The organism is Amycolatopsis sp. NPDC052450, from assembly GCF_044547565.1.
Classification (GTDB): Bacteria; Actinomycetota; Actinomycetes; order Mycobacteriales; family Pseudonocardiaceae; genus Amycolatopsis.
This window is the reverse complement of sequence record NZ_JBIUAQ010000001.1, coordinates 798085-853166: the sequence shown is the minus strand read 5'-3', so window position 1 is coordinate 853166 and position 55082 is coordinate 798085. Positions and strand designations below refer to the sequence as shown.

Here is a 55082-nt window from a genome sequence, read left to right as displayed (position 1 = left end):
CTTCACCGCGTCCGCGCGGAGGCGGGTCAACGCGGCGATCTCCGCCCAGCGGCCCTTGCCACGCCGCAGGAAACTCCGCCGTGCCGACGCCGCGAGCTTCTTCGCCAGCGCGTAGTCGCGTTCCAGGATGGCGGCACCGGCCCTGGCGACCTCCGCCTCCGCGACGAGGTGCACCGCGCCGTTGTGCCGCAGTTCCGGGATGGCGTCGTCGAGATGCCGCGCGGCCTCTTCGGCGAGTCCCGCGGTGAGCAGCGCCTTCGCCTGGTCGAGCCGGACGAGCGGCAGCGAGCCGGGACCGTCGGTCACGAAGATCGTGGCCGCCTGCTCGTAGTGCCGGAGCGCTTCCGGGATGTCCCCGAGCAGCTGCGCGTGATCACCGAGGTTGTGCCGGATCTTCCCTTCCAGCAACCGATGGCCGTGCTCGACGGCGAGGTCCGACGCCTCGACGAGGTCGCGGTACGCCGCGTCCGGGTTGCTCATTTCCAGATGCAGCCACGCGCGGTTCACCAGTGACCTGGTGAGCACCGCGCTGTACTTGCCCGCCTCGGCGGCGAGCCCGGGGAGGAAGGCGTTGTTGAGCGCGAGCGACTCCTCCAGCCGCCCGGCCCGCATCAGGACGACGGCACGCTGCAGCCCGACGACGAAGCGCAGCTCGTGGCGGACGTCGCCACCCGGCAGCAGGAGCCGGATGCGTTCCGCCTCGTCCAGCCGGGCGAAACCGTCCTCTTGGGACACGAACTCCGCCTCGGCCGCCGCCAGGCTGATCAGGATCCGGACCCGGATCTCCAGCCGGGCCACCAGATCCGCGTCCACCGGGCCGAGTAGCGCGAGCGCGCGCCGAAGCAGCCGTATCGGCCTGCTGAGCCCGTGATCCGAGGCGGCGGCCCTCGCTCGGCGATGGAGCTCGGCCGCTTCCTCGGCTACGGGATCGACGACAGGAGGAGACGACGCGGGCACACGCACTATGGGAGCACACCCACGCCGCATAACGGAACAGCCGTCCGGTTAGAGCACCACTGTGGGGGTCACGACGGTCCTGCGACAGGTCACGTCACCGAGGTGGATCACGATCTGGGTGGTGCCCTGGGGGACGTTGTCCAGCACGAACCGGCCTCCCTCGTCGGCGGTGGTGGAACTCGTGCCGTGTTCGGCGACGCGAACCTCCACTCCGTACTCGCCGGCGGGCACGAGCCAGCCGTCGATCCGGTGTTTCTTGCCGATCTTGGTGAGGTTGATCATCACGGTCAGGTCGCTGACGGTGAAGGTGATCGTGCCGGTGTCGCTGCCGCGGACGCCTGCCGTGGCGTCCATCCGTTCCCAGCGGGCGACCTCGACGTCGAGGTTTTCGAGCGCGAGCGCGAACTGAACCCGCTGCACCAGATCTCCCGGCGGCGGGTCCAATTCGTCCATGAAGCGCCCGATATCGGCGAGCAGGTCCTCATCGCCCGGGGAGGTCATCTCCCCCGGCGTCCCGAGGTCGTTCATCGGCTTCCCCCTTCGTGGGCCAGCAGGTCGCGCATCGATTCGAGGCAACGGCCCCTGGTCGGGCCGACACTTCCGCGCGGCATACGGAGTGCTTCGGCGACCAGTTGGTATTCGGCCCGCCCGGCGAGCACGGTCAGCCGAAGGAGCTGCTGACAGCGGTGCGGCAGGCGGAGGAAGGCGCGCCAGACCCGGCGATCCCGGTCGGCGCGGACGGCTTCCTCCTCGGGAGCCGGATGGGTGCTCTCCATGCTTTCGGCCAGCTCGTCGGTCAGCGGGACGGGCTGGGCGCGGCGGCCGAAAGGATGCTGTGCTTCACGTCTGGTGGTGGTGATCAACCAGGCGGCGAGTGCCTTGGGGTCACGAAGTTTGTCGAGCTGGCTGAAGAGGGCGAGCCACACCGTCTGGACCACGTCCTCGGCGGTCAGGCGATCGAGACCGTTCGCACGCGCGACATGCCACACGAGCGGGGTCAACTCGTGCACAAGTCTGTCCATCGCCTGGCGGTCACCGGCCCGGGCCGCGCGCATGCAGGCGGCATGCAGGTCGGCACCGGTCAGTCCTTCCCATGGCGGGTCTACCTCGGTCGTTTGCACGTCGGTCACCGTATCTGCCCCACTTCGGACGTGTCTTCGTGTCGGCGCTGGCAGTATCGCGGGCCCTTCGGGGAGAAAGAGCGTGCAAGAGGCTCTGGGATACATCAAGTCACTAACTTTTTTGTCGGGTCTCCGGTCATCCCCCTCGAGATGGGCGAGGACAAAGGCACCGGCCGGCGCGAGTAGGTGTGGACTGCGCACCGGCCGGCCCTTTTTCCCTCCCCCCGGGCCCGCTCCCCAACGGGCCCGCGTCCGGGCGTCCCCCTCCCCCGAAGGAGCACCCGGAGGTGATGTCCAGAGGCCCCCTCGGCCTCCGGACATCACCTGTCTGTGGTAGTTCAGTTCACCGGCGGTTTGGTGCCGTGCGGGTCCCAGTTGCCGTCCGGGCTCGTGCCGGGACGGGGCGGGACCGGCGCCGTGATCGGGCCCGGCTTCGGGGTCTCTTCGAGGTCTTCGGTGGCCGTGGCCTCGTCGTCGACGGGCGCGGTGTTGGTCTCGGTCGTCATCGGGTGTCCCTCATTTCCTCGACTGCTCCATAGGACGCAACGAGGCTGCCACCAGATACACGCAGAGCCAGCTTTTTCGCGGAAATTTCTCGTTCTGTGGCAAGAGGGTGACCTGATCAGCGGTTTTACCGGTGAAATGTGCCGCTGAGTAGCCGGTGGCTCACGTCCGCGAGTTGTCCGGCCCAGCGCCGGTACCCCTCGGGACCGGGGTGGAACCGGTCCTCGGCGAAGGTCGCCGGGTCGAGCATCGCGGCGGGCATCGGGACGTGGACGACGCCGGGCAGCGACGCCAGCCGCGCGGCCGCGGCGTCGAGGGCGGCCGACCGCGCGCCGAGGACGTCGCGCAGCGGACGCGGCAGCGCGGGGAACCGGCCCATCGGCGGCACGCCCGCCAGCACCACCGGGACCCGCCCGGCGCGGCGCCGCAGGGAGACGACGAGGTCGAGCAGGTCACGCCGGTAGCGCGCGGCCGAATGCAGTTCGATCGTGTCGTTGACGCCCAGCGCGATCACCACGAGGTCGGCGGGTTCGAGCAGCGGCAGCAGCTCCTCGCGCGCCACCCGGGCGTTGGCCCCGGTCTTGCCGAGTGCCTGCCAGGCGACCGCGCGGCCGTCCCGCGCGAGTTCGTCCGCGAGCCGTCCGGTGAGCCCCTCGGCGTGCGTCGCCGCGCCGACGCCGTCCACAGTGGACTCGCCGAGCACGGCGAGCCGAACCGGACGGCCGTCGCCCGGCACGAGGCCGGTGACCGGACCCGCGGCGCCGGGCAGCCTCGGCGTCGTACGGCGCACCCGGACGGCTTGCGCGAGCAGGATCGGGGCGAGCACCACCGCACGGCTGATCACCCCGCGACTCTACTTCCGCGTCGGCCCTGGGCGATCGAGACGGTCTGGTGGACGAGCGAGTCGTCCGCGGCCGCGCGGAGCAGGTAGTCGGCGACGTCGGCGCGGTTGATGCTGTAGCTGCCACGGACGTTGCCGTCGGTGCGGGCGGCGATGGCGCCGGTGTGCGGCCCGTTCAGCAGCCGAGGCGGGCGCACGATCGTCCAGTCGAGGTCGCTCGCGCGCACGATCCGTTCGGCGGCGATCATGTCCGCGAAGGCGTGCCGGAGGACCCTGCCCAGGATCGGCTTGACGACGTTCCTGGTGAAGAAGGCGTCACCGTCGACGAACGGACCGCTGGCGCTCACCAGGAGCAGCCGCCGGGTCCCCGCCGATCCGAGCGCGGCGACGGCGGCGTGCGCTCCGTCGGTGACGACGGTCGTCGGGGTCCGGTCACGGGCGCCGAGCGCCGAGATCACCACGTCACGTCCGGACACCGCCTCGGCCAGCGCGCCGTGCTCGGACAGCCCGGCGACGACGACCTCCAGCAGTTCGTCCTCGGCGTCGAGCCGGGCCGGGTCGCGGACGACCGCCGTGACGTGGTGTCCGGCGGCCAACGCCTGCTTGACGACTTCCGAACCGACCCCGCCCGTGGCACCGAGAACAGTGAGCTTCATGGTCACGCCTTCCTGGGTTAGTGAACACTCACCCACTATGGTGAGTGTTCACTAACCACTTGTCGAGCGAACGCTGAGAAGCCCTCAGGAGCGAATATGGGAAGCCGCGAGGAGATCGTCGCTGCGGCGGCGAAGGTGATGCGCGAGCAGGGCTACGCGCACGCCACGACCAAGGCCATCGCGCGGGCGGCGGGTTACTCGGAGGCGTTGCTGTACAAGCACTTCAAGGACAAGACCGAGATCTTCATGAGCGTGCTCACCGAGCGGCTGCCCGCGCTCGGGACGACCTTGGACGAGCTGATGAAGACCGCGGCCGACAGCCCGCTCGCGGCGAACCTCAAGCGGCTGGCGCGGATCACGCTGTCGTTCTATCTGGAGAGCTTCCCGATCGCGGTGTCGCTGTTCTCCTCGCGGGAGCTGCTGGCGACCCATCGGGAACGGGTCATGAGCAGGGACGGCGGGCCGGACGTCCCACTCGGACGCGTCATCGAGTACCTGGGCGAAGAGGCCCGGCTCGGCAGGATCCGCGAGGACGCGGATCTGGAGGCGTCGGCGTCCCTGCTGCTCGGCGCCTGTTTCCAGTACGCGTTCCTGGCGTCCTTCGAGGATCGCGAACCGCCCGCGGAGGAGCTGGACCGGTGGGCGGAGAGGCTGGCGGCGACGTTGGTGGTCGCGTTGGTCGTGAGCGGCGATTCGGGTTAGGGCCAAGGGGTGTCTTAGGTACCTATGTGGGTTCCGGCTGCGGTTGCTCTCAGGCTCGAGTCCGTGAAGGCCTCCTTGACGGACTCTGGGTCCCTCAAGGAGGCCTTCACGGACTCGATGATCGCCGCGTTCGCCCCACGTGCACCAGCGGTCACAGCGGCTGCGCGTGAAGGACTTCCAGTCAGACGCTTGCGTGAGTGGTCACGGTCCGTGGGGACATAAGAGCTCGACACCGGACCGCCGGAAGCACTGAACGAGCCGCCCACTCATCCTCGCGTCTCGTGAGTGGTGAGGACTGCCAGAACCCGAAACGCCACTCACGACCACCAGCACCGAACGGCCACCCCGCGGCCGCGCGCTCTCACTTGCCCTTTTCGGCCCGCATCTCGTGCCACTTCGCGTACATGTCGTTGAGCTCCTTGATCATGAAGCTCAGGAAGTCCCGCATCTCGGCGACCCGCTCACCGGCCGGCGTGTCCTCGCCCAGCGCCGAAACGCCCTCGTCGGCCGCGTCGCGCCACAGGCTGATCATGCGGTCGCGTTTCATGAAGGTGGCGTACCAGAGGTCGTCGAAGAGCCGGTAGTGGTCGCGGCGCGAGCCGGGCTCGCGTTCCTTGGCGACCAGGCCGATCTGTTCCAGCCAGCGCACGGCCCCCGAGATCGCGGCGGGGCTCACCGAGAGCTGGTCGGCCAGCTCGGCCGCGGTGAGGCGGCCGGCGTCGGTGGTCATCAACGCGGCGAACACCCTGGCGGGCATCCGCTGCATCCCGATCTGGGAAAGCGTGAGGCCCAGGTGCTCCACGTAACGGCGGACGGCGTCCTCGTCTCTCTGGGTGCTCGAAGCACTCTCAGGCGTCGTCGTCATGGGCACATCCTCTCGTACATCCCCCAGAGCGATCACACCGTCCATACGTTTTCTTAACTTCACAACTTCATGAAATCACTGTACCTTCAGAGCCATGGAAAACGCCATCTCCATCTCCGGCCTCCACAAATCCTTCGGCCGGACCAAGGCTTTGGACGGCCTTGACCTGCGGGTACCCGTTGGGGAGGTGCACGGCTTCCTCGGCCCGAACGGCGCGGGGAAGTCGACCACCGTCCGGGTCCTGCTCGGTCTGCTCCACGCGGACTCGGGCGACGTCCGCCTGCTCGGCGGCGACCCATGGAAGGACGCGGCGAGCCTGCACCGGCGCCTCGCCTACGTCCCCGGCGACGTGAACCTCTGGCCCAACCTCTCCGGCGGCGAGGTGATCGATCTGCTGGGGCGGCTGCGGGGCGGGCTCGATCAGCGCCGCCGCAAGGACCTGATCGAACGGTTCGACCTCGACCCCAAGAAGAAGGGGCGCACCTACTCCAAGGGCAACCGGCAGAAGGTCGCGATCGTGGCCGCGCTGGCCTCGCACGTGGACCTGCTGATCCTCGACGAGCCGACCTCCGGGCTCGACCCGCTGATGGAGGCCACCTTCCAGTACGCGATCCAGGAGGAGCGCGAGCAGGGCCGCACGGTGCTGCTGTCGAGCCACATCCTGGCCGAGGTCGAGGCGCTCTGCGACAAGGTCAGCATCATCCGCAACGGGCACACCGTGGAGACCGGCACGCTGGCCGAGCTCCGGCACCTCACCAGGACGTCGATCTCCGCCGAACTCGCCGGCCCGCCGAACGGGCTGACGAAACTGGAGAACATCCACGATCTCAAGGTCGAGGGCAACCGGGTCCGCTTCGACGTCGAAACCCGTTCCCTCGACGACGCGCTGCGTCAGCTCACCCAGGTCGGCGTCCGCAGCCTGACCAGCCAGCCGCCGACGCTGGAGGAGCTCTTCCTCCGCCACTACACCACCGAAGCGAGCGCGAAATGACCGCGACGCTGAACCGCCCGGTGACCGTCTCCGAACCGGCGCACGGGCTGGCCGGCACCTGGCAGCTGACCAGGCTGGCGCTGCGGCGGGACCGGATCGTCCTGCCGATCTGGGTCGTCCTGCTCGGGATCATGCCCTCGACGTCGTCGGGGACGTTCGAAACGCTGTACCCGACGGCCGCCGAACGGGCCGGGCTCACCGCGAGCATGGGCGCGAACCCGTCGCTTTCGCTGATCTACGGCCCGGCCTTCGACCTCTCGACCGCGGGCGGCTTCACCGCGTGGCGGCTCGGCGGCTTCCTCGCGCTGGTCGTCGCGCTGATGGCGGTCTTCACCGTCACCCGGCACACCAGGGCCGAGGAGGACACCGGCCGCGCGGAACTGCTGGCCTCCGCGGTGGTCGGCCGGTACGCCCTGCTGACCGCTGGCGTGCTGGTGTCCGCCGGCGCGAGTGTCCTCATCGGACTCGTCGAGACCGGGCTGATGATCGGCGCGAAGCTGCCGTCCGACGGCGCGCTCGCGCTCGGCGCCGCCACCGCGGCGACCGGGCTGGTCTTCACGGCCGTCGCGGCGGTCGCCGTCCAGGTGGCCGAGTACTCGAGGACGGCCAACGGGATCGGCGCCACCGCCGTCGGTGTCGCGTTCCTGCTGCGCGCGGTCGGCGACTCGACCTCGGACGCGACCTGGGTCTCCTGGCTGTCCCCGATCGGGTGGGCGCAGCAGATCCGGCCGTTCGCCGGCGAGCGCTGGTGGGTCTTCCTGCTGCCGCTGGCCGCGACCGTGGTCGTCGGCGCCGTCGGCTACGCGCTGCTCCCGCGGCGCGACGTCGGCACCGGCCTCGTCCCGCCGCGGCCGGGCCCCGCCGGGGCGGCGGCGTCGCTGCGCAGCCCGTTCGCGCTGGCGTGGCGGCTGCACCGGGGCCCGTTGATCGGCTGGCTGATCGGCACGGCGGTGTGCGCCGCGGTGTTCGGCTCGGTCGCGAGCGGCATCGGTGACGTCGTCGGGGAAAGCCGGCAGGCGAAGGAGATCTTCCAGCGTCTCGGCGGTACGGACGGGCTGATCGACGCGTTCATGGCGGCGATGGCCGGCCTGTTCGCCATGGTCATCGCACTGTACGGGGTGCAGGCCGCGTTGCGGATCCGCGCCGAGGAGACCGCGATCCGGGTCGAGCCGCTGCTCGCGACCGGCGTGGGCAGGCTGCGGGTGCTGGGGAGCCATCTCGTGTTCGCGTTCGGCGGCACGGCGCTGATGATGGTGGTCAGCGGTGTCCTCTTGGGACTGTCGAACGGGATGCGGACAGGCGGTGTCGCCGGCTCGGCCGGGGACATGGTGGTCGCTTCGCTGGCGCAGCTTCCGGCGGTGTGGGTGATCGTCGGCCTGGCCGTGACGCTCTTCGGCCTGGCGCCGAAGCTCTCGACGGCGGGGTGGGCGATCGCCGGGCTGGCCTTGCTGCTCAGCCTGTTCGGCCCGGTGCTGGACCTGCCGCGGGTGCTGCTGGACGTCTCGCCGTTCTCTCACGTTCCGAAACTGCCCGCCGCGGAGTTCACCGCGACACCGCTGGTCTGGCTGACCGGGGTCGCCGTGGTCGCGCTCGTGGCCGGGCTCATGGGCTGGCGGCGTCGCGACGTCGGCTAGCCACAGGGGATGACCGTGGAGGCCGTTCATCGGGGGCGGCCTTCACGGTCCTTCAGTCTCTCCGGTATCCCGTACCGGTCGTGCTGGGCGGGAGCACCGTCGAGGTGGGCGGCGTCACCGTCCTGGTCACCGTGCGCGGCGCCGGCGTGCTGGTGCGGGTGATGACGAGCGGTTCCGGGGAGCTGCCCGGCACGGTCACCGTGACCGGCCCGACCGAACGGGAGGTCGTGGCCGGGGAAGGGGTTGTGCCGACTTCGTGGACGCGGGGCTGTGGCTCGCGGCCTGCCACCAGGAGGGCGGCGACGAGCAGCCCGGTCGCGAGGCCGGCGATGGCCGCGACCGTGACGGAACCGGTGGTGGGACCCTGACTCGACATCCGGCACCCCCTCGCCATGCGAAGCGCAGGTACGAGGACTTCTCGCGACGATCTTACGTTTTGTTACGTAACGTGCGCAAACCGTCGACAACGACCCGCACGAGATGGCGTTCCTCGAGCGAATACCGCTCCGCGGCGAGACAACCGGCGATCAGGGCGCGCAGGTCGTCGCCGTCGATGTCCTCGCGCACCGCGCCCGCGGCCTGTGCCCGCGTCAGCAGCGCCTGCGTCGCCGACCGGAAATCGTTGCCCGCGTTCGCTTTGAAACCCAGCCCGGTCGTCTCGGCGAGCGCGTCGCACACCGCCCGGTTGCGGGACGCCTGCTGGACGACGCGTTTGAAGAAGTCGAAGAACGCTTCACCGGGGTCTTCGGCGGTCAGCAGGTCGCGGGCTTCGCGCGCGAACTGTTCGAGCCGGTCGAGGACGACGGCCTGGAAGAGCGCTTCCTTGCTGGGGAAATGCCGGTACACCGTGCCCGCGCCGACACCGGCGATGCGGGCGATCTCGTCGAGGGGGACGGCGAGGCCGTTGACGGCGAAGGCCTCTTCGGCGGCTGCGAGCACCTTCGCTCGGTTGCGGCGCGCGTCGGCGCGCAGCACTGGCTTGTCCACTGTTCCCCTCCTCAACCGGGTCCGGCGTTCCGATTCAACGCCGCCGCCGACGAGGGCATTCCTCGGCAACGGCTGAAGGGCCGTCTGGGTCCTGTCTCGTGAGTGGTAATGACGGTTAGGGCCAAGGGTGTCTTAGGTATCTAAGTTGTTCCGACCGCGGTCGGTGCCAGGCCCGATCCGTGAAGGCCTCCTTGAGGGACTCTGGGTCCCTCAAGGAGGCCTTCACGGACTCGATAATCGCCACGGTCGCCCCACAAGCACCAGAGGTCACAACAGTGGCGAGTGAAGGGCCGGGTTGCGAAAGCCACTTTCGCAACCTTCAACGTTGCGAAAGTGGCTTTCGCAACGTCAGCGGAGGGAAGGCGAGCGGTCCGCCGAGGGCACAGCTCACTGCACCGCGGTCTGCGTGCCTTCCGGCGTGAACAACCCCTGGACCGTGGTGAACAGGTACTCCCAGACGCCGGGGATCAGCAGCACCGCGGCGACCGCGAACACCGGGAAGATCAGCCGGTTCTCGACGTTCTTGCCGGTGCGGAACCGCAGCGGCTTCGGCGGCCGGATCTCGTACCAGGTCTCACCCGCGATGGGGATGGGGAACAGGAACGGGCAGCCGGACTCGGTCAGCGCGTCGCCGAGGCAGTGCACGAAACATCCGGCCGCGACGGCGATGCCGAGCCAGCCGGAGATCTCCGCGAGTTGCGCCGCCTTGTCCGGCGGGGCGGTCCACACCCACCACGCGACCGCGGCGCCGCTGACCGGCAGCAGCCAGTCGCCGAGCGCGCCTTCCGCGAGCAGCAGGCCGAGGACGACGACGCCGAACACCGCCCACGGTCCGCCTTCGGTGGTGCCCCAGGAGGTCAGGAAGCCGAGGCCGACGGCGAACAGCACGGTGTGCGAGAGATGACGGTGCTTACCGGTGACCTTCTCGTCCCGAGGTCCCTTGGTCAGCGCGTAGAGGGCCGCGGAGACCCGGCGAAGCAGCCAGGAGATCGCGCCGGTGAACCAGCCGAGCAGCCTCGACGCGCGCGCGCCCGGGTGGTCGAGGTCGGGCAATAGGGCGAAGCCCGCCGTGGTCGCGGCGAACACGACCGCTTGGTGCACCGTGCCCGCGCCGACCACGGGTGCGAGCGCGAGCCCCGCGCACCAGCCGGTCAGGGCATGCGTCCGCCCCATCATCGTGCAGCCCCCAGGTGTCGCGGATCACGAGCCCACGACCGTAGCGGGGGATCAGGCGGGGGGCTCCTCCGACACGCTGAGGTGCTCGGCGACGCCGGTGAGCTCGATCACGCGGCTCACCTGCGGGCTGGGCACCACTTCGAGCTCGACCGCCTTCTCGGCGGCCTGACGCTGTGCCTGGAGCACCACGTTCAGCGCCGAGGAGTCGAAGAAGGTCACACCGGTCAGGTCGGCGACCACCCGGCCCGACGGTTTGTCCGTGATCAGGGCCCCGAGGGTCTCCTGAAGCTGCGGGCTCGTCAGCAGGTCTAGCTCACCGGTGACCACCACACGCGGTTCAGACGCGTCGGCGTCCAGCGTGATGCTGAAACCGGGCGGCGTGGTGTTCTGGTCCGCTGCGGGCATGCACATTCTCCTCATCAGGTGAGAACCGACGCTCAGCGCCGGAACGCGCCTGTGGTCTCAAGCGACGGCCGCGCCCAGTCCGGACACGGACGCACGCTCTTCTTCGGCGGGTAGGCGTGGCTGTCCCCGCAACGACAGTCCCAACCCTAACCCAGTACGGACGGGGCGCCGCGATCGCCGTCGCGCGCGTCGCCGACCGGTGCCCGGGAAGCGCTCAATGCGCGGTCAACGTCTTGCGCCCGGCGCGGCGTTCACGGAGGAACAGCTCGCGGCGCTCGATCTCGCCGAGACCACCCCAGATGCCGTAGGGCTCCTGCACCGCGAGCGCGTGCTTACGGCACTGCGCCAGCACGGGGCAGGTCTGGCAGATGGCCTTGGCGCGCGATTCGCGCCGCTCACGGGCCGAACCACGCTCGTTGTCCGTGTGGAAGAACAAGCTGCTGTCGGCGCCTCGGCAAGACCCACGGAGCTGCCAATCCCACTCTTCCGCCACCACGTTCGGCAGCCGGCTCACGTCAGCCATGTCGGTCCCCGCCTTCCCAGGAGATCGTTTGTCGCCGGTTACATGCCCGCCCCCTGCGCGCGTCAAACGTGGGTTTGGTTTGCTCACACCCAGGGAAGTGATCCAGCACCGGACCGGCAGCGCTGCTCGAGAGAGGAACACACGTGGTGGACAACACCCCGCCCGGCGGGGAGGGCGCTCAACTCATCGAGGTACGCACGGCCGCGGTACCGCATGTGGTGCCGACTCTCCGGACGATCGTCGCGGATATCGCGATGCGCCAGGACTTCGACCTGGACGCTGTCGAAGATCTCAGAATGGCGGTGGACGAAGCCTGCTCCATGCTGCTTCCCTCCGCCGCCGACGGCCATCTGACCTGTGTTTTCTCGTGGAAGGACGGGCGGATCGAAGTGACCGTCTCGGTCCTTTCGAACTCTCCGGAACCCGACGACGAGACCGGGCTGTCCTGGCAGTTGCTCACCGCGCTGGCGACGTCCGCGCGGCGGAGTGTCGTCCCGGCCGACGGCGGCTACCTGTCCAGGGTGGAGCTCATCCGGGAGAGCGAGGCGGCCCGGCCGTGACGGAACCCGTCGGGCAAGACGGCGCGGACGTTCCGGCCCTGTTCGAGCGCATGTGCGCGTTGCCACTGGACGCGCCCGAGCGTGAAGGGCTCCGAGACGAGCTCGTGCGCGCTCATCTGGAGCTCGCGCGCAATCTGGCGCGCAAGTTCCGCAACCGGGACGAGTCGATGGAGGATCTGGTCCAGATCGCGACGATCGGGCTGATCCACGCCGTCGACCGGTTCGATCCCGGCCAGGGCAGTGATTTCCTGGCGTTCGCGGTTCCGACCATCTCCGGCGAACTCCGGCATCACTTCCGCGACAACAGCTGGTCGGTCCGGGTGCCGCGGCGGCTCAAGGAGCTGAACGCGAACATCTCGGCCGTGCGCGAGGAGCTGACGGTCCGGCTTTCCCGCGCGCCGAAGCCCAGTGAGATCGCCGCCCATCTCGGCGTCCCGATCGACGAGGTCTACGAGGGCCTTCGCGCAGGTCAGGGCCGCTACGGGGCCTCGCTGGACAACCTCCTGGAAAACTCGGCGCACACCCGCTTCGGCGAGGCGGACGCCAACTTGAGCCAGGCGGAGCTGCGCGAGGCGTTGCGGCCGATGCTGGAACGGCTGCCCGACCGGGAGCGCAAGATCGTCGCGCTGCGCTTCGGGTCCGGGATGAGCCAGTCGGATATCGCGCGCCGGGTCGGCGTGTCCCAGATGCAGGTGTCACGTTTGCTGGCCTCCACGCTGAAGAAACTGCGTGAAGGATTGACCGAGACTGAACTCACCGACGGGACCTGATTCGACCTCGGCTCTTGTGGGTATCAGGGAGGCGAACAGCGGATCTGAGAGTCTCTCGTGAGGGGAGGTGCGGAACCATGACGATGTCCAAGACGCGATCGGAGGGCTCGTTGCCGGTGGCCTCGCTCCCCTTGCCGGTCGATGTGACGGCGCCCGCCGTCGCGCGGCAGGCGGTGCGGGCGACTCTGACCGGCCTCGGCCTCGACGGCCCGGCTGTCGACGACGTCCTCCTGGCGACGTCCGAATTGGTCACGAACGCTTTCGAGCACGGCGAGAAGCCGGACAGGCTCGAGGTCGAGTACGCCGAGGGAAGGCTCACCCTGCGGGTCTTCGACTCCGGAACGAAGCGGCCGAAGTTGAAGGAACCGTCGCCGATGGCGGCGCGCAGCCGCGGTCTCCAGCTGGTGCACGCGTTGTCCGAGGACTGGGGACACGAACTGTGCGTCGGCGGCAAGTACGTCTGGGCCGTGTTCAACCTGGACCGGGCCGACGCTCCAGCTTGAGCGCGGCGTCCGTTTCGGCGATGCGCTCCCGGAGCGGTTTCCGCTCCAACGCCTCCACGGCGGCGACCAGCACTTCCCTGAGCGGGTACGGCAGTTCGGCTTCCAGCTGCTCGGCCGCGGCGCTGGTCGCGGCCCACTCGGCTTCGAGCGTCGGCATCAGGCGCCGCGTCTTCTCGGTCAGCGAAACGATCCTCTGCCGGGCGTCCGTCCCCGGCCGGAGCGACACGAGGTCCTGGCGCGCCATCTGCGCGATGGTCTGGCTGGCCGCGGAATGCGTCACGCCGACTTCGACGGCGAGATCGCGGATGGGCAGCGGCCCGTGCGTGACGATGGCGCGGACGAACGGCGTGAACCGCGGACGGTAGTCCCCCAGCCCGATGTCTTCGAAGAACGCGGAGACGTCCGCCTCGGTCAATTCGAGGACGTGGCGCAACAAGGTGCCCATCCCTCGTTCGCGCGGCGGCCTCCCCACCAGCGGATCATAACGACATAATCTCCGGATGACGCCCGAAGAGCTGCTGACGACAACCCGAACCGTCCGCAAACGACTGGACCTGACCCGGCCGGTCCCCCTCGAACTGGTGAAACACGCCTTGCAGGCCGCGTTGCAGGCGCCGAGCGGGTCGAACACGCAGCGCTGGCACTGGCTCGTGATCACCGATCCCGGGCAGCGGGCCGAACTCGGGAAGCTCTATCGGCGGGCGTGCCGCGAGTACCTGGATTCCCCGAACGCGGCCGGGAAACTGTTCGCGGACGACCCCGAACGCTCGAAGGTGCAGAAGCGCGTCGGCTCCAGCGTCGAGTACCTGGCCGACAAGATGGGCGAGGTGCCCGTGCACGTCATCCCGTGCCTGGAGACGAACAGCGCCGAACTGCCCGCCGGCAACCAGGCCCCGCTGTGGGGGAACCTGCTGCCGGCGGTGTGGAGCTACATGCTCGCGGCGCGGGCGGTCACGCTCGGCACGGCGTGGACGACGCTGCACCTCGCGTACGAGAAGGAGGCCGCGGAGATCCTCGGCCTGCCGGAGAACGTGCACCAGGCCGCGCTCATCCCGACGGCGTTCTACACCGGCGACACCTTCAAGCCCGCCGCGCGTCAGCCGCTCGAAGAGGTCATGCGGCTGGATCGCTGGTGACGTAGGACTCCAGGCGGTCCGCCAGTTCCTTCGGGTGACTCAAGGGCACGGAGTGGGAGCCGTCGATCTCGTCGGGCGCGAACCCGAGCCTGTCCTGGACGACCCGGCGTTGGAAGTCGGGCGTGAAGAAGCGGTCTTCGCGCGCGATGAGGACCTTCGTCGGGACGTCCGGCCACTTTTCCAGCGGCCACGGCTGTCCCCATTCGGCGCTGACCTGGTTCCGGCCGTGCGCACCCGCGTCCGCGACGATGGCCGCGGGGACGCCGTTGTAGAACTTCTCCTCGTCGCTGAGGTCCTTGGCGTCCTCGAAACCCGTGTTGCCCCACCAGTCCCCCGGTGTCTCGCCCGGCTTCGGGATCATCGGGGTCAGCATCACGAGCAGCCGCGCCGAGACCTCGCCGGCGACGATCGGCGCGGTGAAACCGCCGTAGGAGTGGCCGAGCACGACGATGTCGTCGCGGCCGCCGATCGCTTTCACGACGGCGTCGACGTGCTCCGGGAAACCGGCCTTCTCGTCCTCGATCGGCAGGTTCACCGCGACGACGTCGTGACCGCGGCCCGCCAGCTCCGCCTCGAGGAGGTGGAAGTCCCAGGCGCTGCCGCCACCGCCGTGGATCAGTACGAAGGTCGTCATGCGCCCAGCCAACCCGAAGCCGGGCTGATCAGCAACGACCGAGCATGTCGCCGAGCGCGCTCTTCTCCGCGGTGGTGACCGTGAGGCCGTAGTAGTGCTTCACGGTGATCCAGTCGGTGGCGTAGGTGCACCAGAACGAGACGAGCGGCGGCTTCCACTGGTCCGGCGCCTTGTCGCTCTTCTCCTGGTTGACGTTGTCGGTGACGGCGAACAGCTGCGGCCGAGTCAGGTCGTTCGCGAACTGGCGCCGTTTTTCGTCGGTCCACGACTTCGCGCCGCTGACCCAGCTCTGCGCGAGCGGGACCATGTGGTCGATGTCGATGTCGGTCGGCTTGGTCCAGGTCTCGCCGTCGTAGATGCTCGTCCAGCTGCCGGAGGTCGGGGCGCAGTCCGAACCGGCCTTGACGTCCTTGCCGTCACGCTTGAGCACGAACTCGCGTGTGTTGCAGTTGTTCCCTTGGTTGTCCCAATGCGGGTACTTCTTGCGGTCGTAGCCGTCCATCGAACCGCGCGGCGCGACGGTGAGCTCGTCCAGTTGCTTGCGCGCGTCGGCCGCGCCGGCCGTGTTCGCCGGGGTGGGTTGCAGGGCGTCGCCCTTGCCGCTCACGAACCAGAAGACCGCGAGCACGACGGCGGCGAGGCTGATCAACAAAAGCAGCCGCTGGGCCGTGGTCATCTGCCGGGTACGCGTGGCCACCGCGCGATTCCTCTCGACGGGGATGGGGAGCGCCCAAGTATCGCCGCGACGGGCGCGGAAACCGGGTGCGACACGGCGATGACACCCGGTAGTTGTTGTCACATCCGGGTCCTGAGCAGCGACTACCCCAGGGACGCTGCCGGAAGGAGCGGGTTTGTGGGCGCCGAAAAACGTAAGTGGAACACCCGGGTCGACGACTATCTGAACCGGAAGGCCGCGGAGCGCGGACACGTGATCGCCATGGCGCGTATGGGATCCACCGCGTTGGAGCGCGGCGATCTCGACGAGGCGGAAGCGTGGTTCCGGAAGGCCGCCGAGGGCGGGGACAGGGTCTCGATGGGCAACCTGGCGCACCTCCTCGCCGAACGCGGCCTACCGGAGAAGGCCGAACGTTGGTACCGCGAAGCCGCGACCGCCGGTGATTCGCATGCCATGTCGCATCTGGGAAATCTCTGCGCGCGGCGGGGTGACGTCGCCGCCGCCGAGGACTGGTGGCGGCGCGCGGCCACCGAGGGCCGGGTCGAGGCGATGGCGGAACTGGCGCGGGCGCTGCATCGGCGCGGCGAGCTCGAGGAAGCCGAGTACTGGGCGGGCGAGGCCGCGGAGGCGGGCAACGTCGAGGGGATGATCACGCTCGGCGCCGTGCTCTGCGACACCGGCCGGACGGCCGAAGCGGAACCCTGGTGGCGCAAGGCGGGGGAAGAGGCCGACGCTTCCGCGCTGTGCAAACTCGGCCACCAGGCCCAGCGACGGAACGATCTCGCGCGCGCCGAAAGCTGCTACCACGCGGCCGCGGCCGCCGGCGCCCCCGAGGCCGCCGTCCGGCTGGGCCTGGTGCTGCACCGCCGCGGCGAACTCGACGCCGCCGAACGCTGGTACCTCAAGGCCGCCAAACGGGGCGACGCCGCCGCGATGACGAACCTGGGTGTGCTGGCCAACGACCGGAACGACCCCGGCGAGGCCACCGCCTGGTACCGGAAGGCCGCGGAACTCGGCAGCGTCCCCGCGTACACCAACCTCGGCAGGCTGGCCGCCGACCACGGGAACTTCCAAGAGGCCGAGCACTGGTTCCGCGCGGCCGCCGACACCGGCGACCAGGCCGGGCAACGGGATCTGGAGGAGCTGTACCGCAACCGCCAGCGGTTCTAGGCGCGCCAGTTCCGCATCGCCGCGAACCCCTCGCGCAGCCGCTGGAGTTTGCGGCTGCGGTACGGGTCCTCGCCGTCGTCGAGCCGCCACCGCTCCTCGACGCCGGCCCGGAACACCGCGAGCCCCTCGAAACCGAGGCCCGCGGTGAAGTCCGCGATGTTCACGTCGACGCGGCCGGAACCGTCGAGATCCAGCCGTAGCAACCACTCCGCGAGCTCCTTGGGCTCCGGCGGCGAGTCCGCGCAAGCCTCCGCGTACAACGCGAGCGCGCTCCTCACCTCGGCGCCGAGCGCGCCGAACGAGTCCTCGGCGAAGTCCAGCGCCTCCACCACCAGCTCGACGACGCGGCACAGCAGCGGCCCGTCCATGAGTTCCTTGACGGTGGCGAGCACCTCGCGCACCTTCTCGGTGTACGCGACCGTGCCCTGGAAACCGACGAAACCGCGCAACCGCAACGTTCCCTCGACATGCCGCCGCAACGCGTCGAGGTCCTCGCGGCCCGCCTTGAGCGAAAGCTTGCGGAACAGGGCCGGGTCCTCGTTCGCGTGCCCGACGAGCAACTCGACCAGCTCGGCGTGGGAGAGGGTTTCGACGTACCCGCGGATGTCGGCCGCGCCGCCGTCCGCCACCCCCTCGAGGACCAGCAGCCCGACGGCCACGCAATGCTTGCAGAAGAAGCCGTCCGCCGCGTGCGGGCAGGAGCACTCGCCGACCAGCTCGCCGTCGACGTTGCGCAACCGGACCGTGTACCGGTCGGTGCCGCTGACCACCGCCGCGACCCCGCCCGCGACGTCGTCCAGCGTCTCGACCGACTCCAGGTACTTGGCCCCGCGCGCGAAGGAGACGTCACCGGCCTGCCTGCGGAGCTCGTCCTCGCTGAACCACGTCACCGGCCTATTCTGCGCCTTGGCCCGGCGGCCCGAGGAACAACCCGCCGCTCGCCTCGATGACCTGTCCCGTCACCCACCGGGCGTCGTCGGAGGCGAGGAAGGCGACGACGTCCGCCTAGGTCTTCTTGACGACCCGTTCGAGTGAAAACCGAGGTGCACGCTACGGAGGGCGAGCTCGTGGGCTCACGACAGACAGCACCGACAGCGAGCGAGCGTAGAGCTGTCATCCTTGACCAAAACCGTATAACGCCTGAACGTTCCGGCGTGTGGCACAGTAGATGCATGGCGAGAGTAACGGACTTCTTCAAGGTGACAGGAGACTCGAAGCCTCACCCGACGGAAGTGGAGTGTGGCTATAGAACAGTTGCCACCCCAGCGGGGAATCTGCTCCAGCTCAGCACCTACGGATCCGACGACAGACAATCAGAGAAGAAGGTAAGCCAAACCTTGCAGTTCGATCACGACGCAGCAAAGCGCCTTATCACCGTTGTACGCAGCACTTTTCCCGACCTGTGATCAGGTGTCGCGGTGGGTCTCACTAGCAGATCAAGTAGGCGATCGATCGACACAAGACCCGCGTCTGGACCGGCCCTCCTTCCGAGCGATCCCACTACCCAGCTTCGACTCATCTTGGTAACGTCCAGTAACGGGTAGCTAATCATCGGGGATATCGGAGTGCAGCATGGCCCACGGACTACCGGGCCACGCATCCGATAAGAGTAGGGGTGGAGCTTGTGGTCGAGTGGAGCCGTACCGTACCGACTAATGGAAGCATCGAGCTCCCGCCTGACCCAAGAGCGCTGGACAGTATCGGACGCAATCACTCACTGCCGACAGCACTCGCCGACCTAGTCGACAACTCGATCGACGCGGGCGCGACGCAAGTCCTGATCCGCCTCGTGAAGGTCGATGAGCGCCTGACCTCGCTTTATGTCGTAGACAACGGTCGCGGCATGCCCCCAGGCATGATCGATTCCGCGATGACCGTCGGTGGCCGACGGAAGTACGACGACGGCGATCTCGGCCACTTCGGCTTGGGACTAAAAGCAGCCTCCTTCAGCCAAGCACGGTGTTTGACCGTGATGTCGAGAGCGTCAGGCAACGAGGCTGTCGGAAGACGCTGGCGTCTCGAAGGCAGCGAGCAACGCAGTTTTGCCTGCGATGTGGTTTCGAAAGATTTCGCCAAATCGGAGCTGGAGCAAAACTGGCGCATTCAGATCGAAGATAGTGGAACGGTGGTTCGCTGGGACGATGTTGTCGCTTTCCCAGCCACACATGATCCTCGCCGAGTTGACGAATTTATCGATCACGCGATAACTAACACTTGCCAGCATATCGGCATGATATTCCATCGGTTTATCGAACAAGATCGACTAAACGTCGAATTCGACGTCTACGAAGTAGACACTGGGTTCATCGGGCCGCCAATACCAGTCACACCGCTCAACCCATTCGGTTACGCTTTTCCCGGTCGTCCAGGATTTCCAAAGGTTCTGTCGGCTGAGGAGAACGGACTAAAACTAGATTTTCGATGCCACCTTTGGCCAGGCCAATCGGGCAACCCGTCGTTTCAGTTGACCGGAAACCCCGTCAACCACCAAGGCCTGTATTTCTACAGGCGTGACCGGCTACTACAAGCTGGAGGCTGGGAAGGCGTTCACGCGCCGAACCCTAAACTCCGCCTGGCGCGCGTTGAGGTGAATCTTGATAACGATGTGACTGGTCTGTTCAGGATGAATCCAGAAAAGTCGCGAGTGAACGTAGGTCCCGAGTTCGCGCGACTAGCGGCTTCAGCCAGATCGGACGACGGACTCAGCCTCCACGAGTACTTCGACCTTGCCGAGGCCGTGCACACAGAGTCAAGGAAACGTTCGACCAAACGAACAGCGATGGCCCATCCCGGCGTAGGACTACCACCTCGCGTCCGCGACCTGATTAAACGAGAGATCCCCGAAAAAGCCGGTGAAGACCCCATCGACATTCGTTGGGAACTATTCGCCGACGATCTGTTCTTTCGCATCGACCGTGACGAACGCACATTGTGGCTCAACAAGCGGTACCGCAAGATGCTGCTTGGCGGCAAACACGGCGGCCTGAACGACTTGCCCTTACTTAAGTCCCTCCTATACCTGGTGGTTTCCAACGTGTTCGAGGGCAACCACCTCGGACCGAAAGACAAGGACAATATCGCTCTGTGGCAAACGATCCTGACGACAGCGGCTCGGGCCGAACGCCAATGAAACCGAGCTTGACGATCGACAAGCGTCACGTCTCCGCCGAAGGCTTCGACCAACTACTCGGCGGCGGAGTGCCCGTGGTGCTTCCGGTCCCAGGAGCGCCTGAGGCGTTCGTGTTCATCGAGCCACGTGCGCAGGAGCTGGGGCTGCGGATCGAAATCTCGACTAACGATGACGCGCCAGACACTGGACTGCGCAACATCTTCGCTCGAATCGCCCTGCGACACGGGAAAAACTACTTCGAGGTAGTCGTTAGAACCCCGGAGCTTTTCCATGACGCCTACCCTGTTCTATGTTCGGTGGCAGACCGGGTCCAGCTCGGCGGTATGTCGCCGGCTCAAGCACTGCACGCGACCCTCGACCGAATGTCCTCGTTACTGCGGGTACCTGACTCTCTACCGCGGGATCGCGAAATCGGCCTGTTCGGCGAGTTGCTGGTTCTTGGCGGACTCATCGAACGACTCGGCGCCTCCGCAGCGGTCGAAGCGTGGTGCGGAAGCCAGAATGAGGAACACGATTTCGGTCTTCCAGACTTAGATCTCGAGGTCAAGACCACTACGTCCGAATCTCGGACACACTGGATCGAATCACTGACCCAACTGGTGCCTAAGGTAGGACGGCCTCTCTGGCTCGTATCGCACCAACTCACGACAGCAGGCGTGGGAGCAGGCCTCGGTCTTCCAGACCTTGTCGATGCGGTCTCAGCACGGATCGGCCCCGGTTACGACCAGGACCGCTTCGCGGACGCACTCTCGCAGGCCGGCTGGCGGGATGACTACCGAGAACGCCTGACAGCACGCTGGACCCGGCGAGCGACCAGTCGCGGCTATGAGGTGACCGACGCCTTCCCGCGGCTCACGCCAGAGGACCTGCGCGACCGTGGCGTCGTCATGGATCGCATTACTGAGATCCACTACAGAATCGACCTCGACGGCTTCGCCAGCACACACGAGCCTCCGGAGATTGTCCGGCTCTCCTGCGCCTTTGAAGGATGGACATGATCAGCCCACTCGTCCAGGCATACACCAGCGCCTTGCGCGCCATGGAAGATAACGCTCCACGCGGTCTCGTCCGGCGCGCACAGGTAGAAGCGGACGACCTTGATCCTAACCTGGACGTATCGGAAGAAAAGCTGCGGAATCATCTCGCGACTAGCGGTCCCGATGACAAGCTGCGGCTCGACTTCCACCTGAATCTCGCCAAATGGGACAATGCACCTGTTCAGGATAACTCCTGGACCGTCGGCACTGAACCAAACACCGAGGAACGCCGCACGCGGGTAGTCACGGCGCTCCAGCTCAACCCCGAAACAGCGGCCGAGATCGCCAGGCATTTTCCTCTAGCCAAGGGTGACGGGACGACAGTGATCGCGGGCCCATGGGATCGGTGGTATACAGATGAGCTCAAACGAACGCGTGACTTCTACTGGGGTCACTACATCGACTATCTGCGCACCCGTCGAGGCTGGCACGCCGACGCGATCGCAAATCTAGACACCGCCACCACTCGCGTCGTAGAGCGGTTGACCGATCCGTCCCGAGAGAAGGCCGGGCAGACCAAGGGGCTAGTTGTTGGTTATGTCCAGAGCGGTAAGACCGCGAATTTCACTGGGGTGATCGCGAAGTCCATCGATGCCGGCTATCGCCTCATCATCGTGATGACGGGTACTACCAACATACTGCGCGAGCAGACCCAGCGGCGACTGGACATGGAGTTAGTGGGCCGTGAGAACATCCTCCGCGGCACCGAGGAAAGCGACCCAGACGCCGCCCAGTTCATCGACTACCTAGACGACGAAGACTGGGTCGCTGACCGCTTCGTCCGGCACGGTGCTTGGCCTTCAGAGATCGGCAGGCCAGATATCCATCGGATGACCAACCGCCAGTTCGACTACCGACGCCTCCAACAAGGACGATCCGCACTCGAGTTCGAGCGTCGAGATCGAACCAAACCACTGTGGCATCAGGACAATCTCTTCACCAGCGACGCTCGGCTAATCATTGTAAAGAAAAACGCCACCGTGCTCAACAACCTAGTGAAAGACCTCAAGAATACAGCCGATCGACTTGAAAATATTCCCACGTTGATCATCGATGATGAATCCGATCAGGCTTCCGTCAATACGACGGATCCGCGGAAATGGAACGAGGATAAAAAAGAGCGAACGACAATCAATAAGCGCCTGTCTACTTTGCTCGAAATGCTGCCGCGTGCACAATACATCGGCTATACGGCAACTCCATTTGCGAATGTGTTCGTCGATCCCACGGACGCGAAGGATATCTTTCCAAAGGACTACCTCATCTCGCTGGAACGTCCACTGGGCTATATGGGCGCCGAGGATTTCCACGATCTTGACCTAGATCCGGACATCGAGCGCGATTTCCGCAACTCAAGAGAGATGGCCCACCTCCGACTTCTGCTTGACCAGAAAGACGACGAGGACGAAAGCGAACTTCAAGCGGCCTTGGACTCTTTCGTCATCACAGCGGCGATCAAACTGCATCGCGAAGCTACCGGGTCTGAATCATTCAAACACCACACGATGCTGGTGCATGAAACAATGCGGAAGGCCGGTCAGCGGTCGCGCGCGGAAACCATCCAGGATCTATGGCGAGGAGCTGGATACCTGAGCGGACGGGCACACGGCAGACTCCAAGCTCTCTTCGAAAATGACTTCGCACCAGTTTCGAAGGCGCTCAACCTTGGATATTCAATACCCCCAAGCTTCGAAGACCTCACACAATTTCTCGGCGAGGCCGTCCGCAGAATCGCGCCGAACGGAAATCCCGTATTGGTCGTGAACAGCGATAAAGATATCGAGCAAGAAGATCTAGACTTCGACAAGAGGTCTGTCTGGCGAGTACTAGTCGGCGGCAATAAGCTCGCTCGCGGTTTTACAGTAGAAGGACTCACCGTCACCTACTATTCACGCAGAGTCGGCCACGCCGAAGCGCTTATGCAAATGGGGCGCTGGTTCGGCTTCCGGCAGGGCTATCGAGATCTCGTTCGACTCTTCATCACTCCAGGCGTCCGAGATGCGTTTGAAGCGGCCTGTCGAGATGAAGAGCATTTTCGGAGTGAGCTGCGCCAGTATGCCACCATGGTGGACGGACGTCCGATTTTCACTCCGCTCGATATACCGCCTTTGGTGGCACGTCATGGCCTCAGGCCCACGGCGGCAAATAAGATGTACAACGCCAAACTTGTGGAACGCCGCACTCGCACGAAAGAACCAAGTTCGGGTTACCCGTTGCTCACTAATCAAGCCGCTCTCGATCGAAACATCGATGCCTTCGTTCCAGTGCTTGAAACCGCAAAAGACTTAGTTGCACTACCAGGCAACGGGCGAACCTTCGATGCGTTCCTTGGCGAGGTTTCTCACCAAGAGATGGTCTCCGTCCTGCGTAAACTGGAGTGGGCCACTCTTGATAAATTCACTGCGGACCTAGCATGGATCGCAAGCCTCACCGAGGACGTTATCGACCGGTGGGACATCATGCTCCCGCAACAGAAGTCTGGTAGGCGAGTCAACATCCGCGGTGTTGGCGAGTTTACTGTCCACGGCCGAACCGTGGGTACAGACGAGAGCATCCGAGGCAACTCTGAAAGCGCACACCGTGGAGCGATCGAACATCTTCCGCGGAGGACCTCGACTTCTGGCTGCGCGATCCTCTACCCGGTGATGAAGAAGGACGAGTTGAACCGCGAGATTGCTACGGAGGGCTACCCCACCCGGATGGTGATGGCTCTCATGCTCCAGCTACCGGATGTCGCCCTTCCTGCCGATCACCGCCCCTTGGTATACCAGGTAGTCGTGCCTGAGAAGCCACTGTACGCGATCGTTGACGCTTGATCGGACTCTCACGTCGGCGTCGCAAGGCGGACACCACTTCCGCCTTGTGACGCCGATGTCTCCCGGCACGGTAAGCTCCCCGCATGTCGGCTGAACCCAATCCATCAGAACGTACGTCGGTGGAGCTGTTCGCGGGCGGCGGCGGGCTGGCGATGGCCGTCCATCGCTCGGGTTTTCGGCCGTTACTCCTCAACGAGTATGTCAAGTACGCGTGCGACACTCTGGAAGCTAACGGCGCCGTCTCACGAGGCGAAGAGGAGAGGATCCCCGAGCCCGGGGACCACGTCCCCTTGGCTCGAGGAGACATCCGCGACCTCAAAATGGGCTATTTGGAAGGTGCGGTCGATCTCCTAGCGGGTGGCCCGCCGTGCCAACCTTTCAGCCTCGGCGGGATCGCCAAAGGTGACGAAGACAAGCGGAACATGTTCCCCGAGATGTTCCGTGCCATTCGCGAGATAAAACCAAAGGCCTTCATATGCGAGAACGTTCGAGGCCTTCTGCGCCCATCGTTCAAACCGTACTTCGACTACATTGTCAGGGAGCTAATGTTCCCTTTCGAGGAGCGCGACCCTGACGCCAGCTGGCTTCAGCACGACGCTATCCTTCGCGACAAGGAACAACGTCAAGGCACTAACTCCGCCGAGCGGTACCAAGTCTTTACATTTCCGGTGAATGCTGCGGATTACGGGGTGCCGCAGATCCGAAACCGCGTCATTATCGTTGGGTTCCGCGGCGATCTCGACATCGACGTCGAATTGTTGAAAAGGGCGACCAAACCGACCCACTCAAAGTCGGCGCTCCTTACAACGATAGCTTCCGGCGAATACTGGGATCGTCACAACAGCGTCCAAGGCCGGGCAAAGATTCCATCACACGTAATCGAGCACGTCATGAGTGAGGTACAAGCCACGCTCCCCTTCGACGAGGCAGCGCCAGACTTGATGCCTTGGCGAACTCTTCGAGATGCGTTAGCCGGAGATGAATTCTCCTCCCCTCTTCCCGACGTACCTTGGAGCAAGCTCGATCGGAAACAGTACGATAATATGCCAAAAGAGCACATTGGCTGGCCTGATGCTCGTATCTACGCTGGTCACACTCCCAACGTCCTCGATCGTCCCGCGAAGACCGTAAAGGCAGGAGTACACGGCGTTCCGGGCGGTGAATCCGTGATGCTGACCGACACACCGGTCAAAGGAACTAGAAAGCCACGCGAGTACCGACACCGATACATGACAGTTCGGGAGACGGCCAGAGTCATGACCTTCCCCGATGACTGGAAGCTACGTGGTCCGCGCGGCGAGCAGATGCGGCAACTCGGTAACGCTGTCCCGGTATTGCTGGGCCAGGTGTTCGCGAAGGCTGTGGCGACAGTACTCGACGACGTCCAGACGCGATCGTGATCGAACCGCCCGCTCGCGCTTGGAAGGCCAAACGCGGCCAGTCAAGAGCGATGGCCGAGGCCGAGCAAGACAAGGCCGCAGGCGGGCGACATCTGCGGGCTGTGCGCCTGGAAGCCGGACGGACCACTCGTGGTTCCGTCATACTCAAGGTGTCGATCACGACGGGAGTCATTCGCGCACACCTAAGGTGGCGAGACAATGGCCGCACTGTTTCAAGGTCTCTTAGCGTGGTGGAGCACTCAACGCGCTCAGCGAATCTCGCCGAAGGATGGGCGAAGGCTCGTTCGCTAGGGTTGGTAAAGGACGAGGTGCTTCCCAACGAGTCGTGGGCCTCCTCCCCCGAGGTAAGAGCCTCGATGCGAGGGAATCGAGGAAGGGACACGACTCCAGAACTTCAGCTGCGCTCAGAACTGCATGCCCGAGGCTTGCGGTACCGAGTGTCCGCGCGACCGCTACCTGGTCTCCGGCGTACCGCTGACATCGTGTTCACCAAGGAACGCCTAGCGATCTTCGTTGACGGTTGTTTCTGGCATGGTTGCGAGAAACACCATCGACCAGCGAGAAAGAATTCGGAGTTCTGGCGAAGGAAGATCTCCGCCAACATACAACGCGATACCGAAACCAATCAGTTGCTCGCCGATGAAGGGTGGACAGTGATTCGGTGCTGGGAGCACGAAGACCCGACTACGGTCGCGGACCGAGTCGTCGCAACACTTGGTCGTTATATGAGCAGCAATTCCTGAAGCGAGGGGAATCATGCCTGCGATCGCAGTTCCTAAGGAGATTAGGGAAGCTGTCATTCGTGAGCTCTACCGACAAGTGGGATCACTGGACTGGGAGGGGGTTTCGACACGCGAACGAACCGCTTACTACACCCGCTGGGTAGAGGATGAATCGATTGGAGGTGAGTTGGCGGACTACTACACGGCTGAGGGCATGCGAGTGTGGCTTAAGGACGGCCCGCTAAAGGAGTACGCCCGAGCCCTAGAAAATTTCGGCTCGTACGCCGCATACGCTACAAAGAGGCTTTCGCCCGCCAATGAGTTCATCACAGAGATTCTCGGCGAAAAGTGGGCGATCAAGCCCAACTCCATTCGAGAGAAGCCGATGCATTGCGTGGTCACTGACGGCGTACAAGAGCGCTATGTCTGCTGGGGCCGGCCACGCACCTTCAGAGACCTGCTCTGGGCCGCCGTCAACGAGGCTGTGACAGCGCCAACTAGGCCACTAGTGGTTGTCTACGTGACCGATGACGCAACGGTCGAGGAAGGGCAACGACGTCACCACGAGCTGATCGCAAAGCATTGCTCACTAGATTTAGCCTACGTGCGACGCCGACTGGAAGCGACCCCTCAGGGGTAAGCGAGCCACGCCGCAGCGCAGCTTAAGGCGGGCACACGTCGCCTTCGCGGGTCCTGGACGACGGCCCGTCGATCCCGTCCCATAAGTAGCCGCGGTCTCACCAGACGAGCGGTCGCCATAGATATCCAGTCGCTGCTACTCGGTTGGAGTCACTACAGACAGTCGGTACCTCGATGCACACAGCCTTGACTCCTACCTAGGCGACGCCCGAGATCCATACAGGACAGACAAAAAGGCCCTCCCGCGAACGGGAGGGCCTTAGTGCTGTCTCAACCAGACGTGCGCCCGAAGGGATTCGAACCCCTGACCTTCTGATCCGTAGTCAGATGCTCTATCCAGCTGAGCTACGGGCGCTTGTTCAGTTATCAATCTAGCACCTGCCGGAACAGGCACCAGCGGAGGCTCCGGGATTTGAACCCGGGAGGGGGGGTTACCCCCAACCGCATTAGCAGTGCGGCGCCATAGACCAGACTAGGCGAAGCCTCCCAGGCCCAACGACCACTGCTCAAATAGGTTACACACCCCGTGGACACCCTTGGAAGGGGCCCCCCTTAGACGCGTTGCAGGGCTCTGAGCAGGCCGGATGGTCGGCCGCCGAGGCCTTCGGCTTCGAAGACGGCGACGCCGACTCGGGGTAGGTCGCGGGCCGCGGGGTAGGCCAGGTAGCGCGGGACCCAGCGGGGCTGGAACTTCGCGTTGAAGCGGTAGAGGGTCTCGATCTGGATCCAGCGTGAGAAGAATCGCAATGTCCGGGCGGACAGGCGGGCGACGGGGCCGGCGCCGATGCGTTGGCCTTGCTCCAGCACCGCGCGGAAGGCGGCGAAGTTCAGGGACACGTGCCGCGCGGGGGTCGTGAGGAGGAGTTCGGAGATCATCAGTTCGTTGACGCCGTTGTCGGCGGTCCGGTCGCGGCGCATGACGTCCAGCGAGAGGCCCTTCTCGCCCCACGGAACGAACTGGAGGAGGCCGCGCACCCGGCCGTCGTGTTCCGCGGTCACCAGGACCGAGCCTGGATCGCCCATACGGCCGAGGGCCATCGAGAAGCCGCGTTCGGTGTCGGTGCCGCGCCAGGTGGCGGCGAGGGTGCGGAGTTCGTCGAGTTCCGCGGGAGGCAGGTCTTCGGCCTTGCGGACGCGGACGGTGTAGCCGGCGCGCTTCGTGCGTGAGACGGCTTGGCGGACTCCGCGCATGACGCGGCCTTCGAGGGTGAAGGTCTCCGTATCCACGACGGCCTCGTCGCCGATCTCCAGCACCTCCAGCCCGAAGCGGGCCCAGACGGTCGCGCCCAGTTCCGAGCAGCCCATGGCCGCCGGGGTCCAGGCGTACCGGCGGCAGACGTCCAGGTACTCCTCGATCGCGCCGGGCCACGCTTCCGGGTCACCGAGGGGGTCCGCCGAGCACAGCGCGACACCGGCGATCACGCGATAGGTCACCGCGGCCTTCCCCGACTTCGAGAAGACCACGAACTTGTCCCGGCGCAGCGCGAAGTAGCCCAGCGAGTCCCGCTCACCCAGCAGCGCCCTGAGCCGCTCGACCTCGTCGTCGGTCAGCTCCGGCGCGGGTTCGGCCGAGCGGAGCAGGAAGTACGCCGCCAGCAGGACCGCGCCGATGCCGAACAGCAGGCCGACGGCGGCCGACAGGTCCTCCAGCCACAGCGCGGGGAACACCACCGGACCGCTCACGCCGATCAGGGCCAGCAGCGACTGCGCCAGGCGGTCGGCGGCACTCGCGGCGACGGGCGCGACCGAAAGCAGCGCGAAGTTGATCGCGACGCCGGCCGCCGTCAGCTGCAGGAAGACCCGGATCGCGCGCCATCGGCCGGTCACCGGATCGGGGAGCGCGATGAAGTGCCGCCGCGTCGCGATCAGGGCGATCAGCAACGCGAGCGACACGAGCCCGGCGCCGAGGGCGTGCCGCAGCCCGAGGTGCGACACGGTCAGCAGCGCGGCGGCGGCGACCGCCAGCTGCCAGGCCCGGCGCTTGCGCCGGTTGAGTCCGGTGGCGAGCAGGATCAGCAGCACCCCGGTCACCAGTGCGACCGTCGCCGCGCCGACCGTGGCCTCGTGCGGCAGCTCCAGCCATTCGGCGACGCGTCCACGCAGGGTGCGCCGCCCGGCCGGGACCAGCACCGAGACCAGGGCCAGCAGTCCGGCCAGTCGCGTCACCCAGGTGATCACCGCCACCGAGGTGGCACCCGCCACCCGCCAAGCACCCGCCAAATCCCGCTCCCGTTAACTCCTTGCCAGCTCCACGAACGGTACAAGGGCGTCGGGGTTCAGCAGGGCATCCCGGCTGACGGCGCGGTCAGGTGAAACCCCCGAAAGGATCTTCTTGACCGGAACCTCGCATTTCTTGCCGTTGAGCGTCCGGGGTACTTCGCTCACCTGGACGAACCGGTCGGGCACGTGCCGCGGCGAGAGGGCCCCGCGCAGTTCCTTGCGCAGGGCGGGCTCGACCTCGTCGAGTGACGCGCCCTCGGCCAGCACGAGGAAGCACAGCAGCTGCCCGTCCTCGTTGCCCGCCGCCGACGTGTCGATCACCAGCGAATCCGCGACCTGGTCGAACGACTCGACGACGCGGTAGAACTCGGCCGTGCCCATCCGGACGCCGCCGCGGTTCAGTGTCGAATCGCTGCGCCCGTAGATGACCGCGGAGCCGCGGCCGGTGATCCGGATCCAGTCGCCGTGCCGCCAGATCCCGGGGTACATCTCGAAGTACGCCTCGCGCAGCCGTGAGCCGTCCGGGTCGTTCCAGAAGAACACCGGCATCGACGGCATCGGCTCGGTGATCACCAGTTCGCCGACCGTCTCCACGACGGGCTTCCCCTGCTCGTCGAACGCGGCGACCGCGGCGCCGAGCGCGCGGACGGAAAGCTCGCCCAGCCAGACCGGGACGTCCGGGGCGCAGGCGACGAACGCCGCGCACAGGTCCGTGCCGCCGGAGACCGAGCAGATCTGGACGCGTTTGCCGACCTCGTCGACGATCCACCGGAAGCCCTCGACGCTCAGCGGCGCGCCGGTGGACCCCAAGGCGCGCAACGCGGTGAGGTCGTAGCGTTCGGCCGGTTTGATGCCGGCCTTCAGGCAGCTCTGGATGTACGGCGCCGACGTGCCGAAGTAGGTGACGCGGTGCTGTTCGGCCAAGTGCCACAACACGTTCAGGTCCGGATGTCCCGGGCTGCCGTCGAAGAGCACGATCGTGGTTCCGGTCAGCAGGCCGGAGATGAGGAAGTTCCACATCATCCAGCCGGTGGTGGTGAACCAGAAGAACCGATCACCCGGGCCGAGGTCGCTTTGCAGGGCAAGGGCTTTGAGGTGTTCGAGGGTGATGCCGCCGTGGCCGTGGACGATGCCCTTCGGCAGGCCGGTGGTCCCGGAGGAGTACAGAACCCACAGCGGGTGACCGAATTCGACGGGTTCGAAGGCCAGTTCCGCGCCGGCGTTGTCGGCGAGCAGCGTGTCCCAGTCGAGAGTGCCGTCGAGGCGGCCGCCCGCGTAGTCGACGAGCACCGTGGCTTCGAGCGTGGAGATCTCGTCGCGCAGGGAGTTCACCGTCGACCGGCTGTCGAACCACCGTCCATTGTAGACGTAACCGTTGACGGCGATCAGCACCTTCGGCTCGATCTGCGCGAACCGGTCGGTGATCGCGCGGACGCCGAAGTCCGGCGAGCACGACGACCAGATCGCGCCGAGGCTCGCGGTGGCGAGGAAGGCGATCAGCGTCTGCGGGCAGTTCGGCGCCAGCGCGACGACCCTGTCCCCTTTGGACACGCCCAGCTTCCGCAGCCCTTCCCGCGCGGAGGCGACGGCGGACCGCAGGGCGCCGAAGGTCAGCTGCGACGAGAGGCCGTCTTCGCGATGGAAGATCACGGCGACCTCGTCGTCGGCCTTCGCGGCGCCCGCGACACCGGGCATGAGCGAGTGCTCGGCGTAGTTCAGCGTGCCGCCTTCGAACCATCGCGCGTTCGGCATCTCGCCGGTGAGCACCTCGCCTGGCTCGTCGTGCCAGCGCACGCCGAGGAAATCGGCGACGGCGGACCAGAACTCCGGTCCGCGCTGGACGGAGAACTCCCACAGCGTGTTGTAGTCGTCGACTTCCACGCCGCGTTCGGTGCGCAGCCACTGGCGGAACGCGTCGATCTTGGTGTCGGACAGGCGGCTCGGCTCAGGGCGCCAGAGCACTTCTGGGGCGTCGGCGGTGTGCGTCACCCCGCGATGTTAACCCTCGTTAACCGAACTGGCGAGCCCCCGTGAACAGCTCGTACGCCATCGTCTTGAGCCGCGCCGCGTCGAGCGGGGTGATGGTCAGCCACCCTCGGTCGCGACGAAGCCCGTAGCGGCCGTCGGGGGTGTCCACCCAGGTCAACGTGCCCTCGCCGCGCACCCAGCGGCCCTCCCACGACTTCCTGGTCGCGCCGAGCCGTCCGCTGCCGATCCGCTGTGTCGCGATCCGCACCATCACGATGACCTCGGGTTCACGCAGCCCGGCGTCACGAAGAACGTCGGAGAACGCCGGCTGCCCGCCACGCTCCCCCGCCTCGCACGCGGCCGTGTAGTCGTCGACGCGCAGATTGACCGAGAGGCCCCGCCCCTGGTCGCACGGCGGCAACGCCTGCAGCAAGGTCGCGGCGACGAGCGGCTCCCGCAGAGCCGACAGCTCGACATCGGTACCCGAGACGCCGATCGCGACCGCGCCGCGATCGGACACGCAGCCGACGGCCCGGTACGCCGGATCGCCGTCGAGCCGCAGGTCGAGCGTCAGTTCGCTGTTCGCGACGGTGTGCAGCAGCCCGACCAGCTCGGGCGAGGGTGCCTCCACCGTGCCGAGACCGCGTTCCGAGAGCGCCCCGTTCGCCGTGGCCACCAGTTCCGCGCGGAACTCCGGTGTCCGGCCGACGTGCGGGACCTCGAGGACCGCGGGCAGTTCGTCGCGTCCGTGCGCGGACCAGAGCAGGAACAGTTCGCCGATGTGCAACCGGATCCAGTCCATCAGCGACCGCTCCTCGGGTCTTCGCCGATGACCGGCGGGGTCACGTGCCCGCTGAGGCCCCAGATGTCGGAATCCTCGACGAGGTAGTCCGGCGCCTTATGGTCCTCTTCGCCCTGCCGTCCTTGCGAGGGCGCCATCCCCATCGGCATCCCGCCGAAGCCGCCCATGCCCGCGGCCGCGGCCCTCGTCCCGGCAGGCTGACCGGGCTGTCCTGACGGCCCGAAACCGCCGGCACCGGATTGGCTGCCCCGTCCGAGCTGTTCGTGGGTTCCCCCGGAGGACCCGGGCGACGGCGGCGGCACGTAGGCCCCGCTGCTCGCGCCGGGCGCGCGCGGCGTCTCGACAGGCTCCCGGACCTGGATCGGGGCGGCGTCGTCGGCGCCACTGCTGCGCGTGGAGTCGTCCGGCGGCGGCACCGGTTCCGGCGTCGGTTCGGGTTTCGGCTTCGGTTCCGGCTCTTCGGGCGTCTTGAGGATATTCGGCTGCTTGCCGTACGAGGTGAAGGTCGGAACGTTCTCGTAGACCTCGCCGGAGCTCCGCTGCATCCGCGTCATCACGTCGGCCGCCTGCCGGTGCAGATCCTGCGAACTCTCGTCGGTGGGTTCGGCGACGATCCGTCCCGCCTCGGCGAAGCCGGATCCGGACGGCGCCGACGCCGACATCGCCTGCGTCGAATCGTCGGAGACCGGGATCGGACGGCGTTTCGGCGGCTCCGGCATCTTGGGCCGCGGCGCGTGCCCCGGCGGCTCGGGCATCGTGCGCCGCGCGGTGTCGGCGATGTCCGCCTGGCGGCGCACGCAGTTCGCGACGTTCTCCGCGCGCCAGCCCGTGTCGCCCGCCCAGTCGACGAGCTTGATCGCGGCGTCACGGGCCCTGTCCGCGCCCTCACCCGTCCAGCCGTCGGCGGTGGCGACGAGCGCCGCCCTGAGCTCGGACCCGACCCTGTCGAGGAACGCGCTGATCTTCGTCCACTGCGCGGCGACGGCTTCCGCGCTCGCGAGGTCCAGCTCGTTGTGGACCATCTCGTAGAGCTCTCGATGCGAGTAGCTCATCCAGTCGATGTCGGCGTTGAGGTGTTCGGGGCCTGGCCGCGGTTCGGGCTCCCGCGGCGGCCACGGCATGGGAAGGCTGCGCATCAGTGCTCGTCCTTCCGCTCGTGCTCGACGATGTCCTCCATGTCGAACCGGCGGGCGACCCGTTCGAGCTGCTCCTGGCCTTCCTCGTCGGCGGCGACGTACATCTTCCGCGCCGCCATCACGGTGAGCTGGAAGTCCTTGAGCACCACGGCGAAGTCCTTGAGAACGGGTACGGCCGCTTCGGTCCCCTTGTTCGCGGCGCCCTGGAAGCGTTCGCTCATGGTGTGGCCGACGAAGTTGTCGCCCAGCTTCAAGGGCGCGTTGAACTCCGTCGAGTCCTTGATCAGCGCGTTGAGCTCATGGCGTGCTTTCAGCAGCGCGTCGACGAGCTTCTTGGCGGCGTCCTCGGAGACCTTGACGGTCCCCTTCTTGGCATCGGTCTTGGCATCCCGGATCTGACCCGCCACCGGAGCCAGCGCCGGAGCCGAAGCTCCGAACGCGGCTTGTGGCGTCGCAGGTACCTTGGGTGACTGTGCCATTCGACCCTCCCCTGTCACATCTCAGGGGAATGCTAGCGCGAATGGCGTCAGCGCAGGTGGGCGTCGAACCAATTCAACGTGCGCTGCCAGGCCTCCGCGGCCGCGTCCGGGTCGGCGTCGAAGCGGTGGTTGGCGCCCGGGTAGTGGACGACGTTCGTCGCGACGTCCGCCGTCGCCGCCGCGTCACGCAGCTGTTCGACCTCGGCGCCTCCGGCCTCGTCACCCGCGTCGCCGTACATGCCGAGCCACGGGCTGGTGAGCCGTCCGGCGATCTCGACGAGCACCGGCAGCCCGGTGACGCCCTGCCCGCCGACGCTCACCGCCGCGCCCAGCCTGCGGTTCGACGCCACGACCAGCGCGGCGGTCCCGCCGAGGTCGAAACCGACGACACCGACGAGATCCGCCTGGATACCGCGCTCGCCGAGCCACGAGAGCGTCGCGTCGGTGGCTTCGAGCAGATCCTGTTGCGTGAGGTCGTCGCGGTCGAGATGCGGGGTGACGGTGAGCCAGCCTTCGCCGGCGAGCCCGGCCAGCAGCAGGTCCAGACCCTCTTCGACCTCTTCGGCCTCCCCATGCAGCACCACGAGCCCGCCACGGACGACACCGTCCGGTTCGGCGAAGGTCAGGCGCAGCGTGTGGCCGTCGGCGTGCTGGTGTTCCACGGTGGTCGTGAGGGTCATTCCTCCATCAGACCACTCTTAGGTAAATATTCGGAGCTTGCCTTCGCGCGGGAGGATACGGTGTCGGAGCCGTCCCCCAGACGTAGGAGCGCCGAAGATGTCCCCTGTTTCGCCGCGTGCGGATCTCGAATCGTTGCCGAAGTACGTCCCTGGCCGGACAATCCAGGGCGCGATCAAGCTGGCGAGCAATGAGGTGCCCGGCGGGCCGCTGCCGAGTGTGGCGCAGGCCATAGCCGAGACGGCGCAGGGCATCAACCGGTATCCGGACATCACGGCTTCCGGGCTCGTCGAGCGGCTGGCCCGCGAACTGGACGAGCCGGTCGAGCGGATCGCCGTCGGCTGCGGTTCGGTTTCCCTTTGCCAGCAGATGATCCAGGCTCTGTGCGGACCGGGCGATGAGGTCGTCTTCCCGTGGCGTTCGTTCGAGGCGTACCCGATCGTCACGCAGGTGGCGAACGCCGTCAGCGTGAAGGTGCCGCTGACAGTTGGACATGGGTTGGATTTAAAGGCGATGCTCGCCGCGATCACGCCCAAGACGCGGCTGGTCTTCGTGTGCAACCCCAACAACCCGACCGGGACCGTCGTGCGGCGCGCGGAACTGGAGCGCTTCCTCGACGCCGTGCCGTCGGGCGTGCTCGTCGTGCTCGACGAGGCGTACAAGGAGTTCGTGACCGACGCCGAGGTGCCGGACGGCGTCGAGCTGGCGCGTGGCAGGGACAACGTCGCCGTGCTTCGGACATTCTCGAAGGCGTACGGCCTCGCCGGCCTTCGCGTGGGTTACGCCGTGGCGCCGGAAGCGATCACCGTCGCGCTGAAGCAGGTCTACGTCGCGTTCTCGGTCAACATGATCGCCCAGGCGGCGGCCATCGCCTCCCTCGACGCGGCCGGCGAACTGCTGGAACGCTGCAAGGAGATCGTCTCGGAACGCACCCGCGTCCGGGATGCCTTGGTGGCCAAGGGTTACGAGGTCCCGGAGACGCAGGCGAACTTCGTCTGGCTGCCGCTGGGCGAGCGGACGACCGAGTTCGCGGAGCACGCACTCGAGCGCAAGCTGATCGTGCGTCCCTTCGCGGGCGAAGGCGCGCGAGTGACCATCGGGACGCCCGAGGAGAACGACCTCTTCCTCGAAGCGGCCGGGGATTTCCCGCGCTGACAAGGCTTCGCGGCGGCCCGCACTTCGTGGACGGAGTGCGGGCCGTTTGCTATTTGAGGAGCAGCTGCACCATCGCGGCGAGGCCGATCACGACGATCACACCGCGCAGCACCTTCGGCGAGAGCTTGCGGCCGATCTTCGCGCCGATCTGGCCGCCGATCGTGGACCCGACCGCGAGCAGCGCGACCACGGGCCAGCTGACCGGCGCGATGAAGGCGTAGATCGCGCCGGCGACGATGTTCACGACCGCGGAGAGCGCGTTCTTGACGCCGTTGAGCCGTTGCAGCGACTCCGACATCAGCATCCCCATCACGGCCATCATCATCACGCCCTGCGCGGCCGTGAAGTATCCGCCGTAGATGCCGATCAGGAAGATCAGGAACAGCAGGAGCGGCCCGATCTTGTGGACCGTCCCGTTCTCCTCGCGGCGCTTCGCCACCCAGGCGGCCACGCGCGGCTGGACGATCACCAGCACCACCGCGAGCCCGACCAGCGCGGGCACGACGGTCTCGAAAGCGTCCTTCGGCAGCGAGAGCAACAGGATCGTCCCGCAGATCGCGCCGAAGAACGACGCCACGGCGAGCTTGGCGACCTGGGGCCAGTACCCCTTGAGCTCCTCGCGGTAGCCGATCGCCCCGCTGACCGTGCCGGGGGCGAGGCCGATCGCGTTGGACGTCGTCGCCGTCAGCGGCGAGTAGCCGAGCGCGACCAGGACCGGGAAGGTCACCAGGGTGCCCGAACCGACGACCGTGTTGATGGTGCCCGCCCAGAGCCCCGCGACGAAGATCACGACCGCGTGCCACCACGTCATAAAGCACTCACGTCCGCACCCTAAGCACCGTTACCTCCTTTCGCGCTGTGGATGTGTCTAGTCGAACATGCAACGAGCCCGTTATGTCTCGTTCGGGGGGAAGACGCAGAACTCGTTGCCTAGCGGGCCGTGTCCGGCCGGGTCCTCGATCGCGACCGGCCGTTCTCCTCCGGCAGATGGGCCGCGGTGATCTCCGCGGCGACCGTCCAGCCGAGCGCGAGGTACAGCGCCCGTCCTTCTTCCGTCGCGACCAGGACGGCACGCTCCGCCCCGGCCGCGACCGCCACCTCGTCGAGCCGGCGCATGACGAATCTGCCCAGCCCTCGCCGCTGGTGCTCGGGCTCCGTCACGACCTGGTCGATCACCGCCGTGCCACCGGCGATCGCGACCCGGCCGGTCGCGGCGCGCGAACCGTCGGGCGCGCGCACCACCACGTCGGTGACCACGCCGTCGCCGACCAGCTCCGCCCGGTACGGCTCGGGCGCGGCCATGACCGGCCGCAGCGCGAGCTCGGCGCTCATCAGGTACTCCGGCGGGCCGACCTCCCACTCCGGCGGCACCGTCTTCGCCACCTCGTCCCGCGAGCCGCTCACCTTGAGCCACGTGCCCGGCTCGGTCAGCGAACGGGCCCGGCGCCCGGCCGAACCGGCGTCCGCCAGCACATATCGCACGCGATGCCCGGGACGCCCGACGTCGAGCCGGTAGCCGTCCGGTTCGGCCACCGGGATCCCGACGCCGCGGGAGAGCGCCCAGCCGTGCACCCATGCCTTGATCAACCCTGCCACCCCAGTCATCGTTCGATGATGGCATCGGCCACCGACAGTCCCGGGCGAGCGGCCGAACCTGCGAGGATGACGCCGTGGCCGACGACGAGCGCGAACAGGTGTGGAGTGCGACCGTCGATCATCTGCGCACGATGATCGATTCGGGCAGGCTCCCCGCCGGGTCGAGGCTGCCCGCCGAACGGACGCTCTGCGAACAGCTCGGGATCAGCCGCGGTTCGCTGCGGCAGGCGTTGCGGGTGCTGGATTCCATCGGCTACGTGCAGGTGCGGCCGGGTTCGGGCACGTATGTCCGCGAGAAGATCGACGAACAACCGCTGCGCGGCTGGTTCTCCGAGCACGAGCAACTGGTCGAGAAGCTGTTCGACCTGCGCACCACCGTCGAGCCGACGCTGGCCGAGCGGCTCGCGCTCGACCACACGCCGCGGGTGCTCGCCCGGCTCGAAAGCACCGTCGACGAGATGGACCAGGCCGCGGCCGACGGCGACATGCTGCGCGTGATCGCGGCCGACGCCGAATTCCACCGGGTGATCGCGGGCAACGCCGGCAACGACGACGTCACCGATCTGCTGCGTTCGGTGCTCTCGCTGGTCGGCGAGGAGCGGCGCGCGGCACTCCGGCTTCCGGGGCAGATCCGGAAGGCCGTCGACGAGCATCGCGCGATCCTCGAAGCGATCCGCCGGTCGGACGCGGCGGCCGCGCGGGAGATCACCCTGCGGCATCTGCTCGACGCCAAGACCTACGTCCACGACTACACGGCCAGGGATTGACGTTTCCCTGATGGCGTGACCGGCTCCCCGCGAGTAGAATTTTCAGAAGTTTGTGAAACTTCTGACGGGGGTGTGCGATGGAGAAGGTCCGGTTCACCGAAGAGAAGGCGACGATGCTGGCCACGCTGTACGGCCGGGCGCTCGATGCCCGCGGCGACCGGCCGATCCTCGGCGACAAGGCCGCAGACGAGGCCGTCAAGCAGATCGACTACGACTTCGGCTCGTTGGGCGTCACCGCCGACATGGGCTTGACGGTCGCGATGCGGGCCAAGCCGATGGACGACTGGGCCTCGGAGTTCCTCCGGAAACATCCGGACGCGACCGTCGTCCAACTCGGCTGCGGCATGGACAGCCGCGTGTACCGCGTCGACCCGCCGCCCTCGGTGCGCTGGTTCGACGTCGACTATCCCGAGGTCGTCGACCTGCGCGCCCGGATCTACCCCGAGCGGGACGGCTACCGGACCATCGGCTCGTCCGTGACGGACTTCGCCTGGATCGACGAGATCCCGTCGGACAAACCCGGTCTGGTGATCGCGGAGGGGCTGACGATGTACCTGCGCCCGTCCGAAGGCGAGGAATTGCTGCGGCGGCTGATCGCGCATTTCCCCCAGGGCGGCGAAATGGTCTTCGACATCTTCAGCAGGCTCGGGATCAAACTGCAGAAACTGAATCCCGTGGTCCGCAAGGCCAAGGCGACGCTGTACTGGGGCATCGACGAGATCTCCGAACTGGAGCGGCTCGGGCTGACGCTGATTTCCGGGCTCGACTCGACGGATTACGCGACGCCCGAGGTGAAGGAGCGGATTTCCGGGTCGATGCGGGCGCAGTTGTGGATCGCGGGACTGTTCCCGGCGTTCAAGAAGATGGGACGGATCCTGCGGTTCCGGTTCTGAGGGACGGTGCGGTTCGGATTCCGGGTGTTGCGAAAGCCACTTTCGCAACGTTGAAGGTTGCGAAAGTGGCTTTCGCAACGCATGCGGGGGACGTGACTCACGTGATTGAGCACGTAACTCGCGTGATTGAGCACGTAACTCGCGTGCTGGGAGGCGATCCGTCTCTGATCACGCGAGTTACGTCTCTGATCACGCGAGTTACGTCTCTGATCACGCGAGTTACGCCGACACTCGGGAGGCAAAGCGGCGGCACCCGGCGGCCCGTCGGTCAGCGTGACTCGAGTATCCGCTCGACGAACCGGTGCAGCTTGTCCTCCAGCCGGGACACCCGTTCCTCCAGTGTCAGTGACTCGAACGGCTGCGGCACGTCCGACTTCAACTCGCCTCGGATGTACTGGCTGCACGCGAGATTCGCGCACGCGTAGATGCCGAGCGTGTTCCCTTCGCGCCCGAGCTTCCCGGCGCGGCGGCCGGAGAACAGCGCGATGTCGGACAGCGGATGTGTCGTGGTGCACAGGCCGCACATGTTGCTCAGCAGGACACGGCCCTTCGGCCGGGGCGCGGCGCGAAGGGACAGTCCGACGGTTTCCCCGTCGTACGGCAGCACGAGATACGCCCGGGAGACGGCCTTCGGATCACGCCAGCCGAGGAATTCCCTGTTCTCCCAAGGGATTTCCTCGGGCCGGGCGGGCAGCGTGACCCCTTTGGCCTCGCCACGCGTGCAGTTCACGAAGGACGCCCTGATCGCGTCCTGGCCCAGCGGTTCCATACCGGCACGGTAGCCAGCGCACGCGAGAACTGGCGAACCGTTTTCCGCCGGAGGTCATACGATCACCGGGTGCGCGGGAAGACGATGTCGAGCCGGTTCCGGCTGGTGCTCAGGACCAGTCTGGGGTTCGCCGCGCTCGGCGTCGGGTCCAGTGTGTGCGGTGCCGGTGTCGTGGCATTACTACTGCTGTTGCAGGGACTGCCGAGCGAGGTCGGCGACCGCGGCTGGATCCTCGGGGTCACCGCGGCCGGCATCGTGGCGCTGTCGCTGGTGGTCGGTACCGCGTGGACGGCGTGGCTCCAGCGGCGCACGGCGGTCTGGTTCGTCTTCGGCCGGCCGCCGACGAGGGCCGAGGCCGAGCGGGCGCTGCGGCTTCCGGTCGACATGGGGATCGTGAGCGGGACGCTGTGGCTGATCGGCACGATCGTGCTCGGCGCGCTCGCGCGGGTGCTCGGGTCCTGGCTGGACGCGCTCGGGATGGCGCTGGTCATCGGGCTCGGCGGGCTGACCACGGTCGGCCTCACCTATCTCGCCGCGGAATGGGTCGCCCGTCCGGTGATGACGATCGCGCTCAAGGTGACCCCGCCGAAGGGGACGCTCCGGGTCACCGTGCGGACCAGGGTGGTCGTCACCTGGGCGCTGGCGAGCGGGGTGCCGTTCCTGGGCGTGCTGCTGGTGGCCGCCCCGCCGGACCTCGGCCAGGGTGACCACGTCGCGAGCCTGATCATGCTTTCGGCGATCGGGCTGGGCGTCGGCGCGATCGGGACGGTGCTGCTCGCGAAGGCCGTCGCGACGCCGCTGCACCGGCTGCGGGTGGCGCTCGACGAGATCGCGCGCGGCAACAAGGAGATCGTGGTCGACGTCGACGACTCCAGCGAGATCGGCCTGCTGCAGTCCTCGGTCAACGACCTGGCCGCCGGGCTCCGCGAGCAGGAGCGGATGCGGGACCTGTTCGGCAGGCATGTCGGGGACGAGGTCGCGCGGCACGCGCTCGAGTACGGCGCCTCCCTCTCGGGTGACGTGCGCGAGGTGACGGCCTTGTTCGTCGACGTCGTCGATTCGACGGCCTTGGCGAGCCGCACCCCGCCGGAAGACCTGGTCAAGATGCTCAACCGGTTCTTCACCAGCGTGGTGAACGCGGTCGGCGCGCGGGGCGGGCTGGTCAACAAGTTCCAGGGTGACGCCGCGCTCTGCGTCTTCGGCGCCCCGACGCGGCTCGCGGACGCGCCGACGGCGGCGCTTTCGGCCGCGCGCGCGATCCGGGACGCCGTCCAGGAGACGGGCGAGCTGGACCTCGGCATCGGCGTCGCGAGCGGGCGGGTCTTCGCCGGTCAGCTGGGGACCAGCAGCCGGTTCGAGTACACCGTCATCGGCGACGCCGTGAACGAGGCCGCGCGCCTGACCGAGTACGCGAAATCCGCCGACGGCCGGATCCTGGCGAGCGAGGCGGTGCTCAAGGCCGCGTTGGAAAGCGAGCGCTCGCACTGGGAGCCGTACGCGGAACTCGAACTGCGCGGGCGCCGGGAACCGACGCACGCGTGGGAAGCGAGCGCGCTCAGCCCGGAATGACGTCCGGCCAGCGCAGCAGTGTCGAGCCCCAGGTGAGCCCGGCGCCGAAGGCCCCCATGACGACGCGGTGCCCCGGCTGGAGCGCGCCTTCCTTGGCGGCGTCGGCCAGCGCGATCGGGATCGACGCGGCGCTCGTGTTGCCCACCTTCTCGATGTTCGAGTACATCACGTCGTCCGCGAGCCCGAGCTGCTTCGCGCAGGTCTGCAGGATGCGGATGTTGGCCTGGTGCCCGATGAACCGGTCGATGTCGCCGACCGCCCAGCCGGCGGACGCCAGCACGGCGCGCGCCGATTCGGCCATCCGGGCACAGGCGTGCCGGAAGACGGTCTGTCCCCGCATCACCAGATAGTGGTCGCTCGGATCGTCGGAGCGGCGGTTCTTCGCGCCACCCGCTTCGACCCAGAGCAGCTCCGCGAGCTCGCCTTCGCTGTGCAGGTCGAACGGGCCGAGGGCGCCGAGCTCGTCGGCGTCACCCGCGCGAAGCAGGACGGCGCCCGCGCCGTCGCCGAAGATCGGCACCGTGCCGCGGTCTTCGGGGTCGACGAGCGAGGTGAAGACGTCGGCGCCGATCACCAGCACCCGCCGCGCGATGCCGGCGGCGATCAGCCCGGCGCCGGTGGCGAGCCCGTAGATGAACCCGCTGCACACGGCGTTGACGTCGAAGGCGGCGACGCCGTTCAGCCCGAGTTCGGTCGCGACCTGCGGCGCGCTGGCCGGGCACAGCTGATCGGCCGTGGACGTCGCGAGCACGACCGCGTCCGCGCCGCCCTCCCCCGCCGAGGCCAGCGCCCGGCGCCCCGCCTCGACCGCGAGGTCCACAGTGGACATCCCGGGGTCGACGACCCGGCGTTCGGCGATGCCGGTCCGCGAGCGGATCCACTCATCGGAGGTGTCGAGCCGCTGGGCGATCTCCTCGTTGCCCACCACGCGCGGAGGCAGCCAAGAGCCGAGACCGGCGAGAACGGCCGCCTGAGATGAGGGCACCAAGGAATCCTTCCACGGGGGAAATGAGAGGTCTGCCATTCACTTGTAAGCGCTACCATTCAGTAGACCCGTCAGTTGTGTTCCGGGTCACATTTCAAAGAATTCTCAGCTTTTCCCGCCGCGCCGTGCCCGACCTGGCTCGACTGCAACCGAGCAGGCAGGAAGGGTGACCGGGCACACGAGCCGCCCGTGCCGCCGCCACACCCGACCGGGCGAATCCGGCGCCGCGGACGCCACGGGCCGTGGCCGCCGAACCCTTCCGGTCCCTCGCACGCACCCTCCGGCGGCGTGATCCACACCGCGCGCCGCCACGGCTGAAAGATCGGGCGCCCGGAAGAGCCCTCCGGTTAGCCTGACCTGGTGCACACACCCGACCTCGACAGCCTGGACGTCGCCATCCTCGCCTGCTTGCAGTCCGACGCCCGCACGATCGCCGAGACCATCGGCGCGAAGGTGGGCCTGTCGGCGGCCGCCGTGCAGCGGCGGATCAAACGGCTGCGCGAGGCCGGGGTGATCGAACGCGAGGTGGCGGTGCTGTCGCCGCGGGCGCTCGGGCTGTCGATGACGTTCGTGGTGATGGTCGAGATGGAACGGGAGAGCCTCGCGGTGCTCGACGGGTTCCGGCGGCAGGTGCTCTCGGACGACAACGTCCAGCAGTGTTACTACGTCACCGGCAACGCGGACTTCGTGCTCGTGGTGACCTGCCGGGACATGGCTGATTTCGAGGCGTTCACGCGGCGGATGTTCTTCGACAACCCGAACGTCCGGCACTTCACGACGTCGGTGGCGATGGACCGGGTCAAAACGGGACTGTCCTTGCCGCTGGAGCCGTGAGCTCCCTCGTCCAAAGAGGACTCCTCGATCTCGTCACCACGGGTACCGGCCCGAACGCAAGGCGTCTGTGCCCGGCGTTACACCACTATGGACAGATGCAGCCGATAGCGTGAACGTCATCGCAGTCGCGTCATCCGGCGTCTGTCCGGGCATCTCCTCCCCGAGACGCAAAGTTCGCGCCGCGCGAACCACGAGCACCGAGGAGTGGCCGTGCACACCGACGCAATTCACCAGAGCCAGTTCGTTCTGCTGAACAACAGCAGCACGCCCGTTCTCTCCCGCCTGTCCTTCCACGCCGGCGAGCCGTTCGCGGTCACCGTGTCGTTCCGGACCGAGCGCGGCCGGTGGGTCGAGTGGACCTTCGCGCGGGAACTGCTCGTCACCGGCCTGACCGACCCCGCCGGGCTCGGTGACGTCCGCGTCCGCCCCGACCTCTCCGAGGACGAGGCGCTGCTGACGCTCGAAATCGAGTCACCGGACGGCTATGCGTCGTTCGAGCTGGAACGTGAGGACGTCGAGACGTTCCTCGAGTCCACTTACGAGCTGGTCCCGCTCGGCTCCGAAAGCGAGCACTTCGACGTCGAAGCGCTGATCGAGGAGATCAGCAACGTCTGAAACTTTCCCGCGGCACGAAAACGAAGGGCGGCCCGAGTGCGCTGGAGGCACTCGGTCCGCCCTTCGTCCTGTGCGCGGTCCTCGGACGACCGGGGCTGAAGGTCAGCCGAGGACCAGGGAAGTCCCGGTCGCGGACAACGCCGGCCGGACCGGGAAGAAGTACGTCACCGAGCTGTTACCGCCGGACAGCATGCCCTGGGCCTGGTTGCCCGCGATGAACGAGCCGCCGGAGTCGCCCGCCTGCGAGCGCACGTTGGTGGCGGTCATGCCGTAGACCGTGCCTTCGGCGTAGCGGACGGTCTGGTTCTTGGCGCCGACGGTGCCGCAGGTCCAGCCGGTGGTCGACCCCGATTTGCAGACCGAGGCACCGGTGGCCGCCACGGTCGAACCGCTCACGCGGGTGCCGTTGTTGATGATGCCGCGCGGCACCCAGTTGCTGTTGACCCGGACGTGGCCGTAGTCGTTGGTCGGGAAGCTGACGCGGGCGAACGAGCCCATCGCGACGCGGTTGGAGCCGGTCACCGTGCCCGGGCCGCAGTGCCCGGCGGTGAGGAAGCCGCCGTTGACCGAGAAGCCGATCGAACAGCGCGAAGAACTGTTGATGTAGTAGGCGTCACCGCCGCGCACGTCGTACTTCAGGGTCGGCACCGCCGCGGTCTCGACCACCGCGACGGCGGTCTTGTCCACCTTGGTCTTCTCCAGATACGAGTCGACGACGCCGCTCTTGCCCGGCAGGACGTTCACCGTCACGCGGTTGGTCCTGGTGTCGACGCCCCAGCCGGTGATCGCGCCGTCCGCCGCGCGCTCACCCGCGTTCAGTTTGTCCACAGTGGAATCCAGCTGGGCGGCGGAGAAGCGCACGAGTTCCGCTTCCGCGCCACTGGCGAGGACCTGGCCCAGCTTCGCCGCGTCCGTGACGCCGACGCGGAGCTTGCCGGTGGCCTCGTTGTAGCTGGCGCCGCCGAAGCTGCCGGCGAGCGCCGAGGCGAGCGACTGTTCGAGCGTGCCGGCGGCGGTCTCGCTCTGGATCCTGGCGAGTGCCTGGCCGGCGGTCAGGCCGAGGTCCCGTTGCAGGGCGGGAACCATCTCGGCGTTGAGCAGAGTGTCCGAGGACGCCGCCGCGGGGGTACCCGTGACGAGCGCGCCGGTGGCCAGTGCTGCCGTGGCGGCCACACCGAGGAGCTTTCTGATCTTCATGCTTCTCCCTCGTCATCACGCACGGCTCCGGTTCGCCATGCGATGGCCCTCCCCTGATGGGTGAGGGTTCTGGACTCCGGAGAAGGCCGCAATCCGGGTCGGCGCGGGATAGGTATACCCATTCTTCGGCACCCGTATCCCCTGCTCCACGGGCGGCCACCTAGAGCGGGCACCCGGACGGACACGTCCGTAAGTAGGGTTTCGAGCGAATACCTTGCGTAGTCGTCGCCACCCCCGGAACGTGGGATGACTCGCCGAATCGGGTTTATCGCCGATGTTTCGGGTGCCTGGTGATTTTCCAACCGACGATCCGTCAGCCAACCGGTGACGGTGTGTCCGCGAACGGCCCCACAGGGTGCCCTTGGTGTCCGTGTTGGGTGGTTTACGACCAGGTAGGCAGTGCTTAGGCTCCGCAGGACAACGCACAAGATCGTGTCGGGCTCAGCGGGAACTCCCCACCGAGGAGCGCATGATGTGGCTTGCCACCCCTCGCCCGACCTCGGTTTCGGTCCGCGCCGGATCGACGGCACTCGTGGGCCGGGACGTCGAGGTCTCGGCGATAGTGAAGATCTTGCTGCGCCGTCCCGCCGCCGTGCTGATCGAAGGCGAACCCGGGATGGGCCGCAGCAGGCTGCTCGAAGAGCTGGCCGGACGTCGCGAGTTCGCGGCAGGCCGGGTGCTTTCGGGCGCCTGCCAGCCGATGCGCGAACCGTTCCCGTTCGGACCGTTGCTCGAAGCGCTGCGTTCGGTGGGCGACCGGCCGCTCGGCCCGCTCAGCCCGGTCGCCGGGGTGCTGAGACCCTTGCTGCCCGAACTCGCGGAAAGCCTTCCTCCCCGGCCGGAACCACTCGCCGACCCGTGCGCCGAACGGCACCGTCAGTTCCGCGCGGTCCGGGAACTCCTGATCGCCTGCGGGCCCGCGCTCGTCCTGATCGACGACCTCCAGTGGGCCGATGAGGACACCCGTGACCTCATGCGGTTCCTCACCGCGGCCATGCCCGCCGAACTGGCCGTCGTCGCGGCGTACCGCACCGGTTCGCCGTCGGCGCACGGAGGCGCGGGCATCCCGTTCCGCACGAGGGCGAACGTCCAGACCGCCCGCGTGACGCTGGGCCCGCTCGACGTCGAGGCGGTCGGGAAACTGGCGGAAGAACTGCTGGACCTGCCCAGGGTATCGGCGCCGTTCACCGCGAAACTCCACGAAAGCACCGCCGGGATCCCGTTCGTGGTCGAGGAGACCCTGCGGGCGCTGCGGGACGCCGCCGGGCGGCTGCCGATCGGCGAGGTGCTCTCGGACCGGTTGCTGGAAAGCCTCGAAGTCCCGATTTCCCTGCGCGAAGCCATCACCGAGCGGCTCGACGCGCTGCCCGAACCCGCCGTCCGGCTGGCCTGCGCGGCGGCGGTGCTCGCCGTCCCGTCCGAACCGGCGGTGATCGGCGAACTCGCCTGCCTCGACGGCGACGCGCTCCGCTCGGCCCTGTTGTCCACTTTGGACGGCGGAGTGCTCGGCGAACTCGGCGGCGACCGCTACGGCTTCCGGCATCCGTTGGCCCGCAAGGCCGTCTACGACACGATAAGCGGTCCGGAGCGGACGCTGCTGCACTCACGCGCGATCCAGGTGCTCGCCGGTCAGCCGGTCCCGCCGCTGACCCTGCTGGCGAACCACTCGCGCGCGGCGGGGCGGACCGAACAATGGCGCCACTACGCCGAAGCCGCCGCCGACGAGGCCATCGCCCACGGCGACACGTCACGCGCGATCGACCTGCTCCAGTCCGTACTGGCCGAGGCGAGCCTCGGCGAGGACGACATCGCCCGGCTGGCCACGAAACTCAGCCAGGTCGCGCTGCGCGGCTTCCGCCCGGACGTCATCGAGACACTGGAACGGATCCTCGAAGACCTCACCGACCTGCGGCCCAGCGTGCGCGGGACGATCCGGCTCAGCCTCGGGATGCTGCTCGTCCGCACGATCGGACGGCTCGGCCGGGGCCGGGTCGAGGTGGAGAAGGCGATCACCGAACTGGTCGACGAGCCCGAACTGGCCGCCCGCGGCATCAACCTGCTCGCCCAGCCGATCGACGGGCTGACCCCGTTGTCCTGGCACGAGGTCTGGATGAACCGCGCCCGCGAGGTCTTCGACCGGATCGAAGACCCGGAACTGCGGCTCGCGCTCCTCGGCGACCGGATCTCCACCCAGGCGCATATCGGTGACGGGTCGGCCTGGACCGAGTTCACCGAACTCCCGGACCAGGGAAGCGGTGTCGCCGAACGGGTCCAGCTGGCGCGGCTGTGGTGCAATCTCGCCGACGCGCAGTCCTGGGCCGGACATCTGGCCAGGGCGGAAAAGCTGGTCACGGAAGGGATCCGCCGCGCGACCGACGCCGGGGCGCTCTACGCCGCCGGGCTCGCGCAGGGCACCCGGGTCCGGCTCGACTGGGTGCGCGGCGACTGGTCCGGGCTCGCGGAGACCACCGAACAGCTCCGCGACACCTACCCCGACCTCGGCCCGATCGTCATGGAGTGCTCGCTGGTCCTCGGCGGCCTGGCCGCCGTCCGCGGGGAATTCGCCGCCGCGCAACGACATCTGACCGCGGCGAGCGTGCACGCCCCGGAACACGGGCCGATCCCCGTCGTCCTTTCGGCGGCCGGGGTCCTCATCCGCGTGCTCCTCGCGACGGACGACGTCGACGGCGCCTGCGCGGCGGCCGACAACGCCGTCACGGCGGCCCGGCGCAAGGGCGTCTGGGTGTGGGCGGCGGCGCTGGTGCCCGCCGCGGCCGAGGCCTACACGCGGGCCGGACGCTGGTCCGAGGCGGACGCCGTCGTCGAGGAATTCGCCCGCGGCATCGACGGCAAGGACTCGCCGGTCTCCCGGGTCGCGCTACTCGCGGGCCAGGCGATCCTGCTCGACGCGCGCGGCAAACATCCCGCCGCGGCAACGGTTTTCGACGAAACGGCGGCGGCCTACGAGGCGCTGCCGATGCCGTACCAGGCCATCTGCGCCCGGGAGCGGGCGGCGCTGTGTCGTCTCAACGCGGGCCGCCTCGCCGCGGACCGGCTCGCCGCCGGTCAACCGACCGCGGGCGACCGCAAGGCGATCGAGGAGCTCACCGCGGCCGCGGAGGCCTACGAGCGGCTCGGCGCGACCAGGGACGCCGGCCGCTGCCGCCACCAGCTGCGGGAACACGGCGCGTGGGCGCCCTCGCAGCGCGGACGGCGCGGCTACGGGCAGGAACTCTCGCCCCGCGAACTCGAGGTCGCGCGCATGCTTTCCGACGGGCGCACGAACCGGGAAATTGCGGACGGTTTGTTCCTTTCGCCGCGTACTGTGGAACAGCACGTCGCCAAGGTGCTGCGGAAACTCGGCGCCCGTTCCCGGACGGATGTGGCCCGCCGGATGACGACCTACGCACCCGCGACCGCCGACCGCTGACTTCGGCCGTTATTCCTTTAGGGGCAAGAAAAGTGCCCGATCGGGCACTGTGATCCATTCCATCGGGTCCACCGGTGTTCGTATGGTTCCGTACAGTCATGCGCTGTGCTAGTTTGTTTTCGCCATTAACAAAGTCGGGGCCCGGCGCCCGTGAGGGAGTAGCGCAAAAGCATGGCTGAACGAGCCGATTTCGCGCTGGGGACGGTAGAGGCGACCGTGGTCGGACAGGCGCTCGGCGTCGACGTCCGCTTGTTTCCGTTGCGCGTCCGCAACACCTCGATCGACCCGGAGCGGTACGCCGCCGTCATCCGGAAGGTCTACGCCGACCTCGAACAGCGCCGCCTGTCGATCAACGGCGAGCTGAACCAGTCCATCCGCACCGCGTTCGCGCTGCTCGCGAACCACCGGATCACCGTCTCGGTCAACGGCATCGACGGTATCGGCCAGGACATCGCCGTCCTCACCCTCACCGACGGCAGGCAGGCGCTCGGCATCACCCAGGCCCACGGGGAAGACCTCCTGCAGTTCGCGCTGTTCGCGGACGAAGAGCTGGTCGAAGTCCTCGCCGGAGTCCTGCCTCGGATGCGGCCAGCGTCGACGGGCCGCCGCACCCTCGTGCAACAGGAAGAGCGCGCCGTCTCGGCGATGACCGCGCGCCGTCAGGCGGAAGCGGAATTCGACGAGGAGGAGACCGACGCGTTCGGCAACCTCCAGTTCACCGGCGTCGTCCGCGCCCGGCCGGAGTCCCCTTCCCCGCGCAACGACGAGAGCGACGTCGCCGTCCTGGAGCAGGTGCTGTCCGGAACCCGCCTCGGCGGCGGGCACATCATCGTGAGCGGGATCGGCCGCCGCGGCGAGCGGCTCCGCTCGACGCCGCTGAGCTGGCTCGACACCGAGGACGGCCGGTACCTGGTCTGGACGGAGACCGACGAAGCCTCCGGCGCCGTGATCGGTCACTACGACCCGGCGAGTCAGCCGGGCGTGGCGAACGCGATCCGCGCGGCCATCGCTGACATCTACTGACCCTCCTGAACCCGGCGAGAGGATCCTCCGTTGACCGAGGAAGCACAAGCAGTGAAGGCGACGATGGTGGCGGCCCGGGTCGGACTCGCGGGCGCGCAGCTGAAGGCCATGGCGAAACAGGGTGGTTTCGCCGTCGACGAGAGCACCGGCGCGGAGATGATCCGGTCGCTTCAAGGAGTGATCGACAGCCTCGAAGAGCGCTGGAGCGCGCTGACCAAGCTGCGCAACACGCCGCCGATGAGCTCCACCGCGACCGCGCGCTGGGTGTCCGAGCACATGCACGGCACCGCGACGGACGCGCAGGGCCTGCTCACCCAGCTCGAAGCCGCCCGCGCCGAATTCCCGACCTACGTCGAGGCGATCGAACTCGCCAAGCGGAACTACCGGGAACGCGACGACGAGAACCAGCGCAACCTGACGCGGATCGACACCGAGATCTAAGAGGAGAGACCCGTGACCGAATCCGCGGAGAAGACCACGAAGGTCTCCGACCCCCAGTCCGAGGACTACAACCCGGACGACCCGTTCTACGACGTCACGGCCGACTCGTCGTCGGCCTATTACGTCGGGCCGCTGGCCGACGAGGCCGCCTCCGGCGACGAGATCCGGGCCGGGGCCGCCGCCGGGACCGACCTGCTGTTCAACATCCTCGGCTGGGGTGACACGGCGCTCAACGGCTTCAAGGACGTCTTCACGCAGAAGATGTACGAAGGGCAGCTGGACAAGGCGCGCGAAGGTCTCGACAAGAATCTGGAGATCCGCCAACCCGGCACCCCGCCGTCCACGGTCTGGGCCAACGCCACCCACGAGCAGATGCAGGCCGCGATCGCGGACAACGCGGATCCGGCCGCGGTGGCCGAGACCTCCGAAGAGTGGGTCCGGGCGGGCAACGACCTGGCCACCCACCAGCGCAACCTGGCGAAAGCGATCAACGCGAGCACGGCCAACTGGGAGGGCGAAGGCGGCGACGCGGCCCGCGAGCACCTCGCCGGTGTCGGCAAGTGGCTCGGCTCGACCGCGAACGGCGCGACACTGGCCGGGCGGCAGCAGCAGATCCACTCGCAGACCCTCAACGAGACGCAGAAGCTGATGGCGGCGAACCCGCCGGTCGCGTTCAGCGTGCAGGAGGCCAACGCCAACCTGCAGACGATCACCGACCCGCACGTGTACATGGCACAGCTCGGGAAGGACCTCTCGACCTTCAAGAAGCAGCAGGACGCGCGGGATCAGGCCGCGAAGGTGATGACCGACTTCGACGGCACGGTCGGTTCGGCGATCGCCACCCCGGCGTTCCCCGCCCCGCCGAAGCTGCCGACCATGCAGGCGACCAGGCAGCTGCAGGGCAGCCCCGCCGGCGGTGGAGCGGGCTCGCCCGCTCAAACGCTTCACGACCGGATGGCGCCCGAAGGCGCCGATGTCACCCCGTTCAGCGCGGGCTCCGACGGGACCATCGCCGCTTCGATGGACGGGACCACCCAGGGTGGACCCGGCGGCCCCGGCAGCGTGTCGCCGTTCAACGCGCCGAACGGCGGACCGGGCGGCAGTGGTCCCGGTGGAAGTGGTCCTGGAGGCAGCGGTCCGGGCGGCGGCTTCCCCGGCGGCGGTGGTCCTGGTGGTGGCTTCCCCGGTGGTGGCGGTCCCGGCTCCAACCCGGCCATGCCCAACATCCCGAACGGGCCGACCGGCGGCGAGACCTACAAACCCGCGGCATCGGCGGGCCCCAACCTCCCGAACCTGCCCAAGATCGACGACAGCACGCGCACCACGGGCTACACACCGCCGTCCGTCACGCCGCCGTCGTTCACCCCGCCGAACATCCCCATCCCCGATAGCGGCGGCGGGCCCCGCCCCGGTGGCGGTCTCCCGTTCACCCCGCCGAACATCCCGATCCCGAACGGGCCCAGCAACAGCGGGCCCAACAGCGGCGGACCGAGGCCGGTCATGCCGAACATCCCGCCGATCCCGCGGCCCGGTGGCATCGGCGAGCGGCTCGGCGGCCCCACGTTCCCGGACGGCAACTCGTACAAGGGCACGCCGTACAACCCGCCCAAGCTCGGCATGCCGAACATCCCGGGCGGTGGCACCAGCGGTCTCGGCGGCAGCACCAGCGGCTTCGGCGGCGGGACCGGCGCGGGCGGCGCGGGTGCCGGTGCCGGCGGCGGTGGCCTCGGTGGCGCCGGAAGGGCGACGGGTTCGCTCGGTATGGGCGGCGCCGTCGGCGCGGGCGCGATGGACGCCGAAGCGGCCGCGGCCCGCGCGGCCGGTTCCGGCGGCAAGCCGGGTACGCCCGGCGGTATGCCGATGGGCGGCATGGCGCCCGCGGCCGGTAAGGGACAGGGCCAGGAGGACAAGGAGCACAAGGTCGCCGACTACGTCGAATCCGACGACCCGTCCTTCTTCGCCGCCGACGAGATCGTGGCCCCGCCGGTGATCGGCGACTGGAAGAACAAGGACTGGAAATGACGGCTTCGTTCGAGGTCGACCCGGACGACCTGACCGCGCACGCGAGCCATCTCGACGGGCTCGTGGACCGGCTGAACACCGCGCACGGCGCGACCGGTTCGGCCATGTCGTCGGACGCGTACGGCCTGCTGTGCGCGTTCCTGCCGCCGATCGTCAACCCGGCGGGCGAACGCGCGGCGGATACGATCAAGGCGGCGGCGGAAGGCATCCAGTCGACCGCGGACAACGTCCGCACCGCCGCGAAGTCCTATGTAGACGGTGACAAGACCAACGCGGAACCGTTCAAGGCGGACTTCAAGGCCTTGGACATCGGAGGGAAGACGTGACCGGCGGGAACGAGCTCGGGGAGCTCATGCTGGACCCCGACGAGGCCCAGCGCAAAATGGACCGATGGGCGGCGGGGCTGGAAGAAAAGGCCCAGCGCTACGCGGCCGCACAGGAGCGCACGGAGCAGCTGCGGCTGACCGCGGCCAGTTCCGACGGCGCCGTCAAGATCACCGTCGGCGCGGACGGTGGCGTGACGGACATCGAATTCGGGAACAAGGCCAGGACGTACCCGCTGGAGGAACTGTCGCGGCAGATCCTCCAGACGATGCACCAGGCGCAGGCAGGCATCGCGGGCCAGGTCGCCGAGGTCATGCAGGAATCGCTCGGCGACGAGGACCAGGAGACCAGGGCGCTGATGATCGGCACCCTGCGCAGCCGCTTCCCCGAGATCGAAGAGGAAGAGCCGCCCGCGCCGCCCGCTCCTCCCGCGTCGTCCGCCGACGCCCCGCCTCCGCCGCAGGCGCCTCGCGAGAAACGCCACGAAGCACCGGAAGACGAAGAAAACTCACCCTGGTAGCGGGGTAAGTCGAACGTGGCGTGGTCGGTGCCGGCCCGGCCTCGAACTCTCATGTCGTGAAGGGCCCCTTTGAGACGTTGAAGGTCTCGAAGGGGCCCTTCACGACATCCCCACCACACTCACGCGGCGGCGAGCGAGACGACGCGGTTCCGGCCGCTGTTCTTCGCCTGGTAGAGCGCGGAGTCGGCGACGTGCAGCAGCCGCTCCAGCACGGTCCCGCCCGACGGGTAGACCGCGACGCCGATCGACACCGAAAGACCCCGCACGATCCGCGGCCCCGAAGCGGTCACGACCTCGACCTCGATCGCCATCACCGCCTGCCGGACCCGCTCGGCCACGGGGATCACGTCGGTCTCCGTCGCGCCGGGTAGCAGCACGACGAACTCTTCGCCGCCGAAGCGCCCGACGGAGTCGTAGTCGCGCACGTGCTCCGAGATCGTCTCCGCGACGGCCTTGAGCACGACGTCGCCCGCGAGGTGCCCGTAGACGTCGTTGACCTGCTTGAAGTGGTCGAGGTCGAGCATCAGTACCCCGAGCTTGCTCTTCGCCCTCGCCGCCGACGAAAGCTCCCGTTCGCCGAGCACATGCCACGCGTGCGCGTTCAGCACGCCGGTCTTGCCGTCGATGTTCGCCGCGATCTCCAGTTGCCGCACCAGCACACTGCGGTGCAGCACCAGCACGGGCAGCAGGATGAACGGGACGAGCGCGGGCGCGTGCACGATGCCCAGCGCGGTCGAGGTCCCGAGCACCAGGGTGGTGACCTCCAGCAGGTTGTCGTCGCCGGAGCCGAACAGCGAACGCGGCGACCGGCCCCCGGTGTGCAGGTACACCGAAAGCGCCACGACGAACGCGTTGGCCACGGTGAACACGGCCGCCGCCTCGACGATCTTCAGCGAACCGGCGAACCCGACGGGCAGACCGTTCCAGCCGGAGACGATGGCGCCCGAAGCCAGGCAGGACAGCACGATCGCCGCCGCGCAGTACACGACGCGGTAGGCGGGGCGGTGGCTCATCCCCCGCCACACCCGGAGCCAAAGGTGCAGGTAGATGAGCAGGCCGAGGGCGAGCGCGAGCCCGGACGGCAGGACGAGCACCCCCGCGAACGTCCACACCGAAGTCATGTTGATGTGCGGCCGGTCACAGAGTGTGCGCCGCAACCGTTCCACCGAACGCGAAAGCTCGGCCTGCAGGAAAGCGAGGCCGAGCAGTGATCCAAATCGGACGAACTCCGTAGTCTCGTAGTTCGATCGGAGCAGGGCGACTACGGCGACTGCCGCCGCAAGTCCTTCCACCACAAGAAAAACCGCCGGCACCCCCCGTGGTCCGGACCATAAGTCCCAGTTTCGGACCCAGGTTCTCAGCCGCGTACCGGCCCCTTCTCCGACGAGTTCCGCATCCCCCATAATCATCGTCACCGGTCCCCCTTCCGTACGCAATTCAATGTATCCGAGGTAGTACTGAGGGTGGCTCGAGTCAATTCCGGAACACACAGATGGAGCAGTGGGAGGGAGGATCATCATGAACGGTCGCGAGGACTGATCCCACCGATTCAGCCGGTTCGGCTCCCGGCCGGGAGCCATACATCGGGCCCGGTGGCGATGGTGCGTTTCCACGCCATCGCCATCGGGCCCGCCGAGGCGACGGCGACCGTCGCGGCCACCCCGACGGCCACGAACGGACCGGTCAACTGGGCGAGACCACCCGCGAGCATGATCCCGATTCCTTGTACGGTCACCAAACTCGTCGAGGTCAGGCCCATCACCTGCGCCCGGACGCCGTCCGGCACCGCACGCGCCATCAGCGCGACGGCCTGCAGGTGGTACGGCGCCGCGAACGCGCCGCTGAGCCCGATCAACGCGAGACAGACCGGCAGTGACGGATGAAAGAAGACAAAGACCAACGGAACGACGGATGCGATGGCGAGAATGCCGACCATTCGCGTTTTCCGCCGCGCCGGAACCCATTTCGTGAAGATCCACGATCCTATTACCGAACCCACCGGATCCGCCGCGAGAATAAGACCGACCGCGAAACTCCCCGCCCCGAGCCCGACGGCGAGCGGCGCCGCGAGCCCTTCCGGCGCGATGGCGAACCCGGCGAGCATCTTCAGCCCGAACAACACGCGGATTCCCTTGCCCTGCCACAGTTCTCTGACGCCTTCACCACTGAAAGCCCGCGCCACCCGGCTTTTCACCGAAGATTCCGTGGCGGCGGGGCCCCGGCGACGGACCCCTGTGGACACGAGCAGCGCCGAGACCACAAAGGTCGCCGCGTCGATCACCAGTCCCCAGTAGGGCGTCACGAGCCCGATCACCAGTCCGCCACCGCCGAATCCGGCCAGCTGTGCCGTTTGGATGGTGATCGTGCGGACCGCGAGCCCGGCGACGTACCGCTCGCCTTCGAGGACGTCCGGGAGCAAGGCGAGCTGTGCCGCCCGGAACGGGCCGCCCGCCATCGTCAGGATCACCAGCAGCCCGGCCAGCACCGCCAAGGGCGTCCCCGGGACCGCCATCAACGCCGCGATCGCCGCGCGCAGCAGGTCGCAGACGATCATCACCGTCCGCCGCGAATACCGGTCCGCCAGCCCGGCGAACAGGGTGCCGCCGATCAGCGTCGGCAGATACGTCAGCCCGTAGGTGAGTCCGGTCAGCCCCGCCGACGCCGTTCTTTCCCACACCAGTACCGACAACGCGACCCTGGCCAGCTGGTCACCGGCCTGCGAAAACGCTTCGGCCGCCCACAACGCACGGAATTCACCGACCGCGAAAGCGGCCTTGAACGGTGTGCTCCGAGCGGAATCCCCCTTTTCCATGAGCCCCTCCCCTTGGCTCACGGTAGTCGATCACTTTCGCTGTGTCAGCGGCCATCCGGCGCACGACCGCCGTCATCGTCCACTGTGGACAGACAGCTTCGCGTGCGCCACGGCGGCACGAGCGAAGGCATGGACGAGTGGATGGGGGCGGGTGCCGTCGCCGGCGAGTTCCGGTTGGAACAGTGTCGCCAGGAAGAACGGGTGCTCCGGCAGTTCCGCGATCCGCGCGTCGCCCTCGCCGTCGAATCCACTGAAGACGAGCCCGTTCGCCGCCAGGGTGTCCCGATGCCGG

56 protein-coding genes, 2 tRNA genes and 1 pseudogene (2 of these 59 only partly in view) are annotated in these 55082 nt (G+C 67.6%); 26 read left to right on the top strand and 33 right to left on the bottom strand.

Annotated features, from left to right (window positions below; genetic code table 11):
- The 6 genes from ACIHAO_RS04195 to ACIHAO_RS04170 all read right to left on the bottom strand — a co-directional run.
- Nucleotides 1-963, bottom strand: partial view of a CHAT domain-containing protein gene (locus ACIHAO_RS04195; protein ID WP_396554652.1) — the 5' portion only. 1641 nt of this gene lie to the left of the window's left edge; the window shows 963 of its 2604 coding nt (coding positions 1-963); its start codon is at nt 961-963; its stop codon lies beyond the left edge, outside the window.
- A 42-nt stretch (nt 964-1005) separates the two neighbouring features.
- On the bottom strand, nt 1006-1485 hold the full coding sequence (locus tag ACIHAO_RS04190) for a carboxypeptidase regulatory-like domain-containing protein (RefSeq protein ID WP_125780735.1): 480 nt from the start codon (nt 1483-1485) through the stop codon (nt 1006-1008).
- Complete coding sequence (locus ACIHAO_RS04185) at nt 1482-2087, bottom strand: RNA polymerase sigma factor (RefSeq protein WP_101611873.1); 606 nt, start codon at nt 2085-2087, stop codon at nt 1482-1484. The genes ACIHAO_RS04190 and ACIHAO_RS04185 overlap by 4 nt, the downstream gene beginning before the upstream one ends.
- Before the next feature lie 329 nt (nt 2088-2416).
- Nucleotides 2417-2584 carry a hypothetical protein gene (locus tag ACIHAO_RS04180; protein WP_199748656.1) on the bottom strand — a complete coding sequence of 56 codons (168 nt, stop codon included), beginning with the start codon at nt 2582-2584 and terminating at the stop codon, nt 2417-2419.
- 125 nt (nt 2585-2709) lie between these two features.
- Complete coding sequence (locus ACIHAO_RS04175; protein ID WP_396554651.1) at nt 2710-3426, bottom strand: SGNH/GDSL hydrolase family protein; 717 nt, start codon at nt 3424-3426, stop codon at nt 2710-2712.
- Nucleotides 3423-4079 carry an NAD(P)-dependent oxidoreductase gene (locus ACIHAO_RS04170; RefSeq protein WP_396554650.1) on the bottom strand — a complete coding sequence of 219 codons (657 nt, stop codon included), beginning with the start codon at nt 4077-4079 and terminating at the stop codon, nt 3423-3425. Before ACIHAO_RS04170 ends, ACIHAO_RS04175 begins: the two co-directional genes overlap by 4 nt.
- Before the next feature lie 96 nt (nt 4080-4175).
- On the opposite strand from ACIHAO_RS04170, the gene ACIHAO_RS04165 reads away from it, so the two are divergent.
- Nucleotides 4176-4781 carry a TetR/AcrR family transcriptional regulator gene (locus ACIHAO_RS04165; protein ID WP_396554649.1) on the top strand — a complete coding sequence of 202 codons (606 nt, stop codon included), beginning with the start codon at nt 4176-4178 and terminating at the stop codon, nt 4779-4781.
- A 361-nt stretch (nt 4782-5142) separates the two neighbouring features.
- Here ACIHAO_RS04165 and ACIHAO_RS04160 read toward each other — a convergent pair whose 3' ends face one another.
- On the bottom strand, nt 5143-5646 hold the full coding sequence (locus ACIHAO_RS04160) for a GbsR/MarR family transcriptional regulator (protein ID WP_396554648.1): 504 nt from the start codon (nt 5644-5646) through the stop codon (nt 5143-5145).
- A 94-nt stretch (nt 5647-5740) separates the two neighbouring features.
- Here ACIHAO_RS04160 and ACIHAO_RS04155 point away from each other — a divergent pair, with 94 nt between their 5' ends.
- Both ACIHAO_RS04155 and ACIHAO_RS04150 read left to right on the top strand, forming a co-directional pair.
- Nucleotides 5741-6637 carry an ABC transporter ATP-binding protein gene (locus ACIHAO_RS04155; protein WP_125780725.1) on the top strand — a complete coding sequence of 299 codons (897 nt, stop codon included), beginning with the start codon at nt 5741-5743 and terminating at the stop codon, nt 6635-6637.
- Nucleotides 6634-8271, top strand: a complete 1638-nt coding sequence (locus tag ACIHAO_RS04150; RefSeq protein WP_396554647.1) for an ABC transporter permease — start codon at nt 6634-6636, stop codon at nt 8269-8271. The genes ACIHAO_RS04155 and ACIHAO_RS04150 overlap by 4 nt, the downstream gene beginning before the upstream one ends.
- Before the next feature lie 52 nt (nt 8272-8323).
- Here ACIHAO_RS04150 and ACIHAO_RS04145 read toward each other — a convergent pair whose 3' ends face one another.
- The 5 genes from ACIHAO_RS04145 to ACIHAO_RS04125 all read right to left on the bottom strand — a co-directional run bounded on the left by ACIHAO_RS04145 (nt 8324) and on the right by ACIHAO_RS04125 (nt 11362).
- A complete protein-coding gene (locus ACIHAO_RS04145) occupies nt 8324-8647 on the bottom strand; it encodes a hypothetical protein (RefSeq protein WP_396554646.1) in 324 nt (107 codons plus the stop codon).
- Nucleotides 8648-8700: 53 nt separating this feature from the next.
- Complete coding sequence (locus tag ACIHAO_RS04140; RefSeq protein WP_396554645.1) at nt 8701-9258, bottom strand: TetR/AcrR family transcriptional regulator; 558 nt, start codon at nt 9256-9258, stop codon at nt 8701-8703.
- 387 nt (nt 9259-9645) lie between these two features.
- Nucleotides 9646-10431, bottom strand: coding sequence for a metal-dependent hydrolase (locus ACIHAO_RS04135; protein ID WP_396554644.1), 786 nt, complete (start codon nt 10429-10431; stop codon nt 9646-9648).
- Nucleotides 10432-10485: 54 nt separating this feature from the next.
- Entirely contained in the window at nt 10486-10839 is a 354-nt protein-coding gene (locus tag ACIHAO_RS04130; RefSeq protein WP_125790422.1) for an STAS domain-containing protein, read from the bottom strand.
- A 214-nt stretch (nt 10840-11053) separates the two neighbouring features.
- Nucleotides 11054-11362, bottom strand: coding sequence for a WhiB family transcriptional regulator (locus ACIHAO_RS04125; RefSeq protein WP_125780715.1), 309 nt, complete (start codon nt 11360-11362; stop codon nt 11054-11056).
- Between the two features lie 143 nt (nt 11363-11505).
- Here ACIHAO_RS04125 and ACIHAO_RS04120 point away from each other — a divergent pair, with 143 nt between their 5' ends.
- From ACIHAO_RS04120 to ACIHAO_RS04110, 3 genes are all read left to right on the top strand, one after another.
- Nucleotides 11506-11922, top strand: coding sequence for an anti-sigma factor (locus ACIHAO_RS04120; protein ID WP_396554643.1), 417 nt, complete (start codon nt 11506-11508; stop codon nt 11920-11922).
- A complete protein-coding gene (locus ACIHAO_RS04115; protein ID WP_125790423.1) occupies nt 11919-12692 on the top strand; it encodes a SigB/SigF/SigG family RNA polymerase sigma factor in 774 nt (257 codons plus the stop codon). The genes ACIHAO_RS04120 and ACIHAO_RS04115 overlap by 4 nt, the downstream gene beginning before the upstream one ends.
- 77 nt (nt 12693-12769) lie before the next feature.
- Nucleotides 12770-13195 carry an ATP-binding protein gene (locus ACIHAO_RS04110; RefSeq protein WP_396554642.1) on the top strand — a complete coding sequence of 142 codons (426 nt, stop codon included), beginning with the start codon at nt 12770-12772 and terminating at the stop codon, nt 13193-13195.
- Here the strand turns inward: ACIHAO_RS04110 and ACIHAO_RS04105 are convergent.
- Complete coding sequence (locus tag ACIHAO_RS04105; RefSeq protein ID WP_396554800.1) at nt 13164-13640, bottom strand: MarR family transcriptional regulator; 477 nt, start codon at nt 13638-13640, stop codon at nt 13164-13166. The genes ACIHAO_RS04110 and ACIHAO_RS04105 overlap by 32 nt on opposite strands.
- A 55-nt stretch (nt 13641-13695) precedes the next feature.
- Here ACIHAO_RS04105 and ACIHAO_RS04100 point away from each other — a divergent pair, with 55 nt between their 5' ends.
- Nucleotides 13696-14331 (top strand): nitroreductase family protein, encoded by a 636-nt coding sequence (locus tag ACIHAO_RS04100; RefSeq protein ID WP_396554641.1) that lies wholly within the window; start codon nt 13696-13698, stop codon nt 14329-14331.
- Here ACIHAO_RS04100 and ACIHAO_RS04095 read toward each other — a convergent pair.
- A complete protein-coding gene (locus ACIHAO_RS04095) occupies nt 14309-14965 on the bottom strand; it encodes an alpha/beta fold hydrolase (RefSeq protein WP_396554640.1) in 657 nt (218 codons plus the stop codon). The genes ACIHAO_RS04100 and ACIHAO_RS04095 overlap by 23 nt on opposite strands.
- A gap of 28 nt (nt 14966-14993) precedes the next feature.
- Complete coding sequence (locus ACIHAO_RS04090) at nt 14994-15662, bottom strand: HNH endonuclease family protein (RefSeq protein WP_396554639.1); 669 nt, start codon at nt 15660-15662, stop codon at nt 14994-14996.
- A 156-nt stretch (nt 15663-15818) separates the two neighbouring features.
- Between ACIHAO_RS04090 and ACIHAO_RS04085 the strand changes: the two genes are divergently transcribed.
- Nucleotides 15819-16811: a tetratricopeptide repeat protein gene (locus ACIHAO_RS04085; protein WP_396554638.1), complete on the top strand. Its 993-nt coding sequence runs from the start codon at nt 15819-15821 to the stop codon at nt 16809-16811.
- Here ACIHAO_RS04085 and ACIHAO_RS04080 read toward each other — a convergent pair.
- Nucleotides 16808-17701, bottom strand: coding sequence for an SWIM zinc finger domain-containing protein (locus ACIHAO_RS04080; RefSeq protein WP_396554637.1), 894 nt, complete (start codon nt 17699-17701; stop codon nt 16808-16810). The two genes, ACIHAO_RS04085 and ACIHAO_RS04080, sit on opposite strands and share 4 nt — an antisense overlap.
- 4 nt (nt 17702-17705) lie before the next feature.
- Nucleotides 17706-17826, bottom strand: a pseudogene (locus ACIHAO_RS04075) (SDR family oxidoreductase); the annotation flags it as partial.
- Nucleotides 17827-18426: 600 nt separating this feature from the next.
- Between ACIHAO_RS04075 and ACIHAO_RS04070 the strand changes: the two are divergent.
- From ACIHAO_RS04070 to ACIHAO_RS04045, 6 genes are all read left to right on the top strand, one after another.
- A complete protein-coding gene (locus tag ACIHAO_RS04070) occupies nt 18427-19941 on the top strand; it encodes an ATP-binding protein (protein WP_396554636.1) in 1515 nt (504 codons plus the stop codon).
- Nucleotides 19942-19949: 8 nt separating this feature from the next.
- Nucleotides 19950-20939 (top strand): PD-(D/E)XK motif protein, encoded by a 990-nt coding sequence (locus ACIHAO_RS04065; RefSeq protein WP_396554635.1) that lies wholly within the window; start codon nt 19950-19952, stop codon nt 20937-20939.
- Nucleotides 20936-23794, top strand: coding sequence for a Z1 domain-containing protein (locus ACIHAO_RS04060; protein ID WP_396554634.1), 2859 nt, complete (start codon nt 20936-20938; stop codon nt 23792-23794). The genes ACIHAO_RS04065 and ACIHAO_RS04060 overlap by 4 nt, the downstream gene beginning before the upstream one ends.
- Nucleotides 23795-23877: 83 nt before the next feature.
- On the top strand, nt 23878-25194 hold the full coding sequence (locus tag ACIHAO_RS04055) for a DNA cytosine methyltransferase (protein WP_396554633.1): 1317 nt from the start codon (nt 23878-23880) through the stop codon (nt 25192-25194).
- 50 nt (nt 25195-25244) lie between these two features.
- Nucleotides 25245-25937 carry a very short patch repair endonuclease gene (locus ACIHAO_RS04050; RefSeq protein WP_396554632.1) on the top strand — a complete coding sequence of 231 codons (693 nt, stop codon included), beginning with the start codon at nt 25245-25247 and terminating at the stop codon, nt 25935-25937.
- 13 nt (nt 25938-25950) lie between these two features.
- Nucleotides 25951-26556, top strand: a complete 606-nt coding sequence (locus ACIHAO_RS04045; RefSeq protein WP_396554631.1) for a hypothetical protein — start codon at nt 25951-25953, stop codon at nt 26554-26556.
- A gap of 280 nt (nt 26557-26836) precedes the next feature.
- Here ACIHAO_RS04045 and ACIHAO_RS04040 read toward each other — a convergent pair.
- From ACIHAO_RS04040 to ACIHAO_RS04005, 8 genes are all read right to left on the bottom strand, one after another.
- Nucleotides 26837-26910 (bottom strand) — tRNA-Arg (locus ACIHAO_RS04040).
- 42 nt (nt 26911-26952) lie between these two features.
- Nucleotides 26953-27042 (bottom strand) — tRNA-Ser (locus ACIHAO_RS04035).
- A gap of 65 nt (nt 27043-27107) precedes the next feature.
- Nucleotides 27108-28757, bottom strand: coding sequence for a phosphatidylglycerol lysyltransferase domain-containing protein (locus ACIHAO_RS04030; protein ID WP_396554630.1), 1650 nt, complete (start codon nt 28755-28757; stop codon nt 27108-27110).
- A gap of 30 nt (nt 28758-28787) precedes the next feature.
- Nucleotides 28788-30764 (bottom strand): acetoacetate--CoA ligase, encoded by a 1977-nt coding sequence (locus ACIHAO_RS04025; RefSeq protein ID WP_396554629.1) that lies wholly within the window; start codon nt 30762-30764, stop codon nt 28788-28790.
- A gap of 19 nt (nt 30765-30783) precedes the next feature.
- Nucleotides 30784-31545: an ESX secretion-associated protein EspG gene (locus tag ACIHAO_RS04020; protein WP_396554628.1), complete on the bottom strand. Its 762-nt coding sequence runs from the start codon at nt 31543-31545 to the stop codon at nt 30784-30786.
- On the bottom strand, nt 31545-32681 hold the full coding sequence (locus ACIHAO_RS04015) for a PPE domain-containing protein (RefSeq protein WP_396554627.1): 1137 nt from the start codon (nt 32679-32681) through the stop codon (nt 31545-31547). The genes ACIHAO_RS04020 and ACIHAO_RS04015 overlap by 1 nt, the downstream gene beginning before the upstream one ends.
- Nucleotides 32681-33160 (bottom strand): hypothetical protein, encoded by a 480-nt coding sequence (locus tag ACIHAO_RS04010; protein ID WP_233611254.1) that lies wholly within the window; start codon nt 33158-33160, stop codon nt 32681-32683. The genes ACIHAO_RS04015 and ACIHAO_RS04010 overlap by 1 nt, the downstream gene beginning before the upstream one ends.
- Nucleotides 33161-33207: 47 nt before the next feature.
- The gene (locus tag ACIHAO_RS04005; protein ID WP_396554626.1) at nt 33208-33840 is read right to left on the bottom strand and encodes a dienelactone hydrolase family protein; all 633 of its coding nucleotides are present in this window, start codon (nt 33838-33840) and stop codon (nt 33208-33210) included.
- A 97-nt stretch (nt 33841-33937) separates the two neighbouring features.
- Here ACIHAO_RS04005 and hisC point away from each other — a divergent pair, with 97 nt between their 5' ends.
- The gene (gene hisC, locus ACIHAO_RS04000) at nt 33938-34993 is read left to right on the top strand and encodes a histidinol-phosphate transaminase (RefSeq protein ID WP_396554625.1); all 1056 of its coding nucleotides are present in this window, start codon (nt 33938-33940) and stop codon (nt 34991-34993) included.
- 49 nt (nt 34994-35042) lie between these two features.
- Here hisC and ACIHAO_RS03995 read toward each other — a convergent pair whose 3' ends face one another.
- Nucleotides 35043-35804: a sulfite exporter TauE/SafE family protein gene (locus ACIHAO_RS03995; protein ID WP_396554624.1), complete on the bottom strand. Its 762-nt coding sequence runs from the start codon at nt 35802-35804 to the stop codon at nt 35043-35045.
- Nucleotides 35805-35923: 119 nt separating this feature from the next.
- Complete coding sequence (locus ACIHAO_RS03990) at nt 35924-36589, bottom strand: GNAT family N-acetyltransferase (RefSeq protein ID WP_396554799.1); 666 nt, start codon at nt 36587-36589, stop codon at nt 35924-35926.
- Between the two features lie 74 nt (nt 36590-36663).
- Here ACIHAO_RS03990 and ACIHAO_RS03985 point away from each other — a divergent pair, with 74 nt between their 5' ends.
- Together ACIHAO_RS03985 and ACIHAO_RS03980 are read left to right on the top strand one after the other, a co-directional pair.
- Complete coding sequence (locus ACIHAO_RS03985) at nt 36664-37356, top strand: FadR/GntR family transcriptional regulator (protein WP_125780671.1); 693 nt, start codon at nt 36664-36666, stop codon at nt 37354-37356.
- Nucleotides 37357-37433: 77 nt separating this feature from the next.
- Nucleotides 37434-38249, top strand: a complete 816-nt coding sequence (locus ACIHAO_RS03980) for a class I SAM-dependent methyltransferase (RefSeq protein WP_396554623.1) — start codon at nt 37434-37436, stop codon at nt 38247-38249.
- A 268-nt stretch (nt 38250-38517) separates the two neighbouring features.
- On the opposite strand, the gene ACIHAO_RS03975 is transcribed toward ACIHAO_RS03980, so the two are convergent.
- On the bottom strand, nt 38518-39018 hold the full coding sequence (locus ACIHAO_RS03975) for an FBP domain-containing protein (protein WP_396554622.1): 501 nt from the start codon (nt 39016-39018) through the stop codon (nt 38518-38520).
- An 84-nt stretch (nt 39019-39102) separates the two neighbouring features.
- Here ACIHAO_RS03975 and ACIHAO_RS03970 point away from each other — a divergent pair, with 84 nt between their 5' ends.
- Complete coding sequence (locus ACIHAO_RS03970) at nt 39103-40587, top strand: adenylate/guanylate cyclase domain-containing protein (protein WP_396554798.1); 1485 nt, start codon at nt 39103-39105, stop codon at nt 40585-40587.
- Here the strand turns inward: ACIHAO_RS03970 and ACIHAO_RS03965 are convergent.
- On the bottom strand, nt 40574-41611 hold the full coding sequence (locus ACIHAO_RS03965) for a beta-ketoacyl-ACP synthase III (protein ID WP_396554621.1): 1038 nt from the start codon (nt 41609-41611) through the stop codon (nt 40574-40576). The genes ACIHAO_RS03970 and ACIHAO_RS03965 overlap by 14 nt on opposite strands.
- Nucleotides 41612-41932: 321 nt before the next feature.
- Between ACIHAO_RS03965 and ACIHAO_RS03960 the strand changes: the two genes are divergently transcribed.
- Nucleotides 41933-42406 (top strand): Lrp/AsnC family transcriptional regulator, encoded by a 474-nt coding sequence (locus ACIHAO_RS03960; protein WP_125780663.1) that lies wholly within the window; start codon nt 41933-41935, stop codon nt 42404-42406.
- 210 nt (nt 42407-42616) lie between these two features.
- A complete protein-coding gene (locus ACIHAO_RS03955; RefSeq protein WP_034319994.1) occupies nt 42617-43021 on the top strand; it encodes an SsgA family sporulation/cell division regulator in 405 nt (134 codons plus the stop codon).
- 102 nt (nt 43022-43123) lie between these two features.
- Here ACIHAO_RS03955 and ACIHAO_RS03950 read toward each other — a convergent pair whose 3' ends face one another.
- Nucleotides 43124-44218: a S1 family peptidase gene (locus ACIHAO_RS03950; protein ID WP_396554620.1), complete on the bottom strand. Its 1095-nt coding sequence runs from the start codon at nt 44216-44218 to the stop codon at nt 43124-43126.
- A gap of 472 nt (nt 44219-44690) precedes the next feature.
- On the opposite strand from ACIHAO_RS03950, the gene ACIHAO_RS03945 reads away from it, so the two are divergent.
- The 6 genes from ACIHAO_RS03945 (at nt 44691) to ACIHAO_RS03920 (ending at nt 51978) form a co-directional block, all read left to right on the top strand.
- Nucleotides 44691-47648, top strand: a complete 2958-nt coding sequence (locus ACIHAO_RS03945; protein WP_396554797.1) for an AAA family ATPase — start codon at nt 44691-44693, stop codon at nt 47646-47648.
- Between the two features lie 171 nt (nt 47649-47819).
- Nucleotides 47820-48671 carry an ESX secretion-associated protein EspG gene (locus ACIHAO_RS03940; protein ID WP_396554619.1) on the top strand — a complete coding sequence of 284 codons (852 nt, stop codon included), beginning with the start codon at nt 47820-47822 and terminating at the stop codon, nt 48669-48671.
- Nucleotides 48672-48701: 30 nt separating this feature from the next.
- Nucleotides 48702-49112, top strand: coding sequence for a hypothetical protein (locus tag ACIHAO_RS03935; protein WP_396554618.1), 411 nt, complete (start codon nt 48702-48704; stop codon nt 49110-49112).
- 12 nt (nt 49113-49124) lie between these two features.
- On the top strand, nt 49125-51134 hold the full coding sequence (locus tag ACIHAO_RS03930) for a hypothetical protein (protein ID WP_396554617.1): 2010 nt from the start codon (nt 49125-49127) through the stop codon (nt 51132-51134).
- Nucleotides 51131-51460, top strand: a complete 330-nt coding sequence (locus tag ACIHAO_RS03925) for a type VII secretion target (protein WP_396554616.1) — start codon at nt 51131-51133, stop codon at nt 51458-51460. Before ACIHAO_RS03930 ends, ACIHAO_RS03925 begins: the two co-directional genes overlap by 4 nt.
- Nucleotides 51457-51978 (top strand): YbaB/EbfC family nucleoid-associated protein, encoded by a 522-nt coding sequence (locus ACIHAO_RS03920; RefSeq protein WP_396554615.1) that lies wholly within the window; start codon nt 51457-51459, stop codon nt 51976-51978. The genes ACIHAO_RS03925 and ACIHAO_RS03920 overlap by 4 nt, the downstream gene beginning before the upstream one ends.
- A gap of 119 nt (nt 51979-52097) precedes the next feature.
- Here the strand turns inward: ACIHAO_RS03920 and ACIHAO_RS03915 are convergent, their stop codons facing one another.
- From ACIHAO_RS03915 to ACIHAO_RS03905, 3 genes are all read right to left on the bottom strand, one after another.
- Nucleotides 52098-53273: a diguanylate cyclase gene (locus ACIHAO_RS03915; RefSeq protein WP_396554614.1), complete on the bottom strand. Its 1176-nt coding sequence runs from the start codon at nt 53271-53273 to the stop codon at nt 52098-52100.
- A 254-nt stretch (nt 53274-53527) separates the two neighbouring features.
- Entirely contained in the window at nt 53528-54790 is a 1263-nt protein-coding gene (locus tag ACIHAO_RS03910) for an MFS transporter (RefSeq protein ID WP_396554613.1), read from the bottom strand.
- A 72-nt stretch (nt 54791-54862) separates the two neighbouring features.
- A protein-coding gene (locus ACIHAO_RS03905) for a hypothetical protein (RefSeq protein ID WP_396554612.1) crosses the window boundary here: on the bottom strand, nt 54863-55082 show its end. It continues 497 nt past the right edge of the window; the window shows 220 of its 717 coding nt (coding positions 498-717); its start codon lies off the right edge, out of view; it ends in the stop codon at nt 54863-54865.

What these genes read in the sequence shown, in the direction of transcription:
- ACIHAO_RS04050 (WP_396554632.1), top strand. Translation starts at nt 25,245, where the DNA reads ATGGCCGAGGCCGAGCAAGACAAGGCCGCAGGCGGGCGACATCTGCGG.
- ACIHAO_RS04005 (WP_396554626.1), bottom strand. Translation starts at nt 33,840, where the DNA reads ATGACCCTCACGACCACCGTGGAACACCAGCACGCCGACGGCCACACG.
- ACIHAO_RS03965 (WP_396554621.1), bottom strand. Translation starts at nt 41,611, where the DNA reads ATGGCAGACCTCTCATTTCCCCCGTGGAAGGATTCCTTGGTGCCCTCA.
- ACIHAO_RS04155 (WP_125780725.1), top strand. Translation starts at nt 5,741, where the DNA reads ATGGAAAACGCCATCTCCATCTCCGGCCTCCACAAATCCTTCGGCCGG.
- ACIHAO_RS03975 (WP_396554622.1), bottom strand. Translation starts at nt 39,018, where the DNA reads ATGGAACCGCTGGGCCAGGACGCGATCAGGGCGTCCTTCGTGAACTGC.
- ACIHAO_RS03950 (WP_396554620.1), bottom strand. Translation starts at nt 44,218, where the DNA reads ATGAAGATCAGAAAGCTCCTCGGTGTGGCCGCCACGGCAGCACTGGCC.
- ACIHAO_RS04015 (WP_396554627.1), bottom strand. Translation starts at nt 32,681, where the DNA reads ATGCGCAGCCTTCCCATGCCGTGGCCGCCGCGGGAGCCCGAACCGCGG.
- ACIHAO_RS04125 (WP_125780715.1), bottom strand. Translation starts at nt 11,362, where the DNA reads ATGGCTGACGTGAGCCGGCTGCCGAACGTGGTGGCGGAAGAGTGGGAT.
- ACIHAO_RS03940 (WP_396554619.1), top strand. Translation starts at nt 47,820, where the DNA reads ATGGCTGAACGAGCCGATTTCGCGCTGGGGACGGTAGAGGCGACCGTG.
- ACIHAO_RS03980 (WP_396554623.1), top strand. Translation starts at nt 37,434, where the DNA reads ATGGAGAAGGTCCGGTTCACCGAAGAGAAGGCGACGATGCTGGCCACG.
- ACIHAO_RS04105 (WP_396554800.1), bottom strand. Translation starts at nt 13,640, where the DNA reads ATGGGCACCTTGTTGCGCCACGTCCTCGAATTGACCGAGGCGGACGTC.
- ACIHAO_RS04160 (WP_396554648.1), bottom strand. Translation starts at nt 5,646, where the DNA reads ATGACGACGACGCCTGAGAGTGCTTCGAGCACCCAGAGAGACGAGGAC.
- ACIHAO_RS04020 (WP_396554628.1), bottom strand. Translation starts at nt 31,545, where the DNA reads ATGGACTGGATCCGGTTGCACATCGGCGAACTGTTCCTGCTCTGGTCC.
- ACIHAO_RS03970 (WP_396554798.1), top strand. Translation starts at nt 39,103, where the DNA reads ATGTCGAGCCGGTTCCGGCTGGTGCTCAGGACCAGTCTGGGGTTCGCC.
- ACIHAO_RS04170 (WP_396554650.1), bottom strand. Translation starts at nt 4,079, where the DNA reads ATGAAGCTCACTGTTCTCGGTGCCACGGGCGGGGTCGGTTCGGAAGTC.
- ACIHAO_RS04060 (WP_396554634.1), top strand. Translation starts at nt 20,936, where the DNA reads ATGATCAGCCCACTCGTCCAGGCATACACCAGCGCCTTGCGCGCCATG.
- ACIHAO_RS04010 (WP_233611254.1), bottom strand. Translation starts at nt 33,160, where the DNA reads ATGGCACAGTCACCCAAGGTACCTGCGACGCCACAAGCCGCGTTCGGA.
- ACIHAO_RS04135 (WP_396554644.1), bottom strand. Translation starts at nt 10,431, where the DNA reads ATGGGGCGGACGCATGCCCTGACCGGCTGGTGCGCGGGGCTCGCGCTC.
- ACIHAO_RS03995 (WP_396554624.1), bottom strand. Translation starts at nt 35,804, where the DNA reads ATGACGTGGTGGCACGCGGTCGTGATCTTCGTCGCGGGGCTCTGGGCG.
- hisC (WP_396554625.1), top strand. Translation starts at nt 33,938, where the DNA reads ATGTCCCCTGTTTCGCCGCGTGCGGATCTCGAATCGTTGCCGAAGTAC.
- ACIHAO_RS04130 (WP_125790422.1), bottom strand. Translation starts at nt 10,839, where the DNA reads ATGCCCGCAGCGGACCAGAACACCACGCCGCCCGGTTTCAGCATCACG.
- ACIHAO_RS04165 (WP_396554649.1), top strand. Translation starts at nt 4,176, where the DNA reads ATGGGAAGCCGCGAGGAGATCGTCGCTGCGGCGGCGAAGGTGATGCGC.
- ACIHAO_RS04190 (WP_125780735.1), bottom strand. Translation starts at nt 1,485, where the DNA reads ATGAACGACCTCGGGACGCCGGGGGAGATGACCTCCCCGGGCGATGAG.
- ACIHAO_RS04110 (WP_396554642.1), top strand. Translation starts at nt 12,770, where the DNA reads ATGACGATGTCCAAGACGCGATCGGAGGGCTCGTTGCCGGTGGCCTCG.
- ACIHAO_RS04150 (WP_396554647.1), top strand. Translation starts at nt 6,634, where the DNA reads ATGACCGCGACGCTGAACCGCCCGGTGACCGTCTCCGAACCGGCGCAC.
- ACIHAO_RS04055 (WP_396554633.1), top strand. Translation starts at nt 23,878, where the DNA reads ATGTCGGCTGAACCCAATCCATCAGAACGTACGTCGGTGGAGCTGTTC.
- ACIHAO_RS04180 (WP_199748656.1), bottom strand. Translation starts at nt 2,584, where the DNA reads ATGACGACCGAGACCAACACCGCGCCCGTCGACGACGAGGCCACGGCC.
- ACIHAO_RS04095 (WP_396554640.1), bottom strand. Translation starts at nt 14,965, where the DNA reads ATGACGACCTTCGTACTGATCCACGGCGGTGGCGGCAGCGCCTGGGAC.
- ACIHAO_RS04100 (WP_396554641.1), top strand. Translation starts at nt 13,696, where the DNA reads ATGACGCCCGAAGAGCTGCTGACGACAACCCGAACCGTCCGCAAACGA.
- ACIHAO_RS03925 (WP_396554616.1), top strand. Translation starts at nt 51,131, where the DNA reads ATGACGGCTTCGTTCGAGGTCGACCCGGACGACCTGACCGCGCACGCG.
- ACIHAO_RS04045 (WP_396554631.1), top strand. Translation starts at nt 25,951, where the DNA reads ATGCCTGCGATCGCAGTTCCTAAGGAGATTAGGGAAGCTGTCATTCGT.
- ACIHAO_RS03910 (WP_396554613.1), bottom strand. Translation starts at nt 54,790, where the DNA reads ATGGAAAAGGGGGATTCCGCTCGGAGCACACCGTTCAAGGCCGCTTTC.
- ACIHAO_RS04145 (WP_396554646.1), bottom strand. Translation starts at nt 8,647, where the DNA reads ATGTCGAGTCAGGGTCCCACCACCGGTTCCGTCACGGTCGCGGCCATC.
- ACIHAO_RS03945 (WP_396554797.1), top strand. Translation starts at nt 44,691, where the DNA reads ATGTGGCTTGCCACCCCTCGCCCGACCTCGGTTTCGGTCCGCGCCGGA.